Here is a 57,671-nt window from a genome sequence, read left to right on the forward strand (position 1 = left end):
TTGGTAGACACAAGGGATTTAAAATCCCTCGGCGTTCGCGCTGTGCCGGTTCAAGTCCGGCCCGGGGCACCATCTAAAAAATGAGGCGCGTTGGCAGAGTGGCTATGCAGCGGATTGCAAATCCGTGGACCTCGGTTCGACTCCGGGACGCGCCTCCATTCTCTACGAGAATACAGTAACCAGCTTTGGCTGGTTTTTTTGTATCTGCGTATCGAAAAAATCATTTTAGATAGTGGTTTATTATTGTTTGATTGTACTCTCCTCAGTTTGAACAACCTCTTCCGTTCGGTATTCCATTACCAGAAAACTCAACTCTTAAACGCTCGACCGAGTTCAGATACTGATTATTATCTGCATTGTTATGATCAAAATTGTTAAGTGCGACGTTCCAGTTAGTGAACGGTGTTGGTTCGAAGTAGGCGTATGCGAATTTATCTGATAATGCCCCATCGGTTATGATGCTGACCTGATTGCTTAAAGCGTCGTCAAGACGGTAGTAGAAGGCACGTGTCAGCGGGTTCGCGCTGAACTTAAAGTCTTCACGTTCAAATCGGTCGTAATAGATACCACCATTTGAGATGCTCAGGTTGAACTGCTTGCCATAAGGAAGATTTTCACCCTCGAAGAAGACACGGATCTTATCGAGTCTAACTCGGTCAAACGCACAGAACTGAGATTGTTCTAGTGGCACATTGAAATTAAATTCTCCCGTTTTCACCAAAGCTGCGATTTGTTCAGGGTCATCAACGATGAAGTTGTCGATGTTGAAATCCTGTGGTGCTGGCTGGAATCGATTCAGAGCATTGACGTACTCGTTTTCAATGGCCGCTAAGTCAAACTGATAGTCAAGATAGGTTTTGTTCAGGCTTGGTTTAATGTCGCTGTCTTTAAGTGCCCAATATTCATAGGCTGCGACGTAGTTTGAAAGTGCTACAAACATAGGTCGTTTGAAGTGGAGCGAAACACGTGCCAATTCCTGCTCAACTTTCTCTAGTGCATTGCTGTCATCAGAGGCATTCGCAATTAGCTGATTCAGACGCTCTTTCTGATTAATGGTCACTTTACGCGTTAAAAGGAGATCAACCAGCTTGGCTTGTTCCTGAACAAGGTTGAGTTGTGAAGCGTTAATTGCTTTACCAAGCAAAACCTGTTTTTCCAACTCAAGCAGGTAGACTCGCGCCCCTTTAATGCCAAGAGAATCCGCGTAGCGTAGGTTACTTCTAACCTCTGCTATCATAAGATCCCAGGCCAAGTTACTTTCATTCAAAGAAGGCACCGCGAAATCGAAAGAATCCATCGTCTCTGAGATACGCTGCATCTTAATAGTGGATTTCACTTCTGTTGTCAGAGACGCGATACCCGCGACTGTTTTTGTAATGCTATCTATAATACCTGTCACATTCTTTACGTTAGTCACAAGGTTTTTAGCTTTATCAAGAGCTTCTGGTGTTTTAGCCAATTGTTCAGTGACATCGTTAATGCCTGACAAGTTACCCGTAAACACGCCGCTGACCGCGCTACCAATTTCTGCGATGGCTTTGAATATTGCTAACGCCGCGTTAAGCTGCTGCTGAGTTTTCCATACTTCAACGCCATAGAGGTAATCGCTGCGAGCACTTAAAGCAGTAAGTTCTTGAGTTTTGTACTGGCTTTCCACCTCAGTGACACTATCAAGCAGCTTGGCAATGTTTTGTTCTGACTGCTCAACAACAGCGTTCTGAGATTGTAAAACATCTTCGATATTGCCTAGTGCGAGTTGAGCGTTTTCAATCTTATCTTCAACTCGAGTATTTCGGTCCGCAACGACATCGCGTTTTTGCTCAAAGGCGATCATGGCATCAAGATATGCCTTGTACTTGTCCTGATAGAGTGAACGATCAAGGTAAGGAACGAAGTTGTCAGAACGACTACTCAAATCAGTAAACTGTTTGAACGCAACGGTTTGTAAGTACAGATCAGTCAGTATTGGATCATCAGATACTGTCGTGCCTGCATTACGCATACTGCGCTCTACCCAGTTAAGCAAGGCTAGGCTAGTCTGAGGCTGTTCATCATACAGGCTGATGGCCATATCGAATGAACGGTTCACAATGTCTGAAAATTGCGACTTTGCAAGCTGGAAGTTGGCGGCAAGGTCATCGACAAGCTGTTGTTTGATGTAATGCTCGCCAGAGAGAATAATGGAAGTACCCGTACTTTCGCTGGTTCCTATTGTGTCGGCAGTTACGCCTCCATCTGGGGTGAAAGCGAGTACATTAAATGGTGTTTCCATTTCTTCTGCGATAACGGTAATGGAAGCCGCCGCGCCTTGCTGACCCAGGACGAACGTAGGGACGCCAGAACCAACAATTTTACGAGCAAAGATAACAATGTTCTGGTTATTCATCACCAGATTGAAGTTATCGGTAACTTCAAGAGTATCGGCAAAGATATACACTTTAGTGGGTTTAGTTTGATACAGATTTTGCTGTGTTACCCATTCTTTAAGATTGACGTACAGATCAGAAGTTGAACGAGTGATTGGGTCTGTTTTTGAGTATGGGCTATCAAGCCACTCCGGGTATTGTGTGTTCGCAGGCAGGTTATTGATGTCCAGCCAGTCAGAGGCCATAACCCCATTCGATACTGCTGCGGTAACAGCAAGTGCAAGGATTGTTTTCATTTTTATTTCCTTATGAGGTGCTACCCAAGCAAAATTTTGAGTAGCCTTTCCCGCACCCAGCGCGTAAGCGCGGGTGGGGAAGGTATTTAGGGACTGAATCCCGTTATTGGTTTATGCCGGAATTGGGTTATTCGGCTTTTTGTATGTATGCGTTGTTAGCGAATGTTTTGGCTTTTTCGCTGATACTGTTCCAGTTTTGCTCTGCAACTGCGGTGTTTGCCATCGCTCCCGCTGCGGCCAGAACAGCATTAGATTGTAGAATTTCAGTATTTGACTCAGCAGCTTCAAGTGCAACGATCAGTGAGTCGAAATCGGTATTCATCTTCTGCCAGTGCAGCTTTAGCTTGTTGACATAAGGGATCGCATTCTCGATTTTGCTTGAAATGATGTTGATGCTTTCTGTTGAACGAGAGTACGAGTTGTAGATCTTCTGAGTAGTAGACAGTTGAGCCTCAAGCACCTTTGCTTCGTCCTGAAGTTGATTACGAAGCTTTCTTGCTTTCTCTGCTTTGTCACCGTAGACACCCATGATAGGAACCGCCACCGCCGGGAACCAAGCATAAGTGACAGCTGTCGCAGCAACAGTCACATAGTGATCGTAATCTTTATTAAGTTGGTTGATGCGGTTGTTCAGGTCATTCACTCGCTGCTGAAGTGCACTGCCATCATCTTCCAGATAGCCGCTATGAGTGCTCTTCAACACATCCAGTTGTAACTTCTGCTCTTCAATCTTGGTAGCGAAAGTCAGCAAGTCTTCACTGGCTTTTTCTACCTTCTGTTGATTATTCACTGAGAAGTTCTTCAGCGCGCTCAAGTACGCGATAGAAAGCTGACGTGCTTGCTCTACAGCCTGAACATCTGCTGGCAGTGGCGAAATAGACTTGGTGAGGATGACAGTCAGTTGATCGCTCAGTGGATCGATCATGTACTTTTGAATGTCATTGTAATTGGATAGCGACAATGCCAAATCGACGATGTCAGGATAAAGGTCCTCTTTCCAGTAAAAGGCCTCTGCGTGGACTTTGCCGTATTGCTCCATCAACGCTTTAAAGTTTGAGAACGGGACATCATCAGCGATATCAAACGCGGATTTCATGCTCGCTTCTGTGATCGGTAAAGAGAGAGCCCCTTCGACGTATGTTTGAATCTGGAACCATTCTTTCTGATTTAGAACAAACTCGTCTGTATCCAAGTCAATAAACGCACCGTTTTCACCCATAATGGTGTCGTAACTGATCTGGCCGATTTGTTGCTCAGCAGAGTTTGGAGTCAGTGCCTGATTTGACGTAGAAGCCTGTACACCAGCGGCGATTAAGCTTAAACAAAGTGTTGATAGCAGAAGTGGCTTTTTTATGTGTTTCATTCTAATACCTTATTTTTATTTGTACTCGACCCTGCCATTTAAAGCATCTTATATAGTAAAAAGAGTTGAGTTTTATATTTCTAGCAAGCTGTGTTGTTTTAATATGGTTCTTTGTAAATTTGTTTTTTATTACCTCCGTCAAGCATTTTGGCTAAATCTATAGCAATGATATCGATTAGAATGCGTTATTGATCACATAAAATATAATTTTCTGATCAATGTTTGTTCGCACCATTTTTAGTAATATTTAAATTAGTAAAAGTTAAATAAATGGCAGGCCAGATAAATAAAGGTCTCAATAGTTATTAACTCATAAAAACAAAAGCTTAAGTGATAGATTTGTTATTCTAAATTATTTAATAATTTATTTTCCAAACGCATGTTTTAAATAACTGTATATCTGTAAAATATTTGTGGTTAATTGTGTGGTGATTTATTTAAATAAATCATTGTTGGAACAAATTGCCCAAATAAATCTCCAATAATTAGATAAAAGAGTTAATAGTTAATTTTCGGAAGAGAGGAGAATAATTTAACAATGTTAGCCTGTGTACGTTCGTACTCAAATTCCGAAAGTAGTGCGCATGTTTAGTTGATGAAGATACCGATGAAGCGAACCACTATGGTATTACGATGCACAGAGTTGGTGCGACTGAGAAGTGGTTGAAATGGTAACTTATTGAATTATTTAAAATCCTAGTATGGCACTGGTTTTGCTCGCGTTCAAAGTCGCGAGTTAGAAAAGAGTGTACAACAACGTCACGGCAATGGAGCCTCCTTCACTAAAGCAGTGGAGGAGGCTTTTTTATTTCAAGGAGTGAGTGATGACAACGGAATGTATAAATACAGCCTGTCCTTATTGTGGAGTCGGTTGTGGGGTGAAAGTCGATAAAGGGAAGATTGTAGGTGACGATGCGCATCCTGCGAACAAAGGGGCGCTGTGTGTTAAAGGTTCAGCGCTAGCTGGGAGCCTCAATATGCCGTCTCGTTTGCTTTACCCTAAGTTCAATGGCAAAGAAATCAGTTGGGATGAAGCGACAGATGTGATTGCAGAAGCCATGAACAACTCAATAAAAACGGAAGGTCCTGATTCTGTAGCGATGTATGTATCAGGCCAGCTTCTTACTGAAGATTATTACGTCGCAAACAAGTTGATGAAAGGCTTTGTCGGCAGTGCGAACATTGATACCAACTCACGGCTTTGCATGTCTTCTGCTGTAGTGGCACATAATCGTGCGTTTGGGGAAGATGTGGTACCAGTCAACTATAGCGACCTAGATAAAGCTGAACTCATTGTTATATGCGGCGCGAATACTGCATGGACACACCCAGTGATCTTCAGGCGTATCCAGCAAGCAAGAGAAAAAAATCCAAAGCTGAAACTCGTTGTGATTGATCCTCGAAAAACGGTAACGGCTCAACAAGCGGATCTGCATCTTTCTATCCCCAACGATGCTGATATCGCGCTTTTCGATGGGCTTATAAGGCACTGTATTGACACTGGCTGCTTGGATACTGAATTTATTGAGCGGAACACTTCAGGCTTCGACCAATTAGCGGAAAAGCTCAAAAGTTCCAAATTCACTCTCGCTCAACTGAGCGATACACTTGGCATTGATAAACAATCACTGCTGACATTTTATCGCTGGTTCAGTGAAACGCGAAAAGTGGTTTCGGTATTTTGTCAGGGTGTAAACCAGTCACAAACTGGTTCAGACAAAGGTAATGCGATCATTAATGCGCATTTAGCCACTGGCTCTATTGGTATGGAAGGCGCAGGACCGTTTTCGATTACTGGCCAGCCCAATGCCATGGGTGGGCGTGAAGTCGGCGGGCTGGCCAATCAGCTAGCGATTCATCGCGGCTTCGACCAAGAATCGATTGACGTTATTAAAGCGTTTTGGCGCTCACCTGATATTGCGACAAAACCGGGATTGAAAGCGGTAGAGATGTTTGAAGCGGTTGAACGTGGTGATATCAAGGTTATCTGGATCATGGCGACGAATCCCGTGGTATCCATGCCGGATCATGACTACGTCCGTCGAGCATTGGAACGCTGTCCAATGGTCGTTGTTTCTGACATCACGCCTGATTCTGATGTTGCGAAATACGCCAATCTCCTTTTACCGGCCGCTGGCTGGGGAGAAAAGCAGGGCATGGTCACCAATTCAGAAAGACGCATAACTCGGCAACGTCGATTTATTCAACCACCTGGGTGTGCTAAGCCAGACTGGCAAGCGATTTGTGAAGTGGGCAAGAAGCTTTGTGAGCGAATGGAAATAGCAAACGGATTTGGTTTCTCCAATGAGGTGCAAGTATTTAGAGAGTTCTCCGCCATGACAGGATTAAATCAAGACTCATCGCTGATGCTTGATCTCTCTGAACATGCAGATATCTCCGAACAAGAATATGACGACTGGCGGCCGCAACAGTGGGGTAAAGACCAGCCATTTTCAGATGGAAAATTTAGCTTTCCTGATGGCAAGGCAAAATTTGTTGTCAGTGACCAGCTGCCAGAAGCTCAAGATCCGCACTGGTGGCTCAATACAGGTAGGCAGCGAGACCAGTGGCATACAATGACACGAACAGGGCACATTGCTCATCTGGCTGCCAGCGAATTGGAGCCTACAGTTTATATGAGCCAATTATCCGCCGATCTATTAGGTGCTAAAAAGGGTGAGTTGATTAGAGTTGTGAACGGTGCCAACAGCATACTGGCTAAAACCACGATTGAAGACAGCCTGCCGATAAAACAGCTGTATATGTCGATGCATTGGGCTGGAGATTATGCTGGAAATAGTCAAGTTAATGCAGTGGTAAGCCGCTTAGTCGACCCTTATTCTGGGCAGCCAGCTTTTAAGTCCAGTCGTGTTGAAGTATTGCCAGAGAAGATTGCTAGCTACGGTTTGTACATTGGTGCTCAGTTCTCTAAAGAGTCTTTTGATTACTGTGCATTTCAGGCGGAAAAGCAGTCTGGCATTTGGCGATTTGCTAATACAAAACGCGTATCCAAGTCTTATGGTCAGAAATCTAACCAACAGAGGATCATGCTTGATCTGCCAGTAGGCTGGCTGGCTTTTGATTATGAAGAGACCTCAAGTTGCCGAATTGTCACTTCTATCCTTGTTGTTTCCCCCAAGCCTGTTGAAATTGACTACACCAAACTGATTGATTTGATTGGTAAACCACTGTCATTTGCTGAGCTAATTACGGTTGCTTCTAGTGAGAAGTCCAGCCAACTGGTATGTAGCTGTTTTCGAGTTAGCGACAAACAGATTACTTCTGCTTTGGAGAGCGGTCGTTGTCACAATGTTTCCCAATTACAAAATCAGCTCAAATGCGGAACTAATTGCGGCTCGTGTATTCCTCAGGTTGAAGCGTTAGTGAATGAGCATAGTGCTAAGACAGCAGTGATGAAATAAAGGGGCATAAGATGAAATACGATATCAATCTAAGGGAAGGTTCATATTCAGACTTGAATGGTGCAAGCTTCAGCGAACACCGTCGACTGTATAACGATTCTTGTAAGCTACACAAACTTGACCGCTATCGAACAAAAGGAAAAGTCTATCTAGTTGGCGCTGGTCCAAATGACCCTGACTTACTGACCGTCAAAGCGTTAAAACTAATTAAGCAGGCTGATGTGGTGGTTTACGACCGCTTAGTCAATCGAGAGATCTTAGATCTAGCAGAAAAGGCCGAGAAACTGATCTATGTAGGTAAACGCTGTGGTCAGCCTAGTTTAAAACAGGAAGAAATCAGTCAGATTTTGGTGGATTTAGCAGAGTCTGGTTATATGATCGTGAGGCTTAAAGGAGGCGATCCTTTTATTTTTGGTCGTGGTGGTGAAGAAGGGCTACTGCTGGCGCAAAACAACATTGATTATGAAGTAGTACCTGGCATCACCGCCGCAATTGGTTGTGCAGCGGCGTCCTACATTCCATTGACGTACAGAGCGTTGGCCCGAAGCGTGACGTTTGTGACGGGGCAAGTCGTATCAGGCGCGCTACCTGCTTGGGCTCAACTCGTATCGTCTGGGCAAACGTTGGTGTTTTATATGGGATTGGAAAAGGCCAGTGAGATACAAGATGGATTGCTCTGTCACGGTATGAGAGATGACTTTCCTTTAGCGGTAGTAACACACGGGTGTAGCTCTCAGCAGAAAGTCTATGTATCAAGCTTAAGCCGCCTAACAAGTCTGTCAGAAGCGCTGAAAGGTGTGAGTCCGGCATTGATTATCTTAGGGGAAGTCGTCACACTTCGTGAACAACTTAACGCGACCGTAGAGTCGGTGATTTCTCAAGAGGTAACATGAGCATAATTCAGGAATGTATTCGAACAGTGGGTCGAGGTGAACGAGGCCGTAAGCCACTGACGTTTGATCAAGCTTTTCACGTCATGGATGATTACCTTGATGGACGATGCGACGATGATCAGATGGCTATGCTGCTGATGCTGATTCGTGTGCAAAATGAAACTCGTCAAGAAATCGCTGGCTTCGTGAAAGCATTTCAATCTCGAGTACCTAACATTGGCGCTGATATTGACTGGCCATGTTATGCAGGTAAAAGAAAAGCCGCAGGTAAACCATGGCATCTGTTGGCAGCGAAAATACTGGCTGATAGTGGCAGAAAAGTGCTCTTGCACGGATATCATGATAGGCCCGCTGGGCGAGAGCATGCAGAAGATTACCTGAGTGTGCTGGATGTCAAAAAGGTTGAGTCCGCTGAGCACGCCATGAATGTGCTCCAAGAATGCAACATTGCATACTTACCACTCAAGTATTTCGCGCCTCAAGCCGAAACCATGATTGGTTGGAAAAATCGCTATGGTTTACGTACCCCAATTAACACCGTTGTGAGAGCGCTAAACCCAGGTGGTGCCAAGATTGGCATTCGTGGCAGCTTTCACCCCGGATTTCAGCAGTTGCATGCCGAAGTAGAGAGTGAAATCGGGCTGACTCGCCATGCGGTTGTGTCCTTCAAAGGCCAATCTGGGGAGTCCGAATATAACCCTAAGGTCAGTCAAACGGTTTGGATGAGTACGCCTTCCGGCGTGGAATCGCACTATTGGACGGAACAAATGCTCACAGACATTCCATTGCCTGATGAGTGCCCGCTAGGTACGCCAGAGGTAGAGCTGAATATGATGGCGAACACAGTTGTTACCACAATGGCTAGCATTCTGTTTGCTGAAACGGGCGATAAAGACAAATCCTTTGAGCAAGCTTATCAGCTATGGTCAAAACATTGTGAGTCTCGCTCATAAGCATTTTTGAGCCCCTTCCTAAGTTGACTTAATCACTCTGGCACATTCCTTGTTATGTCTCTTACAAGCAAAGAGATAAAACAAGGAATGTTATGCAAAAGAAAATCTCTAAAACTCCCACCATTGTTTGCTGCGATTCGCTGGAAGAACAAGCAAGGCTGACCACCTTATTGGCTCAGGATTATGACGATGTCATTGGATGTCAGCTAAGCCAATTTGAAGCCTTGTTGCAACGTGAGCCGGGTGCCAATGTTGTAGCGGGTTGGAAACAGCCCAGTGCAGAACTCCGTTTAATCATTGATGTTTGTCGCGAGAAACAGCGGCCATTACTCGTCGTGATTAAGCAGTTTTTATCCAATGATATTAATCGTTTACCAGAGCGTATGGATTACGTTTTGTTACCTGCCGATTCTGATCTTAGCCTTAAACCTTGGCTCGAACATGCCGCTATTGCGAGGGCATCATTGCTGGCGATGGAGTCTGAAATTGAATCCTTAGCAGGGAAACTGGAAGAGCGAAAAATGATAGAAAAAGCCAAAGGGTTGCTGATGAAAATGCATAATGTGGATGAAGAGTCTGCCTATAAAGCGATGCGAAAATCTGCAATGCAGTCGAGCCAGACCTTGGCTAAAGTGGCGAAAAACATATTGATCACTTTAGAAACCTTGAAATAGCGAGCTACCTCTTTGGGGTTAGGCATAAATTTCCGTAATGGTGCAGTATGCACAACTTAATAGCATCAATCATTTCGACTAAATGATTCAGGTTTATAAGGTTATGAAACACAAAGAAAAATAGTATTGGCACGTAACTTGGAATAGATAATTTAGAAATTTGGTTCACACGCGATTCAACGTTACCAACGGCGGTAATGAAGGAATGCAACGGCGCTACTGCTCGAAAGAGCAGTAGCGCTTTTTATTTGGAGAAAGCGAATGAAATGGACGTCAACTTTTAAACAATCACTATTGGCTCTTCCCCTAGCATTATCGGTCTCTATACCGTCTGCTTGGGCTGAACTCGGCGAACCTGAACTGGAAGATCTCAAGTTTGGCTTTATCAAGCTCACTGATATGGCACCGCTTGCGGTTGCTTACGAGAAAGGCTTTTTTGAAGATGAAGGTCTGTATGTCACGTTGGAAGCGCAAGCTAACTGGAAGGTTCTGCTTGACCGTGTCATTGACGGTGAGCTTGACGGTGCGCACATGTTATCTGGTCAACCTTTGGGGGCAACCATCGGTATTGGGACGCAGGCTGAAGTTATCACTGCGTTTAGCATGGACCTAAATGGTAATGCGATCACTGTCTCTAATGATACTTGGGAAGAGATGAAGCCACACATCCCCAAACAGGCTGATGGAAAACCTGTTCATCCAATCAAAGCGGATGCACTCAAACCAGTTGTCGAAAGCTACCTTGATGAAGGTAAGCCCTTCAACATGGGGATGGTGTTTCCAGTATCGACACATAACTACGAACTACGTTACTGGTTAGCTGCAGGCGGGATACACCCCGGCTACTACGCACCTGAAACGGGTGATAACAGCGGACAAGTCAATGCGGATGTATTGCTGAGCGTGACACCACCACCACAGATGCCAGCAACCATGGAGGCGGGTACCATCAAAGGTTACTGTGTAGGTGAACCCTGGAATCAACAGGCGGTGTTTAAAGGGATTGGCGCGCCGGTCGTCACTGATTATGAAATCTGGAAAAACAACCCAGAAAAAGTATTCGGCGTGTCGAAGTCATGGGCAGAGAAATACCCAAATACCCACATACGGGTTGTGAAAGCCTTAATTCGAGCGGCACATTGGTTGGATGAAAATAACAACGCGAACCGAGACGAAGCAGTCAAACTGCTGGCGAAAAGCGAGTACGTTGGTGCAGATGCAGAAGTGATCGCGAATTCAATGACAGGAACGTTTGAATACGAAAAAGGCGACAAGCGAGCTGTGCCGGATTTCAACGTCTTTTTCCGTTACAACGCAACGTATCCTTACTACAGCGACGCCATTTGGTATCTGACGCAAATGCGCCGCTGGGGCCAAATTTCTCAGGAAAAATCGGATGACTGGTACATGGACATCGCGAAAAAAGTCTACCGACCAGATATCTACCAGCAAGCAGCCGATGCATTAATAGAGGACGGTGTTCTGACTGCGAAAGATTTCCCAGATTTCGCTAAGGAAGATGGCTTTCGAGCTCCTCAAACCCATTTCATCGACAACATTGTTTACGACGGTCGAGAGCCTAATGCCTACCTCAAGAAGTTCAGTATTGGTTTGAAAGGTAAAGACAAGGTTTAGAGGCAATGAAGGGGAGCAATCTGTTCTCCTTTAAAAAGGAATTAAGAAGTAAAGGAGTAAGTATGCCTAGCAATGTCATATCGCTGGTTTCCAGCCCCAAGCTGGTGGCTAATAAAAGTAAACTGGTTTTGTTCCCTCTGATCGGCATTCTGATGTTTCTTATGTTTTGGCATTTAAGCGCCCGTCAGGTCGAAACATCACTCGGCACATTGCCGGGGCCAGTTCAGACATATCATCAGTTTAGTAATCTGGTTAACGAACATTGGCAAGAAAGAGACAAAGAACAAGCTTTCATTGAACGTCAGGAAAAGCGCAACGCAGCAAAGTTGGCAAAGAATCCTGAAGCAAAAGTGAAGATAAGGCCTTATACAGGAAAGCCGACATTCTTTGACCAGATCATCACCAGCCTAATTACGGTGGCAGCCGGATTTTTGTTGGCGACACTGATTGCGATTCCACTTGGAATAATGCTAGGGCTCAACCAAGGGCTTTATCAAGCATTTAACCCAATCATTCAATTACTAAAACCAGTATCGCCATTGGCTTGGTTACCTATTGTCACCATGGTAGTGAGCGCGACCTATGTGAGTGACGATCCTTTGTTTGCGAAGTCTTTTATTAACTCACTACTGACGGTTGCTTTGTGTAGCTTATGGCCGACTTTAATTAATACTGCTGTAGGTGTTACGAGTGTCGACAAAGATCTGATTAACGTCAGCAAGGTACTGCAGCTCTCTTGGTGGCAGCATATCCGAACCATTGTTCTGCCTTCAGCTATTCCTATGATCTTCACCGGCCTCAGGTTATCGCTTGGTATTGCATGGATGGTACTCATTGCGGCCGAGATGTTGGCGCAAAACCCTGGGCTAGGGAAATTTGTCTGGGATGAATTTCAAAACGGCAGTTCAGCATCACTAGGGCGGATTATGGTCGCTGTTATTACGATTGGCTTTATTGGACTAATGCTCGACAGAGGAATGTTGCAGCTTCAGAAATGGCTTTCATGGAACAAACAGCAAGCGTTGCGATAAAAGGAATTAATGATGTCAAAACCACTATTAGATTTGACGCAACTTGGAATGCGATTCCCGACACCCAATGGTGAGTTTATCGCGCTGAAAAACGTCAACCTCCAAATTAATAAAGGCGAATTTGTGTCGCTGATTGGCCACTCCGGATGTGGTAAATCAACGGTCCTCAACCTTGTCGCTGGGCTACACCTACCCACTGATGGTGGCGTGATTGTCGATAGCCGTGAAGTGAGCGGGCCAGGGCCTGATAGGGCTGTTGTGTTCCAGAATCATTCCTTACTCCCTTGGTTAACGGTATATCAAAACGTTGAGCTGGCGGTAAAGCAGGTGGCGGGTGGTAAAGGTAAGCACTGGATTCGCGAGCAAGTTGAGCACTACCTTGACCTGATTCAGATGACTCAAGCCGCAGATAAAAAACCGGATGAAATCTCTGGAGGGATGAAACAACGTGTTGGGATCGCTAGAGCACTGGCACTCAAGCCAAAAGTCTTGCTTATGGATGAGCCGTTTGGCGCGTTGGATGCACTAACACGCGCACGCCTTCAGGACTCATTAATGAACATTCAGGCGGAGCTAAACAATACCGTGATTATGATTACTCACGATGTTGATGAAACTGTGCTGCTTTCAGACAAGATAGTCATGATGACTAACGGACCAGCGGCAACCATTGGTGAAGTTCTGGAAATTGAACTTCCTCGTCCACGAAATCGCGTGGAACTGGCGGATAACCCTGTTTATCAGCGCTATCGCCAATCTGTTTTGAAATTCTTGTACGAAAAACAATCGAAACAAGAGTTGCCAGCAGATAAGAAAAAAGTAAACAGCAAACCTGCACCTGCGAAGACAGCATAAGGACGTGAGTATGGAACATGTAGTGATTGTCGGTAATGGCATGGTCGGCCACCACTTTGTCGCACAGCTCGTCGAGCGTGGGGCGGATTTGGAAAAGAAGATCACCGTGATTGGTGAAGAGAGGTTTATTGCCTACGACCGAGTTCAATTGTCGTCTTTGTTTTCGGGAAAATCTCATCAGGATCTAATGCTGAGTAGTGAGGAATGGTATCAGAGGCACGGGATTGAGTTGGTTCTGGGTAGTCAGGTCACTTCTATCGATAAGCAGGCTAAACGTATTGTACTGGATGGCGAAGATATTCTTGGCTACGACCAGTTGGTGCTTGCGACAGGTTCGTATCCTTTTGTTCCGCCGATTGAAGGCAAAGACAGGGAAGACATCTTTGTTTATCGTACTTTGGAAGATCTTTCTCGGATCAAACAAGCGTGCCAAGGGGCGAAAACAGGTGCGGTTATTGGCGGTGGATTGCTAGGTCTTGAAGCTGCAAATGCGTTGAAACTGCTTGGGGTTAAGACCCACGTTGTGGAATTTGCGCCACGCTTGATGCCCGTCCAGCTCGATGACGGAGCGGGCACTGTGCTAAAAGAAAAAATCGAAGCCATGGGGCTGAGCGTTCACAACTCAATGATCACAGAAAAGATCTGCGATGGCGAAACCGCTCGACATCGTTTGGTGTTCAAAGACGCTGAACCATTGGAAGTGGATGTCATAGTGTTTTCCGCAGGTATACGACCACAAGACGCACTTGGTCGGGAAGCCGGGCTCACATTGGGGGAGCGAGGTGGCATTGTGATTGATGATGAATGTCAGACAAGCGACGCAAGCATCTACGCCATTGGCGAGTGCGCATTGTGGCAACAAAAGATATTTGGGCTGGTAGCCCCCGGATACGCCATGGCGCGGGTAGTGGCAGACAAGCTCACAGCACGAGAAACGACAGGATTTACGGGCGCTGACATGAGCACCAAGCTCAAACTGCTTGGTGTCGATGTGGCGTCGATCGGTGATGCTCATAAAGCGACGGAAGGCGCACAGGAGATGACCCTGCAAGACACGGTGTCCGGTGTTTACAAAAAGCTAGTTGTCGATGAAACGGGTAAATTTTTGCTCGGGGCGATCTTGGTGGGTGACAACTCAGACTACGATGCACTACTGCAATGTTATCTGAATCAAACTGAACTTCCCGATCACGCTGCCAACCTCCTGTTTGATACCAGTATGCTGCAAGGAGAAATGAACGATACAGCGATCATATGTTCCTGCCACAACGTTTCCAAAGGCGATTTAGTGTCGGCCATTCAGGCTGGCGCATATGATTTAGATACTCTGAAAACTCAAACCAAGGCTGGGACAGGCTGTGGTGGCTGTAGCAATATGGTTAAGACAGTACTGGATGCTGAGCTAATGGCGATGGGTGTTGAAGTCAATAACCATGTCTGCGAACACTTTGAAATGTCTCGACAAGAGATGTTTCATATTTGTCAGGTCGAGCAAATCAAAGACTTTGACACTCTATTGAGCAAGCATGGCAAAGGGTTAGGGTGTGATCTGTGCAAACCAACCGCAGCATCAGTCTTTGCTTCTCTTTGGAACGAACACATCATGGAGCCTCAACACAGTGCGCTCCAAGACTCGAATGATGCATTCATGGCAAACCTACAGAAAGACGGCTCATATTCGGTCGTTCCTAGGGTTGCCGGTGGCGAGATTACACCGGAGAAACTCATTGTGCTCGGTGAAGTTGCGCAGAAGTTTGATTTGTATACCAAGATCACCGGCGGTCAACGAGTCGACCTTTTTGGTGCACAAGTGGAGCAGCTACCGGAGATCTGGCAAACACTGATCGATGCAGGCTTTGAAACGGGTCACGCCTATGGGAAATCACTTCGCACAGTAAAATCTTGCGTGGGTTCCACATGGTGTCGCTATGGAGTTGATGACTCTGTAGGGTTAGCGATTGAATTGGAGAATCGCTACAAAGGCTTGCGTGCGCCTCATAAGATCAAGTTCGCGGTTTCAGGCTGTACGCGAGAATGTGCAGAGGCGCAAAGCAAAGACATTGGCGTTATCGCTACAGAAAAAGGTTGGAACCTTTATGTGTGTGGTAATGGGGGGATGCGCCCAAGACATGCTGATATATTGGCTTCAGACCTGACTAAAGAGCAGTTAGTACAACTCATTGATCGGGTGCTGATGTTTTATGTCAGTACTGCTGACCGATTACAACGAACCTCAGTGTGGATGGAAAACCTTGAAGGCGGCCTTGAGTATCTGAAACAAGTGGTGATCGAGGATTCATTGGGCTTGTGTGACTCACTCGAAAGCCAAATGCAGCACATTGTCGAAACCTACCAATGTGAGTGGAAGAGTACACTGGAAAATCCGGATAAGCTCAGCAAGTTCCGTCCGTTCATCAATGATGATTCTACGAGCCAAGCGCTCCCTTACCAGCGAATCAGAGGACAGCGAATTCCAGTTAAGGAGGAGCTATGATTACCGAACAGAAACTAAAAATATGCCGATTGGATGACTTAGTACCCTACGAAGGTAGGGCTGCATTAATTGATGGCGAACAAGTGGCGCTTTTCCGAATTCCTGATAAAGGTGTTTTTGCGATACAAAACTGGGACCCGATAGGTAAGGCTTACGTCATGAATCGAGGCATAGTCGGTGATGTTAAAGGAGAGCTGTGTGTCGCTTCTCCCCTTTATAAGCAGCATTTCAGCCTAACAACAGGTGAATGTATTGAACAACCAGACGTAAAGATTAAATGTTGGCCGGTGGAAGTTGACGAAGGAGCTGTGGTTTTATTTTAGCTAAGCAGAGCAGGGGCTCGGCCTCTGCTCCATTTCATATTGGCGCATCGGCATTAAGTCAATGGTCTGCTTGATGTTTTCCCAATCCGTTTCTTTGCCCCAACGCAACTTTTCTGAACCGTCTTTGCCAATCAATACTGCAGTATGTGTACCCGGCTCAACATCATAGACTCTAAACATGCTTAGCAAGTTAAACTCGTTCTTAACCCAAGATGGAATGGTAAACCCATCTTGAGTGACGACTAAAGTAATAACGTCGCGGTCGGATAGTTCGCATTCATTGATTAGGGTCTCAAGCAAAAACTGCTTCACATGTTCGTCGTTGGTTGGCGCAAAGTAAATTACGCTTCTGTGGGCCCATTTCGGTGAGTAGGCGGGGTAACTCCACGCAAGTCCAATACTCTGAATAAGCAATAGAGTGATAATCAAACAGCGCATAGTTGGCCTCCGTGAAACAAGAATTGAGCTTCTAAACCTCAATCACTTTCTACGTTAAGTGTAGGTGGTAAGCTCACCATTTACCTGAGTAATATATAAGTACCTGATATGGAAAACCTAGAAACTGACCGTTTGAAACTGCGCTTACCAACCGAGGGGGATGCAGTCTTTATTCAGTCACTCTACAACACGGAAGGCTTCCTTCGCTTTGTGGGTGACAAACACATTAGAAGCCGCGGCGATGCTGTCGAATATATTCGTAGCAATATGCTTGCGATGAGAGAGGCGAAAAGTGTTTGCTTGCTTGTCGTTGAAAGTAAATCAGACAGTAAACAGCTCGGTGTTTGTGGTTTGATTAAGCGCGACGAGCTGGATGCCTATGACATTGGTTATGGTTTTATGCCAGATTCATTTGGTCAGGGCTATGGCTTAGAAGCTGGACAAGCGGTTGTAGAGTACGCAAGACAACGCAGCGATATTGAAGAATTAGTAGCGATAACATCTTCGGACAATGAAGCCAGCAAAAGTCTGCTAAATCGACTCGGCTTTACCTATGTCAAAGTCCAAGGCCAAATAAGCGATAAAATTGACTTACTTTTATATCAATTGTCGTTCGCAGATTAATGAAGTTTACCCATTCGGATGTATTACAAGGCAAGTTACTGACAGAGTTTAAGACGGTCAGTGCGATGATTGCGATTTATTGTCGCGATCACCATGGATTGCCAGACGGTTGTTTGTGTCACTCGTGCCTAGAGCTGAAAGAGTACGCTGAGGCGAGGCTTGATCGCTGCCCGTATGGTCAAGACAAGCCCACCTGCAATAAGTGTCCGATTCATTGCTATAAGCCTGAACCTAAAGAACAAATGCGCCAAGTTATGCGCTATGCCGGGCCGCGCATGTTGTTACCTCATCCTATTCTTGCGATTCGGCATTTGGTTCACGAGCGCAGAGCAGTGCCCGAAAAGCCGGCTAGAGGGGCGTCTAACCGGCATAAGAGGAAAATAGGTGAGTGATTTATTCACCAGCGACAGCTTGGTGTTTTGTCTTGATGCTAGCAACAAGCATATATAGGCAAGTTGCCAGCAGTATCGCGAACAGGTAGCCCATCAATCCATGGTCACCAGACATGTACCAGTCCGCAATGATTGGTCCGAAAACGGATCCTACACTATAGCTGAACAGCATGACTTGTGTTGCTGAAACAATATACTGTGAGTCCAATTTATCGCAGCCTAGGTTGATTGCGATGGGGTACAACGCAAAAGCAGCAACACCTAGCAAGAATATTCCTACCGCTAAAACTCGGATGTTATCGTCCAGCATAATCATGCTAATAGCCGCAGCGCCAAGTAAGCAGAAGAACGCCATCAACAAGGTTCGACCAAAGTATTTCGACATCCATGGCACAACCGGCTGGACTGTCATACCACCAAGAATGACAAGAGCCATCAATCCACCTAAATCGTCATGATCAATACCTTGCTGCGAGAGTTCCAATGGCATTAAGCCGTAAATAGCACCAAGGATCAGGCCAGAAACAATGCAACCAATAATCGCGGCATGGCTTAATCTAGTAATCTGCTTGAACGATAGATTGGCAGTATGTGCAGATTCTGGCTGATCAGTTTCTCCAAATAGCAATACCACGATAGCGAGAAGCAGTAGAGTCAGGATAGCGATAAAAGGCACGCCACCGCTGACACCCAATATACCAATGCCCAGTTGGCCAATCGCACTGCCACCGTAAAGTGCCGCCATATAGAGACCAAGACGTTTTGCTCTGGCTGCTTCATCACCATGTAGCAACCATGACTCGACAATAACGAATACGCCTGCGACAGAGATGCCAGCCAAAAAGCGTGCACACATCCATGCCGCTGAGTTGGTAAATACTGGCAACGCGAAAATTGTCGCGATGAAAAGACTTAAACAAAGAGCAAATGCGTTCTTGTGACCTAATCGAGTGACTAACGGTTCAATCGCAATTGCACCAACTAAAAGACCTGCATAGAAAACACTGGCTAACCAACTGGCCAACGAGCTGTCCAGCCCGTAATCCGGTAGCATAAGTGGGATCAAGCTCATTAAGTAGCCTGATGCTACCGCATAAAGAGCCAGCGCGATAACAGGTACTGAGATGCGAGCTTTTGGTGCAGGAGCAAGAATGTTTTCCAACGTCGTAGCCTCTTGAGTTAGTTAATAAAATGGAACGTCTTTTGGCGCGACTATGGAGCGATTTTGATATTGGGTAAAACGAATAATTTTAGTCGTGTCGATAAAAATCATTTTTCGACACGAGTTTTCGCTATAGATAAAAGAAAAGGCCGCTAGCGATGAATGCTAGCGGCCTTTTAGAGCGGAAATTTTTGTTTCTGCTACTTAGTTAAAGCTTCATTAAGCCACTGATCAAATTGGCCTTTAGGTAGAGCTCCGTTGATAACATCAACTCTTTTGCCATCTTTGAATACCATGACAGTAGGAATGCTTCTAATTTGGTACTTAGCTGCAAGGTTTTGCTGGCTTTCCGTGTCTATTTTTACAAATCGAACATTATTTGCTCGCTCTTTCGCGACATCAGAAAATACAGGTGCGAAACCGACACATGGGTTACACCATGGCGCCCAAAAGTCGACGACGACGGGTTGTCTGCTGTTCAAAATAGCATCAAAGTTGAGTTCGGTTCCTTCAACTGGCGCACCGTCCAGTAAATCCGATTGGCATTTACCGCATTTCGGGCTTTCAGATACTCGTTCATTAGGAACACGATTTACGCCAGAGCAAGAAGGGCAACGCGTGTTGAATGTAGACATGACTTTTCTCTTGTTTGTGTTTTTCTACGCAAGTGTGACGTCTATTTTACCAATTAGGTGACACCACAGATAATCGCTAGTTATACTCTGAAAATAGTATTTACCCAAGAGTTCTATCAGTCTTACTGAACAGATCGAATGGGCCGCTAACTCAAATAAGAATAAAAGGCTTCGAATGACAACATTCTACGCAGAAATAACAGGTTGGGGTAAATGCGTGCCGCCAACCACGCTCTCCAACGATGATTTAAGTACATTCCTTGACACTTCAGATGAATGGATTCGCACGCGTACAGGCATTGAGAATCGCCGTATCAGCCATGTTAATACGTCTGATATGTCGACGGTGGCTGCCAAACATGCGCTAGCATGCGCTGGTCTTGAAGCGAGTGATATTGATTTACTTATCGTCGCAACCTGTTCTCCAGACTCTCTTATTCCGAACATCGCGTCAAAGGTATCTCAGAACCTTGGCATGATTGGTACCACGGCGTTTGATCTAAATGCTGCGTGTACAGGTTTTCTCTATAGCCTAGAGACAGCGACACGTATGATTCAGGCGGGTAACTATAACAACGCTTTGGTCATAGGTGCAGAGCGTCTATCTTTCTTTATCGACTGGACCATGCGTGATACTGCGGTATTGTTCGGCGATGGCGCCGGTGCTGTCGTGCTGAGCAAAACAGATAAGCCTGTTGGATTACAGCAAGCTCAGTTAGGTTGTGATTCAAAAGGGCGTGATATTCTCTCTGTACCCAAATTTGGTACTTCGATGGATCGCTTTGCAGCAGATAACGGCTATTGGGAATTCAACTTCGTAGGAAAAGAAATCTTTAAGCGTGCCGTTAAAGGCATGGGTTCAGCGGCTCAAAACGTGCTTGCGCGTAGCCAGCTCTCTACCAAAGATGTCGACGTAGTGATCCCGCATCAGGCAAACATTCGCATCATTCAAACATTGTGTGATTTGTCAGGTATTAGTCAGGAAAAAGCGTTTGTGAACATCCACAAATATGGCAACACGTCAGCGGCTACTGTACCACTGGCGTTGTGTGAAGCCATGGAGGAAGGATTCGTTAAACCTGGCGATAACTTGCTGCTGGCCGCATTTGGCGCTGGACTGACGTGGGGAGCTGGTCATATAAAATGGGGTGACCGTGTAACGCCTTTGGGTAGTAGTGACGCAGCGCTACCCGAATGTGATAAATCTGCACTTGAATTGCTTGATGAAGCGATTAAGTTCTGTAAAGAGCATGCGCCAAGCTAGTTAAAATCAATACCATTCTGGATAGTAGACGGTTCAGAATGGTATTATCCTGCCCTAGACGATAAGAATAATGCAGGGCTTAAATGAAGTTTCTTCACACCTCTGACTGGCACCTCGGACGCCAATTCCACAATGTTTCTCTTCTGGATGATCAAAAAGCCGTTTTGGCTCAATTGATAGAATATCTGCAATCTAATACCGTTGACGCTCTTGTAATTGCTGGAGATATCTACGACCGTTCGGTCCCACCAACGGCTGCGATTGAGCTGATGAATGAATTCGTCCGTCAGGTATGCAACGAACTGAAGCTACCCATTATTCTGATACCCGGTAATCATGATGGTGCTCAGCGATTAGGCTTTGGCTCCTCACAGATGAAAGGGGCAGGTTTGCACATTATCTCAAACTTTGAAGAGATGCTGGAACCTGTTGTCTTGAATACGGACGTTGGAGAAGTGGCTTTTTATGGCATGCCCTACAACGACCCTGAATTAGTTCGCCATCATTTTGGCCAGTCTGTATCAACGCACGATGACGCTCATCGACTGCTGAGTGAAGAGATTAAATCCCAGTTCAAACCCGATCAAAAGAATGTCTTGATAAGCCACTGCTTTGTTGATGGTGCGATTGAGTCCGAGTCCGAACGTCCTTTATCGATTGGCGGCTCAGACCGAGTCAGCCATGAGCATTTTGTCGATTTTGACTATGTGGCTTTGGGCCATCTGCACCAGCCGCAAAAAAAGGGTGAAGATTACATCCGTTACTCGGGCTCACTAATGAAATACAGCTTCTCCGAACAACACCAGAAGAAAGGAATGACGTTGGTTGAGTTAAATGAACAAGGTTTTGTTTCTGCAACTCACATTGATCTCATTGCTCCTCACCAAATGCGGATCATCGAAGGGGAGTTAGACGAAGTTATCGCCGCTGGTAAAACAGATCCGAATAATCACGATTACTTGTTGGTTCGTTTGCTGGATAAACACGCCATTCTTAACCCCATGGAAAAGCTTCGCGCGGTTTACCCAAATGTTCTGCATATCGAAAAGCCAGGTATGTTAGTGGGCATTGAACAGGAAATGGCTCAGGCTAAGCTTGCTCGTAGTGAAGTGGATATGTTCAAAGATTTTTTCCTTGAAGCACAAAATAGTGAGCTAAATGAAGATCAAAACCACGCAATAACCGACATCATTAAACAACTGGTAAAGCAATAAGGGCAAGCGATGAAACCATTATCACTGACAATGCAGGCATTTGGTCCTTTTGCTAACACTGAAAACATCGACTTTACACTGCTTGGTTCCAATCCGCTGTTTTTGATTAACGGCCCAACAGGTTCAGGTAAGACTTCTATTCTAGATGCCATTTGTTTTGCTTTGTACGGCCAAACAACAGGTAATGAAAGAGAAGGGACGCAGATGCGCTGTGATATGGCAGCAGTTTCGTTACCGACCGAAGTGGTGTTCGAGTTCGCACTTAAGGATAAGCGCTACAGAGTCACGAGATCACCCGATCAACTCGCGCCTAAAGCCCGAGGTGAAGGCACAACAACACGGAAGCACACTGCCTCTTTGTATGAGATTACGAATGAAGAGCAGCTGATAACCAGCAAGACAGCGCAGGTTAAAGTTGAGGTCGCAGAACTGATTGGTCTGAATGAAACTCAGTTTCGTCAGGTGATGGTGTTACCACAGGGCAAGTTTCGTGAACTCTTGCTTGCAAGCTCCAAAGAGAGGGAAGAGATCTTCGGTCAATTGTTCCAGACTGATATTTACAAGAAAATCGAGTTTGCGCTGAAAGACCAAGCGAGCGCGATCAGCAAATCAAAGGATGAGTTTGATAACCAGATTCGGGGTGCCCTGCAAGTGGCAGAAGCAAGCACTGAACAAGAGTTAACGGAGCAACTTGATGTTGTCGCCAAGCTGCTTGAAGAGGTGAGCTTGAGTGAAAAGGTAGCCCTTGAAAAGTTGAATAAAAACAAAGAAGCACAACAGAAAGCTAATCAATTACAAGGTGAATTTGAAAAGCTGCAAAGCGCAGAGAAAGCGCTGTCAGAGCATAGTGAGAAAAGCGATAGCAACGCTCAAATTCAACAAAAATTGGCCATCGCTCAGCAAGCTTCCAAGCTAGACGTGCCTTATACCAACTGGACTTCATTCTCAAAACAGGTCCATGAACTGAATGAAAAAGACAGTTCTCTTGAGAAAGCGTTGCAACTTTCGAGTGCTGCGATAGAAGAGCACAAACAGCAGTTGAATACGTTTGCGCTGCAAGCCCAATCAATTCCGACATTGACAGATAAGCTTTACCAACTAGAAGGCATCAAAGTTAAGTTAAACGAAAAGTTGGAGTTGGATAAAAGCCTGAAAGATTCTGTCGCCAAGAAACAAGAGTTCAATGCGACCTTAATCAAATATCAGGCGCATAAAGAAAAGCTATTACAAGAAGCATCTAAAGCTCAACAAGAACTTGAGAATGCGAAGCTAGCCATTGCAGGTAAAGCAACGGTAGAGTCTGAACTTGCACGCTTACAGCGTCTTACTGCCGACCTCAATAAACTGCAGTTGTTGTCTAAGGAATTGGCTACTTTAGAGCAAGGTCTTCAGCCCATTCAAGCTCGTGTACAACAGTTGACGGTCGATTGGCAAGAGCATAGCAAGCAAGCGGATGAATATGAAATGCGCTGGCATAATGCTCAGGCAGCGGTTCTTGCTAGTAAGCTTCAACAAGGTATGCCTTGTCCGGTGTGCGGCAGTGATGAGCACCCGAACCCTGCTTCGTTTGATGGTCAAGAAGTGACTAAAGAGCAAGTGGAGTTTTATCGTAACCAAGAGCGTCAGTCCCTGAACTCTTTAAACGAACAAACTCGCATTGAGGAACAACAGAATGCCCTTATCTCTCGTCAAAAAACTCAAATTGAAGCGTTTCAGGAAGAGTTGGGGGAGCATAGAGAACTCTCTTTAGATCTCGTACAGAACCAGCACTCTGAATGTCAGGCTAAGTTAGCTGGATTGGTTTCAATTAACCTTGAGCAGATGGAGTCGGAGGTTGCAACGCTCAATCAACGCTGTGAAAAAGGTGACAATGAAATTAATCGCCTGAGAGAGGAGATGTCTGCTCATGATGCAACATTTCAGGCGCTTCAACAGCGGTTAGACATGCTCGTTCAGTCCATTGCTGAACAGCATCAATCTGTGGAATCTGTCGACAATGAATATAAGCAAACCAAAGCATCAATCGATACTTTGCAAAAGCAATTAGAGCACGCCAATGAGCAACAACAGATACTTGCTAAGCATCATGCAGAGCTTGAAGGGCAAAGACAGAGCAACACACAGCTTTTAGCGGAAGCAAAACGCAGCTTAGATAAAGCAGAAACGAAATGGCATGTCTCAATTGAAGAAGCACAGTTTGCGGATGAGCAGGCTTACCTCAACAGTAAGGCGACGGATGAACAAATAGAGCGTTGGAAAGCAGTGGTCGAAGCCCACGCGAAAACAGAAGTTAAACTGAAACAGACGTTGGAGGATTTGAGATATACGCTCAAAGACCAGCAAGTGCCAGATTTGATTGAGCTAGGAAAACTTGTTGAATTGAGCAGCCAAGAGTACGTTGAAGCGAGAAATGCACTAGATACTACTCGTTCGAAGTTTGAACGATTTGAGAAAGTTCGTCGTGATATTGTCTTACTGCACGAAAAGAATGCGGAATTGGAAGCTGAGTACAGGGTATATGGAACCCTGTATGACGTCGCTAGTGGTAAGACTGGAAGTCGGGTTAGCTTGCATCGATTTGTTCTTGGCGTATTGCTGGATGATGTTCTAATTCAAGCATCTCAGAGACTCAGCCTGATGAGTAAGGGGCGCTATATTCTTGCGCGTAAAACCGAAGGCTTCAAAGGTGCGGCAGGGCGAGGCTTGGATCTGATGGTAGAAGATAGTTACACAGGAAAAAATAGGGACGTTGCAACCTTATCAGGGGGGGAATCTTTCATGGCAGCGCTGTCTTTGGCTCTTGGTTTATCCGATGTTGTTCAATCGTACAGCGGCGGTATCAGGTTGGATACGCTGTTTATCGATGAAGGTTTTGGCAGCTTAGATCCAGAGTCGTTAGATCTCGCCATCCAGACGCTAATTGACCTGCAGCAAAGTGGTAGAACCATCGGTTTAATTTCCCATGTTAGTGAGCTTAAAGAACAGATGTCATTGCGTATCGATGTGAAGTCCAGCCGAGTGGGAAGCGAATTGAAAGTAAATGTCGCATAAAGTAGTTAATAGGGCCGATATTCTGGTCGGAAGTGGCTAAATGTGCTAGTTATTAGTTAAAAGCTATAAAAGTCGAGCGGCCTTTAAAACAGCTCTTTTAGTTGGCATCAGGATCATTCATGACAGCAGTTCTGGAATCAGTTCGCAAAGTATACCAGTATGCAGAACCAAACCTCACGCTCGTAGGTTGGATGGGGTTGCTTGGCTTTCCAACTTACTACTACGTCTGGTCCTACTTATTCCCTCAGCCATACGAAAGCCTGACGCTCAGGCTCTTCTGTTCATTCCTATTCGCAATAATTGCTTTTCGGCATGCGCTCCCTAAACACATACAGCGTTATATGCCGCAATATTATCTCATCTCGATAGCGATCTGCTTGCCGTACTTCTTTAGCTATATGATGTTTATGAACGAATGGTCGACGATATGGGCGATGTCGTTTATGGCTTCAGTTTTTCTCCATGTTCTGCTTGTTCATCAAACACGAATTATGCTTCTGCAAGCCGCGATTTCGTTGTTGTTTGCTTTTATTACCGTCTACGGATTTAACTTTAGTTTGGCCATGGAGAAGATTGTGTGGCCATATTTGCCGATTTTTCTCTTCACATATGTGTTTGGGAACCTGTTTTACTTCCGTAATCAGGTTGAACATGAGAGTAAAGTATCTATAGCTAAGTCCTTTGGCGCAGGAATCGCTCATGAAATGCGTAACCCGCTAAGTGCACTGAAAGCATCGTTTGACGTGCTAAGTTCCTTGTTACCTGATGAAAAGTCCAAAACTGCTGAATTTTACTCAATGTCTCATCAGGAATTAACCATTGCGAGAGAAGTACTCAGTGATGCGGATGAAGTGATTCAGAATGGTAATGAGACCATTGATCTTCTGTTAACTTCTATTGATGAAAACCGTGTATCAACGTCAACATTCAGAAAGCATTCTTTGAAACGTGTGACGGAAGATTCTCTATCCAGCTTCGCTTACAAAAGCACAAAGGACAAACAGGCTGTTCAGTTCAAATGTGAACAGGATGCAGAAGTTTTTGGTAGTGATACGCTCATCAAGTATGCCTTGTATAACCTTCTCAAAAATGCCTTTTATTATCAGAATGGCGATCACTTCCAAATCACTGTTGAAATAAAGTGCTCCGACAAAAACAGTACCATCGTATTTCGGGATAATGGAGTTGGTATCGCCCCTGAAGTGCTTGAAAACATTTTTAAAGATTTCTATACCTTCGGTAAGTCAGGCAGTTATGGCCTCGGTTTACCATTTTGTCGAAAAGTGATGCAAGCTTTAGGTGGCAGAATCAGCTGTCGGTCTGAGTTGAATGAATGGACTGAATTCACGCTGACGTTCCCTCATTATCATTCTGCGAGAGTCGATTATATAAAACTGGATCTAATGAAATCTAAATCAGCCCTCTATGTTGGGGAAACAAGTGTTATTGCACGGCTCCTCAATGAACAGTCTTTCTACAAAGGCTTTACCCTTAACACCGTTGACCTTGAGCTGGCAAACAATAGGGAAGAATACGAATTTGAATACGACTTGATATTCATCGATTTAGATGCAGTGATAACCTCACCTGATCAACTAGCAGCATTAGAGAATAAGCTTCACTTTACTGAAGCGAGAATCGTGTTTCTCTACGATGAGAACAACCGCTATCACAACGATATAGAAAGGCACCTCACCATTTATCCTGTTGAGAAGCATCGAATGTCGCTAGAGCCAGGGCGTGTTTTGGACGAATTGTTCTTTGAGTCTCCTGAGCCTGACCGAAACTTACTCCCAAGAAAAGAAATCCGCGTGGGCAAAACGATTGTCATTGCAGACGACAATCATTCACTCCGTACTTACACGTCGATACTTTTAGAACAGCAGGGGTTTGAGGTGATTCAAGCTCAGAACGGGCAAGAAGTGTTAGATAAACTGCAGAACAACCTTGTCGATTTAGTGCTAATGGATATTGAGATGCCACAACTGAATGGCCTTGATGCAGCGAATGCTATTCGTTCATCAGATAGTGAGTACGCCAATATCCCGATTTTAGGCCATACTGGTGACTCTACATCTGTAGCTATCGATAAGATTCATCAGTCAGGGATGAATGATTATATTATTAAGCCTGCCGGTACAGAAGTACTGCTGGATAAAATATCGAACTGGATTTAAAAAGGCCCATGATGTTTGGGCCTTTGAAATTTATTTAAATAAAATACATATCTGGAAGTTCGTAAGCCGTCTGACAAGCGCGAATGATTTTATTTACTTCTTCTTTAGTGGTAGAGCTATTAAGTGAAAAACGTATTATGTTTTTATTAGGTGTCGTTGCAGGTCGACAAAATACCGCACCAAATATTCCTTGTGATTCAAAAAAGTCTCTCACTTTTTCGGTGTTACGTTCATCTCCCGTTTCAACCGCTATTATTTGCGATTGACTTCGAATAGTTAGCCCGATATTTGCTAGGTTAGTTTTTAAATACTCGCTTAACTCCTGTAAGTAAGCTCTTTCTTTATCTTGTTCTTTTATTATATCCAGTGTCTTATCGAGCCTATCCAACTCATGTGGTAACATTGTAGAGCTAAATATCGCGGGGTAAGCCACAAATGGTACACAATCATTAGCGCGATTGTTGCACCAAATAGCACCAGCTCGATAGGCAAACGTTTTTGCTAAACTGGCGGTCATAAAGTCGACTTGATGACTTAGTTTTAAGCTTTGTAACAAACCAGCACCATGTTTACCGTGTGTACCTAGGGAGTGTGATTCATCGACTAATATCGCACAGCCATATTCCTTCGCGATTAACACGAGCTCGACTAAGGGGGCAATGGTGCCTATGGTACTGTAAACCGAATCGACAAGAACGATTCCAGGGCCATGTCTGTTTATCAATTTATTCAAATGCTTGACGTTATTATGCATAAAGGGATGGATGTTAGCTCCGGCGATACGCGCACCTTCCCATAAAGACATATGAGCAAAAAAGTCGATGTAGACATTTGTTTCACTGTCACAAATGGTTTGTAGCAAGGCAGTATTGGCCGCCCAACCAGATTGAGAAAGTAAACAAGATTGAAACCCGACATACTTGGCGAGTTTTTCTTCTACTTCAGGCTTGGAGCTTTCATCCTGCAAAAATATACCTGACATAAATGGGCTATTTTTACGTGCCATAATAGAACTAATATGGTGATCAATGATATCGGGGTTATTGGATAAATCGAGGTAATCATTACTTTGCAAAACGAGGTCGCCACTTTGCGGCCTTTTTCCAAGAACTAAATGCTTACCGTTCTTATTGGTATTAATTAAGTCATCCAGATAGAAATTTATTTTATTATTAATAAAATCTGGCAAAGGAGGGTAATGGTTAAGCGTATTCATGATAAATATATCCTTTTTGTTAAAACCATGTGCCAGCTGACAAAATGATATATGAACCAAAATGGATATAAGTTCGAGTGCTAATATTTATTATTTTGTGGTCTGTTACAAATAAAAATATCAACTATAATAGTATATGAATTCTTTCCCTACGCTGACCCGAGCCTAACTAAAGCTAATTATTATATTTCCCCATTATTTATTCGGTACGTAGTGTTATTTATAAGAGTTCCCTTTCTTGCAAGAGATAAAGATTTCTGGCCAGTACATTTTGATATAGCCAACGAATACCCAAGCTACCAGTCCGGTAGCAACACTCAGCTCAAAAAATCCAAATTTGTGAAGCCAGTGCCAATGTGGATGATATTGCTCGAAAAAACTCGTAAGGCGGTGCATCGCGATCGCACTAATGACGGAAGGGAAGGTGACGGCCGCAATCGAAGGTTGGAATTTAAGCCGCATTAGACGGAAATAACAGAGGTAGATCGTTAACGTCATGGTGATAGCAATTCCAGCCAAAGCGCCGGTAAGAATAGGGTCTGGCTTTTGGAAATTAACCAGATAGGTCGCCAACGATAGGTTGATCGGTGCCGCCATGATGGCCAGAGTCGGTCTTGCCCTACGAGGAAGTCGGCCCTCAAACATCAGCCTGTAGAGCACGAGTGGCAGCATAAAGAAATAAATAGTAATACAGATGCTAACTAAGGTTTCAGAGAATACCGTATGACCGAACTTCGTCCCTGCTAGCGAGCTACTGATTAATCCCACCGGATACAAGAACCAACTAGGGACAATATTCGACACTTTGAAACGTGTGATCTGAAAGAAGAAAAACAGCACCATCATAGTGATGTGGAGCAAAAGCGCTGCAAACCATAATGGGTAGGCGATCAAGGGCGAGATCACGGCGAGGTAATCACACAAAATCAACAATGCCATGCTCATGGGAGCCATTAAGCTGCCGCTCAGTGGGTGTCGAATATCGTTGATGAACGTGGAGTAACTGCTGAAGTATTTTATTAGCACTGGTAGCAGCAGAATAGCACCGCCTGCCGCAAGATAAGGGCGGATAAAAACGCCAATGTCAGGAATATATAACGCCCATGCGTGCCCAAGTCCTATCATGCCTAGCGCTAATGCTGCTTGTGATGGTGGTACACTCTGAAATTGTGTAAAGCGTCTCCAGTTCAACGGCTTAATCCTGACTAGCTTGAAACAAATGATTGGGGACTAAATGAGTAAGCAAATCCGTGCTACCGATCATTTAGGGCAAGGGATCATATCAAGCTCATCGGTTGCTGTGCAATTGTCATTTTGACTCGCAAGGAAGGTCTTCTTGTCTCAACTTCTCATTTTTTAATGTTCGATGTAACAGTTGGCTATAGATTGGTTGTCCCCCAAGTAATTGAGCGAAAATAACCGCGCCGAGACAGGTAATGATCAGTGGCAATATCAGGTAGTAATTGTTGGTCATTTCGATCACCAATAATATGCCCGTAATTGGAGCGCGAACGGTAGCCGCGAACAATGCCCCCATTCCTGCAATGGCGAACATGCCCGGAGAAATCATCAGTTCAGGCATCAACCCATGGGCGATTAATCCAAACGCATATCCAAACAGTGTACCTAAAGCCAACATCGGTGCGAAGATGCCACCAGGTGCTCCAGAGCCAAAACAAATTAGTGTGGTGAGAATTCTTGCAACAAACAAAAGCAGCAACACTGTGGCTCCGTAGCCACCGTTAGTGATGGTAGGGATTAAGCCAATGCCGCCGCCGGTTATTTCCGGTAGATAAAGCAACATCAAACCAAAAAAACCGCCAATACAGCTTCCGGTGATCAGGTAGCGTCTGCGATCATTCTTATGTAGTTTGACAAATAAGTCCTGAGACAGAGTAACTAGGCGATTAAATATGACTCCAAACACGCCAAACATCGCACCTAACAGTAAGAAAAGCCATAAGGCGGCAAGCTCTGGCGGGTGATATTGTGGCATAGTGATAACGGCGTCTTGACCATTAATGTAACGAAAGACAATGTTGGCGGAGATGGCTGAAATGATAACCGCACGAATAGAAATGAGTGAGTATCGAAATTGGGGGCGCATTTCTTCAACTACAAACATGATGCCGGCTAACGGAGCGTTAAACGCTGCGGCTAAACCTCCTGCCGCACCCGATGCAAGCAGTGAGTGTTTGGTATCATCATTTTTTACCTGAAAGAGATCCGTCACCATGCGGCCAATGGCTCCCCCCATTTGAACCGTTGGCCCTTCACGTCCAAGAACCATACCAGAGCCTAGTGCACCCATACCACCGAAGAACTTTACAGGTAGAACACGCCACCAACGAACAGGGCGTATGCCATCCATCGCGCCTTCTATTTCTGGAATGCCAGATCCCGCAGCTTCAGGAGCAAAACGGTGAACGAGGTAATAGCCAACAAATGCCAATGCGGCACTGATTAAAAATGCAGCGAGCCACAGCGGTAATGCGCTACCAATCGCTTGTTTGAGCCAGTCAGTCCGAGTCTCAGAGACAAAATGAACCGCAATTTCGAAGAAGGTTCCAACGATGCCCGCAAGAATACCGACAAGTAAAGAAAGGATGAGAACAGAGACGGACGTTTTATCTTTAGAGAGAAACTGGTTAATAGCATCCTTTGGCATACTGGCTAAAAGGGACTGCTTAATTTTCTCTCTTTTGGTCATAAAAAGATCAACCTCGTTTTATCTATTTTCTTATTAGAAATGGTGATGTCTCTAGCAAGAATTATACGCTGGTATAGGCTTAACTATAGCGTCAAGATTGAAATATTGATTTTCAAATATGGAGATTCAGAGATATCGACAAATAGCCTGAGAATTGGCAAGAGATCACGTTTATTCGCTTGCACTTTGGGAGTTTTGAACCATATTTAAATGGTAAGGCAATCTGAACCGACCCGCATGGAGGATTTTCTGCCTTACCTACAATTTGGATGGATTCAACAAGTCATTTCGAGATCCTCGTATTAAGATCAGGACGCATCAACAGACGGTTCTGATTCGCAGACTCACGATTGAGTAACGAGGGATAGGGCGCACTGTATGGTGCGCCTTTTGTCTTTTATAGGGTGCTAGTCAATTGAAGCAATTTGCTTAAGTACCTTTTCCAATTGATCCCATGGTAGAAGTTGGCTATCGATGACTTCCATACGGCTTTCAAAGCCTTCTAATGACATCTCATTAACAGAGACAACACCGTGGCTTACATTGAACGCATAGCAGCCTCTGTCGGTGTTCATCACACCTTTGACGCGTTCGGCAGTTAAGTCAGATAACATAGAAAATAGGTCATCAAAATTGAACGTGACTTCTGCACCAAATAACCAACCGCAACTAAAGTAACCTTGGCCTTTGTTTTCTTTGCGAACCATTATTTGATCTGGCGCTAGAGCAAATTGAGGTTCTGCCTCAGCATGTTCATGATGGTGTTGTGCAATGTCCGTTGAAACCGATGGATCCCTCCTCTGGTTGTCCAGAAGTTCGATAGGGAAACGCCCTTGCTTGACGAGTTGACTGTAAATCTTGGGTGGATTTTGGTCAGAAACCCAGTCGTTAAACGCATCGACGTCACTGACATGACATTCGTCTACTTTATTACCAATCACAATATCTGCGATGTTGAGTTGGTCGTTAAAGTTCTGATTCTCCAGATACTTAGGGCTAGATAAGTTACGTGGGTCGACTAAGCCTATGGTGGCTCTCAGGTCGATGTAATCTCGAAACTGAGCAGAGGTTAAGGTTGCGAGAATCTTGTGGGCGTGACCCAAGCCGGTAGGTTCAACAATCAGGCGATCAGGTTGCGTGCGAAGCAAAGCAGTCAGAGCAACGGAAGTTGGGACTCCAGCAGCACAACACATGCAGCCACCGGGCACTTCTTTGATCATCGCACCTTGCTCGGTCAGCATTGCGCCATCAATACCAATTTCGCCAAATTCGTTGACCAGAACTGCCCAATTTTCGTCAGCAGGTTTTTCTTTCAGTAGGTTTAGGATTGTCGTGGTTTTTCCGGTACCCAGAAAACCAGTAATGATATTGGTTGGGATTTTCATTGTGCAAAACTCGTCGATAACAATGCTTTGACTATATCAAAGGTTAGCGTGGAAGCTAGAATAAAAAACGGCGGTAGATACCGCCGTTGTTGTGATTAGCGTTTATTCTTTAAGTAGCGTTTACGACGCTCTTCTTTTTTCTTGGCCTTCTCTTCAGCTTTGCGTGTCGCTTCGATCTCTACTTCGACCAACTCTTTGGTGATCATTTCTGGCAACTCAAGTGTTATTTGACCTAAGGTACCATTACGTAGTTCGTGAAGTAAGATTTCCGAACATTTATGCAGATCGACTCGTCCGCCAGAACGTAGCGCGCCTCTTCGACGACCAATCTCTTCCATTAGTTCTATGTCGCTTTCTGGCATTTCTTCGATCTGATAGCGCTCTTTCAAACGCTCAGGGTACGCTTTTGCAAGGTACTCAACTGTATAGAAAGCCACTTCTTCGTATTCCATGGCAGTGTCTTTAACGGCACCGGTTGCAGCGAGGCGGAATCCGCTGTGTGGGTTTTCTACTTTAGGCCATAAAATGCCGGGAGTATCCGACAAAACAATACCATTTTGTAGGTTGATACGTTGTTGACGACGCGTAACGGCTGGCTGGTTACCAGTAACTGCGATAGTACGGCCTGCAAGAGTATTGATAATGGTTGATTTGCCCACATTGGGAATACCCATGATCATTGTACGAATGTTCTTACCAATCTCTTCACGATGCGGCGCAAGTTTACGGCACAGCTCTAGGATCTTGTTAACTTCCTGAGTGTTGGAAGTCGTAATCGCCATCGCTTTTACATTGTGTTCTTGCTCGAAGTGTTCAATCCATAGTTGAGTTAACTCTGGATCGGCAAGGTCACGTTTATTCAGTACCTTAACGACTGGCTTCTCACCACGGATTTCAGAGATCATTGGGTTTTCACTACTGAATGGAATGCGAGCATCCAATACTTCAATAATGACATCTACTTGAGGGATCGCTTCTTCAATCTCTTTACGGGCTTTGTGCATGTGGCCCGGAAACCATTGAATTGTATTGTTAACCATTTGAAAATATTGCCTTCTAATTTAATGGTTTAATCTGCCGTGCAACTTTAAACATAACAAAGCGTTCGCTTATCACAAGTTTTTGAAGCCCAATAAGGCAGGGCAGATTGACTTGGGCGCAATATTAACACCGACTTTAGTAATCTCATAACGAAGGGCAGGAGAAAAGCGACTAATCACATCAATCGTTTACGTTGTAGCCAGTTAGTGATGTCCGGTAAGAGTCGAACTTCTATCTTTGCGTGAGCTCTATTGGTTTGGCTGACGTTATCGCTGCGTGTATCGGCTTCAAAAGCTCAAAGGGGTGATCATTTGACGCTAAGCAAAAAAATAGCCAACGCGTTGTAAAGACGCGATGGCTATTTCATAGAAATCCATCAACTCATTTAGATGATGGGATGAACACTACGAGAATTAGTTGGCTGGTCGCCAAACACCCCATTTGTCCTTACTGTATGTCGTTTCAGGATCATCACCGCCTTGTGTCCACCACTGTGCTTTCCACTCCTTACCGGCATATGACACAACTTCACCGCCGACGTAAGTCGTTGATGAGCTCCAAGCATTCCCTGTATCTGGGTCCGGTTCTGGAGTTGGTGGAGGAGTGACACCGCCATCATCAACAACCACCTCAAACGTAAAGGTCTCAGTTCGATCGCTGTTGGTCGCGCTCGCTGAGAAGATTAACGTTTCATTCTGAGTAATAGACTGGGTGTCGATAATGATCGAAGAAGAACCGTTATTCTGAATCTGTACAGGTGTGCCCTGAGTTTGAGTCAACGTTGCATTTTCTTCTGTTACGATGACGACTTTATCACCCGCGTTTACGACATTATCACTTAGGGATAGCTCATAGAGTTGTCCTGCTAACGGATCAACATTGCCATTGTCGTCCCGGGAAACGGTCATTAGCCCTGAAGCACGGCTGTCCTTAGAGTTAAAGAAATTGCGTGACGGATCATTCTGGAAATACATGTAGTGCTGCATTTCTTCGTGCCAATCACCGATAAAGACAGCACCATCTTTGAATTCTGCGTGCCAACCATTAATCTCAGAAGCAAGGAGACGATCCCAGTCACCAACGTTGTTTGAATCTACTCTGATATCAAAGCTACGTGCAACCGCGCCATCCTTGTTGATGATGTCATATTTTACTACATCGCCAATTTCAGGTGCTTCCAATCCACTAGGGATAAAGGACGCTCCACGATGTAAATCTGGTTCTGGTGCTGGCTCAGGAGGTGGAGTGTTACCATTCTTAATCGTAATATCAGAACAGTTGTAGAAGCCTTCACCCGCGGCATCATCTCGTTGCCAACGCACAAAGAGAATGGCGTCTCCAGATCTATCAGATGGGATAGTTACGTTGATTCGGTATTTTCCGTTCTCTACAGGTACATTGCCCGTTTCTTGAATCAAATCTAGATCGCCCCAAGCTAGGCCTTTAGACAGGTCAGCATTTGGTTTGGTTAAGTAAAATTCCCAGAAAGAAGGATTGTGCGGTGCCGTGGCATTAAACACATATTCGAATGTACCCGTGTTCATTTCTGTACGAGTCCAGGCCGTATGCGGGGCTCCCATCCCACGTTTCTGAGGATCGTTTGCGTAGCATAATGTGCCATCTGGAATAGCGGCTCTTACTGCACTCTGGTTGTTAAAGTCGGTAATGTTCTTTGCGTATTCGTTTCGCTGTACGAACGGGTAAGATCCCGAAATGTCTTTGGCATTTGAACAAGCGGCGTTGGGTGGACTGCCAGACCAGATACCGCCTTGTTCGTAACAAATGTTTTGTCGAGCATTTGGATATTCAGACCAACCATGTGCGTAGACATCGGCTGGTAGGGCAGATAGCAAAGCGCTACCTACCGCCAGTTTTAAAATGTGTTTATTCGCTGTCATTTTCTTACTCTATTCCGTTTTATAATTAATATACCCAATCAATAGTTTTGGTTTATTGACTGGAGTTTTTCTATTATTTTTATTTCTATTAGAAACGGTTGAAAGATAAGCCAAGATTATTTTTATGAAAGTTTTAATATTCGTTATATGAATTAAGATCGCAATTGTCGAACTTCTTACAAATCTGTCTTAATTTTTGCTATTTAACCTAAACTTCTGATAATTAACAGTTATTTATTGACTTGTTTTAGATTTCAAACAACGTAATGCAAAAGTTTTTTAATATGTGAATCCGATTCAATAAATAAAGTTACTGTATATATCATGTCTTTATAACTGAGATGATGACGTTAGCATGACATTTAGTTTCATTTTTTATGGCTATTGGTTTTTGATTTATTATGCTTACTGGTAATTGTATAATTGATTAAGATTCGTTTTGTGAATGGATATATGTTAAGTAATTACTTTGCTTGATGGCTTTTAAGTGTACTAACGTAGCTTACAAATTGGCTCATTTATTTGTAGGCAATAGAGGTTCACTGTGGGTAAAGAATCAATGATGTTTGAATAAATGAGCAAAGAAGATACCTTTATTGTTTAGTCTCGGCTCACTGATTTGCTTGAGGATAGTATGAAGTTTTATTTACCAGAAGAGTATCAGGATTTGTGTTATACACAATTTCAAACTTATAAGAGAAGAATAAGTTTGTTGCTCCCTGATGCGGTTGTCGAGCATGTTGGCTCTTCGGCAATCCCTGGTGCCATATCAAAAGGTGATCTGGACATCTATGTCGGAGTTGAGCCACGAGAATTGGAAGGGGCGGTTCAACAGTTGTACAAGTTAGAGTTTTCGGTAAAGCAAAATACCTTGCGGACCCCTGAATTATGTATGCTCGAATCAAAGACAGAAGATGTCGCATTTCAAGTCGTTGCAAATGGTTCGCAATATGAGTGTTTTCTTAAATTTAGGGAGCAACTACGTTCAAGCCCTGACTTAGTTAATCGTTACAATAAACTTAAACAGTCTTGCGAAGGTTATTCACCTGAAGACTACCGCAGGATTAAGTCTGAATTCATCGAACAAGTCTTAAGTAAGTAACCAATTTGAGAACATAATGTAAATGGGACGGTGTACTTAAGATGTTGATTCAGCATACAACATTTTTAATTTGTTGTATTTTGTCTGCCTACGGCAGAATGAACGTTTGATGTGAGCTAATTTCTGACTTCAAGGGATGGCTCTATTAACATTTCAGGAGATTCTACATGTTAAAGTTTGCCTCTTTAGGTGCCATTCTGCTGTCTGCATCTATGTCAGTTATTGCTGCACAGGGTGTTGTCATGCATGAGAGCCCGTATTCTGTAAAAGAAACAGCAGATCGATTTGAAGCGATTGCTAAGAAGAAAGGACTTAATATTTTTGCCCGAGTTGATCATCAAGCTAATGCTGAAGGTGTGGGCCTAGAGCTCAGACCAACTGAACTGATCATTTTTGGTAATCCGAAAGTAGGCACGCCACTTATGCAGTGCGCACAGAGTGTTGCGATTGACCTACCGCAGAAGGTTTTGGTGACTCAAGATGAAGAGCAGAAAGTCTGGCTGTCTTACAATGATCCCAATTACATTAAGCAGCGACACGATGTTAAAGGCTGCGACGAAGTAATCACCAAGGTAACTAATGTATTGAGTGGCTTATCAAAGGCTACAACCAGCCAATAGCCTATATGTAGTAGGCGTTATAATTGACAAACAAGCAGCAAACTAAGCTGCTTGTTTTCGTTTGCAATGTAGTTCTAACTGCTGATTCATCTTCTCAGGCCTGAATATCAGAGAAGTATTACATCTCAGGATCAGACTCAATTACTTTCGAAACAACACTAATTAGTTGCACAATTTAAGCAGTGGCTTTGTAAGTTGTTAATGAAAGCTCCAGAGGCATAAGTTTTTTGGGGTTTTATGCATTAGGAGCAAAGATTAACGCTTCGTTTTATTGAGTGACTTGTTGTCATACATAGCGGCATCTGCTTTACAGAGAAAGTCTGTCAACTTGCTTGGATCTGTATCACTAGCCAATTCTACGCTACCGATAGAGTACTGAGGGATATGCTCCTGACATGAAGTTTTAAGGCTTTCATCCAGCCTTTCAACAAAGCGGGATTTATCCACCTCTTGTTCACTATCGAGTAAGACGACAAATTCATCACCACCCCAGCGGGCGACTAAATCGCTCTTTCTGACACTCTTGAGAAGGGCGGTAGCAAAATCTTTAAGTATTTGGTCTCCAACAGAGTGGCCCCATTGGTCGTTAATGGCTTTGAACCCGTCAATATCGAGATACATTAACATGCTCGAACGGTTGAATGAGTTTGAAAGGGTGATATGACGCTCGAAAGACTCCGTAAAGCCTCGGCGGTTTAGCGCTTTTGTCAGTTCATCAAAACGACTTTCTACTTTGAGTTGATTAGCTTTATACAGGTAGGCCAAATCACTGTTGATGGTGTCTCTAAGAAAACTAAGTACGGTCATGAGTTTGTCGGAATAATCCGTTGGCCGTTGGTCCATCACGCACAATGTGCCAAAGCTATTCCCATCCGGCCACTGAATGGGGTATCCAAGATAGCTTGAAAATTGGTCTTCTGTATACTCAGGGTTATCAGACCATTTTTCATCTTCACTGGCATCCGCTACATACATCATCTGGTTGCTCTGAACGACTTGATGACAGTAAACATTGGTATTTTTATCAGAATAAGCACCTGGACAATATTGCGAAGGGGCCTGCTCTGAAGCAACTAATACCTCAATGCCATTGGTTGTCGCCTGGGTAACAAATGCGGCGGGGGCGTCAAATAATAGGGCAATCATATCCACTAATTTCTGCCATCGCTCCCAGTCAACATCCTCAATTTTTCCGTAATAGCATGAGCCGTATTTATAACCAGACATTGAGTTTCAGACTCCTTACTTCAATTTTCTTCTTATCAACAAGAGATAGACTCCAAGCTTAGCTTTAATTATAGAAGTATTGATAGCTGCATGGGGTTAGGTGTTGATAAATTTGCAATTGCCACGCTTACATCGTGAAACCACATCTTACCGATGGTCAATTTAGTTAGATGGTCGAGCAGTAGGTTAGCTTACCTGAGAGATATTTCTTGATTAGGGCGGCTGGCGACGAGCTCTCTAACGGCTTGTTCCAATTGTGGCAGTAAATGTTTATTGGAAACGTGAATATAATGATAAAGAGGCTCATGCAATATCGCCTTGCTAACGGGTTTGATATTAGGGAACTGACCCTTCAAAATTTCATAAACCACCTTAGGAGCGAGCCATAGATCAGCGCGCCCTTTACTGACCATTAATGCCGCCTGTTCTGATTTCTCAACCAGGTAGAGCTGTTTGTAGTGTGAGATTTTATCTGTAAACTTCATCCCCAATTGTGAAACGAGTACTTTTTCTGACACTTCACTGAGCTCTTCGTAAAATTGCCCTTCAAAGCCATACATAAAAATACTGACGTAATAGAGAGGAACATCGACTTTGATCATGTTCTCATCATTCGCAAGCCTAGATATTCTTAAATCTAATCCTTGGTAACGGCCTTGGCTAACTGCACGAATTGCCCTCGCATTAGGCAAATAAACAAAATCGACCTCAATACCCGATTTTTGGTATATGAATTCAAGATCTTCTCTCAAAGTAAAGCCAGCGAGCTTGTTTAATTCAGGGTTTTGATAAATTTCGCCTATAGCAATAACAGCAGGTTCGGCAACGGCCGACCGAATAGAATAGATGAACAAAACTAGCCAGAAGATTCTGGCAGTTTGGATGTGCATTATTGAGGCCACTCTCCACAAGACATATCACTGGTATAGTCTATCTAAGGGAGATGGTAAACCTCGAGCGCATTGGTGTGGCTGTTTGGTGGAATATGGAAAACCACTTTTCCTATTGAGGAAACTTAATTGGCAAGAATGATTTGGTAGCCGTTTCTGCCATCTTGTTTGACCATATAAAGTGCTTGGTCCGCGAACTGGAACAAGCTTGTTAGATGTTCATATGAAGTAATGCGTTTTGATGTTGCTCCAGCACTCACTGTTATGAACGGATGAGTTGGTGAATATGCGTGTTCAAGTGCCATTTCGCTGATTGCTCCAACCAGCATTTGTAGGTAAGCATCTAAATTGAGCTCTATGTCGCTGGCGAGGATGACGCAAAACTCTTCCCCCCCATAACGGCATACTAAGTGTTCATATGGCGATTCGACCTCACGCAATGCCTCAGCGACACGCCTCAAGGCTTGATCTCCAGCCACATGACCATAGTTATCGTTGTATTGCTTAAAGTGATCGACATCGACCAGAATGACACCTATATGGTTGTAACCCAGCTCCTCAATGAAATGACGGGCTGTTTCATATAGATGCCTACGATTAGCAATACCGGTAAGTGGGTCAACAATAGATTGTTTTTTGAGAATTTCGCGCTTTTCATCCAGTTCGGTGATTAAATTGTTGATGTCGCGGGCAAAGCTTTTCATTTCTTTTGAGATAAATGTGGCTTCATTTGGCAGTTTGTCACCGGACTTCTGAAACTGGCGCAAGGCTTTTTGAGCCTGCCCCAATGGCTTTATCAGCTTAGACACAACAGACAAGTTAAGAACAAACATTACCAGAGAAAAACAAGCCAGTACGCTTGCTTCTGAAAAAGTTAGGAAATCTGGTAGCTTTTCGTTATGAGTAATTTCAATTGCAATGTTATCGCCATCAAGGAAATCATCACGGTAAATGACGGAGACATCAATCGGCAAAGCTCCATGTAGGGAGTCATGTTCACTGTATGGGTGGACGTTGATCTCTACACCTGTTGCAGCTTCAATTTCAGAGATAAAGTCTTTGCGAATTTTACGAATAAATACGATGTAACCGAAATCGCAGGATTTGCCATCACTCAAGCAAATTCTGGCGGATGCAACCATATAAGGCTCACTTTGATAAACCGCATATTTGATGTGTGAAGATACCTTAGCGCTCGAAGCATTGATCGATTGTTCAAGAAGTTTGTTCACGACAGCTGGGTCATTCAGAGCAATGAACTGTGCAGAGTGGACTTGGCCATCCTTATATAAAGCGCTCCATTTTACTTGTAGCTGTTTATCAAAAATGATCATGCCGTCGACAAGCTTGGACTCGAATGCGTGTGGTCCAATACTGTCCCTGATGAACGCTTCCGTGGGGTGCTGAACGAATTTCGTCAGCGTTGTCCAAGCAGCGTAATCTTCTAAAGATGCTCTCAGTTCAAGCTCTTCCATTTTCAGGACAGTTTGTACGCGCTCTATTTCAAACTGTTGTCTCTTCTTAGACGCCTCAATCGCCAGCTCATGGCTCCATAACGCTTTAAACGAAAAGTAAAACATTAGAAACAGGAGAACGACAGAGAAAGAAACCAGAATGGTGAGCTGTTTGAGACTGAAGTGTTTTAACTTATACACTAATAACGGACTACCTGAACAATGAGTAACTGAGCAAAATTGCATCGCTATTGTAGAGATCATTTTCAGCCGGAGCCAGCAATTAACGTGCTAGATCGTCGCCATATGGAGGAAGATCTTGTGTTTAAAGCAAAAAAAACCTCAAATAATCCAAAAGTGTTACATGGGACGGCTTTAATATTTTGTCATAATTTAAATTATTGTTTATATTTCCGTGCCACATAATTACTACAAAAGTTTATCCACATGACTGCTAGCCAAATTTCGTCGGAACGTGAAACCCTACTTGATACCAACGAACAGTTAGTATCAACTACAGACTTAAAAGGTGTCATTACCTACAGTAACGATGCCTTTTGCCGTATTGCTGAATTCACTCAGGAAGAACTTCTGGGACAGAACCACAATATTGTTCGCCATAACGGAATGCCAAAGGCGGCATTTGCAGACATGTGGGCGAACCTGAAGCAAGGTAAAGCTTGGCGTGGAATTGTGAAAAACCGAACGAAGTCGGGCGGTTATTATTGGGTAGATGCGTATGTAACGCCGATTTATGAACGTGGAGAAATGACGGGCTATCAATCTGTTCGTGTTAAGCCAAAACGTGAATGGGTTACCGTTGCTGATGCAGCTTACAAATCGTTGCTTAAAGCTGAAAAATCTGGCCGGACCTGGTCACTACAGATCAGTGATTCACTTCGTTATGCGATTTTGCTAGGTTCCTTGTCAGCGCCAGTGCTGGCTAACATGATGGATTTGGAAGGAGCAGCAAGTTGGATCTCAAGTTTGTTACCACTGTCTGTTGTCGCTCTTCTGTTCAGACAAGAATTGATTGATACACCAAAGCAACTTAAGAAGCTGCAATCTAAGTACGACAGTGTCAGTCGCCTAATCTATTCTGGCAATAGTAAATTCTCCGTGGCGGATTTTCATATCAAGCTTCTTTCAGCGCGTATTCGCACAGTCTTGGGCCGTATGACGGATTCAGCTAAGCCGCTTCAAGATCTGTCTGATGGTCTAAGTGCAACGACCTTGCAGGTAACTCAAGCCCTTGAGCAGCAAACCAAAGATATTCGCCAAGTTCGTGAAGCTACCGAAGAAGTGGAAGCATCCGCTAACGAAGTGTCCACCAGTACGCATGAAGCGCATGAATTGATTGATGTGACGCTCAAAACCTGTCTGCTTGCGAAAGATACCATCGATCAAACTCATGTGAATTTGGAGCAACTCAGCGTTCAGGCTGAGAAAGCGACTAATACCACTTACCAACTGAGTGAACAGGCGCAAAACGTCAGTCAGATGATGGAAGAAATCGGTGGGATCGCAGAACAAACCAACTTGCTTGCTTTAAACGCCGCGATTGAGGCTGCTCGTGCTGGCGAACAGGGCCGTGGTTTTGCTGTTGTTGCGGACGAGGTTCGTGCATTGTCGGGCAGAACGTCGAATGCAACAGTACAAATTAAAGACAGTATTGAAACCATGTTAACGACGATTGAAGGCTGGCAACGCGACATCATTGCCAACCGTGAGCAAACCGACGCATGTGGTGAAGTGGCTGAAGAAAGCGCGAAACGTTTATCGGAAGTCGAAACCATGATGCAATCGATGAACGATTTGATGACTACGGTTGAAGATGCGGCAACTAAACAGCGCCAGCTTTCCGGCGATGTGAACCTGCACATTCAGTCAATTGCGTCAGCCGCTGAGCAAAACCTTGCGGCGACCCATTCCGTTAATCAGCACTCGCAAGAGTTACGCAATCAGGTCAACGAGTTTTATCAGTTAGCTCAGCGATTTGAAGAAAAATAAACGAAGCCCTGCAAACGCAGGGCTTTGTTATTGTTGAACGCTTTTATACAAATATCTCTGACAGGTGGGCTCGCTTATGCGTTTAAGGATCTGTGACATAACAGCGATGATGATAAAAGCAAATACCAGCCTTCCCCAAAATATCGTCACGAAGTCGGCACCAATCAACAATACGAGAATGGTGTCTTCAATCATGCTGTGAGCTAAGTTAAGCAGCATGACGGCGGTAAACACATCTCGTGCTGGTATGTGGCCTCGCTTGGCTTCGTTGATCAGCAGGCCGCCACCGAAAGAAATGCCTAACGTAATACCGACGATGGTTAGGTTAGTCGCCTCTCTGCTGATACCCAGCACAGAAAGAACAGGCTTGAGTGTCATCGCCATTAACTTCTCCACACCTAGCAGTTTTAGCATCTTTAACGTAAATAGTAAGACTGCAATGATGACAAGTATCGCTATCAAGTTTTCGACTTGCGACCACGCCCATTGAAGATAAGTTTGCTCTGGAGGTATTTCCGGATTCCAAACGATCTGGGCAGGTGTATTCAGCAAATCGCCGAACTGATAAATCTGGTGGAGAACCCACGCAAACAATAGTCCACCCCCAACTCTGACTAACGTTGTCATAGCAATACTCACGCCAGCACGCTTCGCAATAGCTGCTTCAATCGGGATAGAGTGTGCGATGAGCATTAATGAACCCAAAATTGATACCTGAGCAACGGTGAGTTCGCTGTTGGTGCTCATAAAGATCAATAGACCTGCGTACATATTAGTAAGCAGAGTTGTCGCCCAAACTAAGCCCATTTCATCGGGTAAACCGACAAAATTCATCAAAGGACTCAGCCATTCGCTAAGCAATGCAACGCCTCCTAGCTCTTCAACAACTTTAATGACGATGATGATAGGAATCATCACTTTATACAGAGTCCAGGTGACATCGATTATTTCTTTAAAAAGGTCATGAAAGAAACTTTGTAACTTTTCCATGTTGAAATCCACACTGAATGATTCGATAGCAAGAATATTAATAAAAGCATGAGAAATATGGATGTGTGATTTTCATGCTTTCTGTGCCTCATATTTCTTTATTGATTTAATGTTGTGTTAAAGTTTCTTAAAAGTGCACTCTGGAGAAATTATGGAAATTGACCGCTTAGACAGGAAGATTTTGTCGATACTGCAAAAGAATAATCGTATTCCGAATGTAGAGTTGGCGGAAGAAGTGGGGTTATCGCCACCAGCTTGTTTGAAGAGGGTAAAACGGCTTAGGGAAGACAACGTGATAACAGGTGACGTCTCTATCATCAATCCCGAGCTGGCCGGTAATAAGATGAACTTGATTGTTTCAGTCGAAATGGAGCGGGATAGACCTGATATATACAGCGTGTTTCGCCAATCAATAACAAAAGCGCCTGAAGTCACTCAATGTTATCAGATCACGGGAGGCTACGATTTCATGCTGGTGGTAAGCGTTCCAGATATCAAAGCGTATGAAAAGTTTATTGAACGCGTATTGCATCAAGATAAGAACATTCGTAAATTTCAGACTTCGGTTTCTACTCGCACAGTAAAGTTCAGTACTGAAGTGAATGTAGAAGAGATTCAATAAAAAACGCCCCGCTAGTGTAGCGGGGCGTTTTCATGTCAAGGTTCAGTGATTAAGCTAAAAGCTCTTTCGCTGTGTTCACAACGTTTTCAGTTGTGAAACCAAACATCTTGAATAGCTCACCTGCTGGTGCAGATTCACCGAAGGTGGTCATACCGATGATACGGCCGTCGAAACCAACGTACTTGTACCAGAAGTCAGCAATACCCGCTTCAACTGCGATACGTGCCGTCACGTCAGATGGTAGAACCGCTTCGCGGTAAGCTGCGTCTTGCTTGTCGAATGCATCCGTTGATGGCATTGAAACAACACGTACTTGCTTGCCTTCAGCAGCTAGTTCAGCCGCAGCGTTTACTGCTAGCTCAACTTCAGAGCCGGTTGCGATTAGGATAAGCTCTGGCTTGCCTGCGCAATCTTTCAGGATGTAACCACCCTTAGCAATGTTCGCTACTTGCTCTGCGTCACGCTCTTGCTGTGCAAGGTTCTGACGAGAGAAGATAAGTGAAGTCGGTGCATCTTTACGTTCGATAGCCAGTTTCCAAGCCACTGCAGACTCAACTTGGTCACATGGGCGCCATGTGCTCATGTTTGGCGTCAGACGTAGAGAAGCCATTTGCTCAACCGGTTGGTGAGTTGGGCCATCTTCGCCAAGGCCGATAGAGTCGTGCGTGTAAACTTGGATGTTCTGCACTTTCATCAGAGCCGCCATACGCATAGCGTTACGCGCGTATTCCATGAACATTAGGAAAGTTGCACCGTATGGTACGAAACCACCGTGTAGTGCGATACCGTTCATGATAGCCGTCATACCGAACTCACGAACACCGTAGTGGATGTAGTTACCAGACGCATCTTCAGCCGATACCGACTTAGAACCAGACCACATAGTTAGGTTAGAAGGGGCAAGGTCAGCAGAGCCGCCTAGGAATTCAGGTAGCATTTGACCAAACGCTTCTAGTGCGTTTTGAGACGCTTTACGTGATGCGATGTTTGCAGGGTTTGCTTGAAGGTCGGCAATGATTTGTGTTGCTTTCTCTTCCCACTCAGCTGGCAATTCACCGTTCAGACGACGCTTAAGCTCTGCTGCTTCTGCAGGATACGCTGCTGCGTACGCGTCAAACTTCGCATTCCACGCTGCTTCTTTCGCTGCGCCTGCTTCTTTTGCATCCCACTCTGCGTAAACGTCTGCTGGGATTTCAAAAGGACCGTGTTCCCAACCTAGCGCTTTACGAGTTGCTGCAATTTCGTCAGCGCCTAGTGGTGCACCGTGACAGTCGTGTGAACCAGATTTGTTTGGAGAACCAAAACCGATGATAGTCTTAGTACAGATTAGCGTAGGACGTGGGTCCGCTTTCGCAGCGATAATCGCTGCATTGATCGCTTCTGGATCGTGACCGTCTACTGCTGGGATGACGTGCCAGCCGTACGCTTCGAAACGCTTAGGCGTATCGTCAGAGAACCAACCTTCCACTTCACCATCAATAGAGATACCGTTGTCATCCCAGAATGCGATTAGCTTACCAAGACCTAGCGTACCTGCTAGAGAACACGCTTCATGAGAGATACCTTCCATCAGACAGCCGTCACCCATGAATGCATAAGTGAAGTGGTCAACGATGTCGTGGCCTTCTTTGTTGAATTGTGCTGCTAGAGTTTTCTCAGCCAGCGCCATACCTACCGCGTTAGTGATACCTTGGCCTAATGGGCCAGTCGTCGTTTCGATACCCGGTGCGTAACCGTACTCTGGGTGACCTGGCGTCTTAGAGTGCAGTTGACGGAAGTTTTTCAGGTCATCGATAGACAGCTCGTAACCCGCAAGGTGAAGCAGAGAGTAAATCAGCATAGAGCCGTGGCCGTTTGATAGTACGAAACGGTCGCGGTCAGCCCATTCTGGGTTTGCTGGGTTGTGGTTTAGGTGAGAGCGCCAGAGAACTTCAGCGATGTCAGCCATACCCATAGGTGCGCCTGGGTGACCAGAGTTGGCTTGTTGTACGCCGTCCATGCTAAGAGCACGGATAGCATTAGCTAAATGTTTACGATCCATAATAAATACCGAATATTATTAAATTCTAGAAAGGAAAATTAAGAGGGGAACGCAAACGTTCCCCTTATTAAAATAATTTGAGATTAAAGCTTAGCTTCAATCATCGCTTCAAGTTTGCCTTGGTCAACAGCGAAGTTGCGGATACCTTCAGCCAGTTTCTCAACTGCCATTGCATCTTGGTTGTGATCCCATAGGAACTCAGCGTGAGTCATCGCTGCTGGACGCTCGGCTGCACCTTTAGAGTCAACTAGCTTCTCTACTACTTCACCTTCCGCTGCTTCTAGTTCAGCAAGAAGAGCAGGAGCGATAGTTAGACGGTCACAGCCAGCAAGTTCTAGGATCTCGCCGATGTTACGGAAGCTTGCACCCATAACCACTGTGTTGTAGCCGTATTCTTTGTAGTAGTTGTAGATCTTAGATACTGATAGTACGCCTGGATCTTCTGAAGCTTCGAAGTCACGGCCTTCTTTCGCTTTGTACCAGTCCATGATACGACCAACGAATGGAGAAATTAGGAACACGCCAGCTTCAGCACAAGCACGAGCCTGAGCAAATGAGAATAGAAGGGTTAGGTTACAGTTGATGCCTTCTTTTTCTAGGATCTCAGCTGCGCGGATACCTTCCCAAGTAGAAGCAAGCTTGATTAGGATGCGGTCGTTAGTGATGCCTGCATCGTTGTACATTTTCACAAGTTGGCGAGCTTTCGCTACGCTGCCTTCCATATCGTAAGAAAGACGAGCGTCAACTTCTGTAGAAATACGACCTGGGATAGTCTTAAGGATTTCTTTACCGATGTTTACAGCAAGCATGTCGCAAGTGTCTTGTACTTGCTGAGCTTTGTCGCTGCTTTGAGATTTTGCGTATTCGATAGAAGCGTCGATAAGTGGCGCATATTCTTCGATTTGAGCGGCTTTAAGAATCAGAGAAGGGTTAGTAGTTGCGTCTTCTGGCTGGTATTTTTTAATCGCATCGATTTCACCAGTGTCTGCTACGACTGTCGTTAGTTTACGAAGTTGCTCTAATTTGTTGCTCATTTCGATCATCCTATTTAATGGGCGTTCACATCAAAACAGTTAATGTGAGTGGTGCAATTGCAAGCGAGTTAGCTAATCGTTTTTAACCCTTTCCGAGTTCATTAAATCAACTAACCGGAATAAATTTCAGCGAGAGATCATTTGTTGTGAACATTTGCTCTCTCGATGAGTAAATGATGGGTTCATATTTATCTCATCCACACAGAATGTCAATCGCTAATTAAAGCTTATGGTGATGTTCATCAAGTATTTCTCCAATTGCCTCCGCAGGCAATTCGAATTAAACGTTTGCCAAGGCATGACAAGGGTTGAGGAGAATAAGTAGCGCATAATAAATAGCCTGAGAATTTGTCATGGCGATGAGCAAATGTTGCAATTATCTATAGCGATGACATATGCTACAGCTCTGAGCACATGTCATAGGTATTTTCCCCTATAGGAGCCAAGCCAAATGAGCAAGTCACAACAAGATATGTCTGATGACAGCGCTGATCTACTTACCGAAATCTCCGTTGCCTACTATCAGGACGGGGCAACCCAGGAAGAAATATCCAAGAAGTTTTCCGTGTCGCGAGCGAAAGTAGGGCGAATGCTAAAGCAGGCCCGTGATGAAGGGATCGTAGAGATTACCGTTAAATATCACCCCGTATTCAGTGCCAAGATTGAGCAAAGGCTAATTGAAAGGTTTGGTGTTAAGCGTGCTTTGGTTGCGCTTGATCAGCCGAGCGAAGAACAGCAACGTTTGCAAGTGGCAGGGTTAGTATCCAAATACATGGCCAGCTCTATTCAAAATGGATCAGTTGTGACAGTCGGTCAGGGAAGGAATGTCTCAGCGGTTGCCCATCATATTGGCGTTATCCCTCAACGAGATGTGAAGTTTGTGTGTGGCATTGGCGGTATTCACCCAAGAGGAGGTATGTTTAACGCTGATCATATCTGCCGACAATTTGCGAAAAGCTATGGTGGTACATCAGAAACGCTGTACGCCCCTGCATACGCAGAAAACCCAGAACAGAAACACGCATTTATGCAGAATGCGACAGTAAAGCAAACTCTGGATCTCGCTCGTAAGGCAGATGTCGCCTTGGTCGGTATTGGCGATATGAGTGAGAACAGTTATATGGTCGACTTAGGTTGGTTTACAGCAGATGAAGTGGTTCAATCACGAATGCTTCAAGGGGTGGTCGGTGATTTTGCAGGCTATGATTTCTTCGATATTCAGGGGCAGTCTGCCAAAACAGTCATGAGTGATCGCGTTATAGGTTTAAGCATTGAAGAGTTTCGACCCATTTCAGAGGTCATTGCGATTGCGGCGGAAAACAGTAAGCCATTGGCGATGCTCGGGGCGCTTAGAACAGGAGTGATTGATGTTATTGCTACCAGCGTAAGTAACGCACTCACTGTACTTAACTTGGATGAACAAATGAAATAACCCCGAGAGATTGCTCGCTAAAAAGCACGAGTCATGTCCTCGTGCTTCTCTTATAGTTTGTCCTTTGCTTTCTCTTTTACGAAATCGATAAATGCCCGAATTCTTGCGGGCATCTGCAAGCCGTAGTTGTGTACAGCCCAGACTGACGCCTTAAGGCTCATCCCATCCGCTGTTAATCGGATCAACCTGCCTTCCTTCAAGTCATCTTCAACGGCGAGAATAGGTAAGCACGCAATTCCTAAGCCTGAGAGTGTCATCATACGGATTGTGGGTACGCTATCTCCAAGACGAGTGGAGTGGAATCGATAAGTGATGCTTTGCTTCCCCACGGAGAATTTGCGTTCAACGTTTATACCCTCCCACTGATTAGCAATATAGTCGTAGTCGATGAGCTCGGTCGAAGTCACTGGAAGGGTAATATTGTTCTTCGTGAGATATTCAGGAGAGCTGCACAGCACTTGCTCTAGTTCGCCTATCTTGGTGGCTCGTGAACTGGAGTCGGGTAACTCACCCACTGTTATTGAAAGGTCGATGTATTTATCAATCAAGTTGAGCCGCATATCATTGGCTAATAATCGTGGCTCAATACCAGAATGGTTCTTTACAAACTCACACATCGAAGGCCCAATCAAATGAGTCATCAGCGTATGAGGTGAGGTGACAGTCACTGTGCCTGCAAGTCCGGTATTGGAATCACGTACTTCTTCTTCCGCCAAGGACATCAGTTTTTTCATTTCAAGGCATCGTTGGTAGTAACGTTGTCCCGCTTCAGTAAGAGATTGACGACGCGTTGTTCTGGTTAACAGTTTTACGCCTAGATGTTGCTCTAAACCTTGAAGGTGATGGCTTAGAACAGACTTAGACACGTCCAGCTTATCGGCGGCTTTGGTTATCGAACCAGATTCAACAATTTGGGCGAATACCTGCATGCGGTGTAGGTCTGATTTCATAAAATTTTATTGTTCTATTAAATCTAACTATTTGTGAAACTGTACCTTATTTATCATAAATTATAAACAATTAAACTCTCTCACGAACTCAAAAAACGAGACCAAAGGAGAGGAACAATGAGCATTCTGGTTCAATTTAAACTAAGCAACTCATCGGAAAATACTCAGGTAATCAAAGACTTTTTTACTGAGATTTTGCCAGACACAAGGACTTTTGAAGGGAATATATCTGCCCACCTGTTTGAGAAAGTGCAAGGACAGCACGAGTTAGTGTTGCTTGAAGAGTGGCAAACTCCTCAGCATTTCGATAAGTACATCGCGTGGCGCAAAGAAATAGGGGACTTTGATCAGCTTGGTACGATGTTATCGGAAGCGCCTAACATTGTGATGTTATCTAAGGAAGTCTAATGAATATTATTTGGAGCCCTGCAACGGTTCCACCGCCAGCGGCTAACTATCACCAATGTGCGATGATTCCATCAGGATCGACACGACTTCATATCGCGGGGCAATTGGGTATCAATGAGCTTAGCGAAGTGCCGGAGAGTGCTGAGGATCAGATTGTACTGGCTTGGCAAAATGTGCGTGGAGTGTTGCAAGCCAATAGAATGGACATACAGGACCTGATTAGCGTTCGGATTTACATGGTAAATCGTGAAGATCTTGAAGGTTATCAGAGAGCTAAGGAGCGCATTCCATTTGATGTCGGCTCTTTACCTACGACGTTTTTATTCGTAAATGGCCTGTTTGACAAAAATTGGAAAGTAGAGATAGAAGCTGAAGCGGCCAAACGTTTTCAAGGCAGCGACATACTTAGGCATTTTTGATTATATATTCAGTAGAAAAAAGAAAAGGCAGCCGTTATTGGCTGCCTTTGTGTGAAACAACCTTTAGCTGATCGGTAAACTGTCGTCTGCGCCCCATTCGGTCCAAGAACCGTCATACACTGACAAGTTTTGATATCCGGAAAGTTGTGCAGCGAGAAGAACAATAGCCGCCGTCACCCCTGAACCACAGCTGAAAATGTGTTGAGATTTATTGCTATCCATTGAGCTTTCCAAAATAGACTTTAGATCGCTAATAGGTTTGAGTTTGTGGCCTTCCATCAACTCAGCGAATGGCTGACATACTGAATTTGGAATGTGGCCAGCTCGCACACCTGCTCTTGGCTCGGCGACTTCTGCATTGAAACGAGCATGAGAGCGTGCATCAACGGTTTGATTAGACGCATTCTCGATTTGGTTAAGTACGTATTGCGCATCAACAAAGAAAGAAGGGTCGAGTTTGCCGTTAAAGTTACCTTCAGTATCGGCCTTTTTGTAAGAAGTGACAGTGTCATATCCAGCTAGCTTCCACTCGGTCAGGCCACCATTCAAGATATAGACCTCTTTATGTCCCATTGCTCTTAGCATCCACCATGCACGCGGAGAGGCAAAAGTTCCGCTGTTGTCGTAGACCACAATGATAGAATCTTGATTGAGTCCAATGCTTTTTGCTAGCTGGTTGAAGCGTTCTTCTGAAGGCATCATATGCGGAAGCGAAGCGTCAGGATCGCAAAATACAGAGTCGTAATCAAAGCGAATAGTATTTGGAATTAAGTTCTCATTGTCTTTTTCCGGCTCTGATGGGATCTGAAATTCAATGCTTGTATCTAGTACAACCAACTTTCCCGTTTGTTGTAGTTCAGTGAGCTCTTTTGGAGTGATCAACGGTGACATAATACTTCCTTATATAAGTTTATGAATTTTATGCAACTAATTTACAACAGGGCTGTAGAGGTCACAACAGAGACAGTTAATGTTTATTTGTATAGGTGTTGCACTGTATATAGCGATAGCTGATAGCGTCAGAAAAGAGTGAGGATTTCTTGTCAAGTTCCACGATGGAATTGGCAGGGCATTCAGTTTGAGGCGGGATGCTAATCATAGTTTGGTCACCATCGCTAAATTCAATATTCAGAAAGCGTCTGTTTCCATCAAGTGACTGAGTGAGAGTTTGAGTTAAGACAAGCGCTTGAACCCTAGTGGTTTGCTTTGGCTTATTGAGCGCTATCAGTCCAAGCAAGACTAGTGATAAGAGGAGCAGGGCGGCCAGAAATATTTTGGGGTTGTTCATAGGGTCTGTTGACCTTTTGCGGTTAAATTTTGTTCGAGATAAAAGCGTTTTAGTCGCGGCGAGAGGTTTGTCGCCTAGTGACCTAAGCAAAACACCTCTCAACAAAGAGTAAAACGCTTTTAGCCGAACCCTCTGGGCAGCGTTTGTGGTTCCTTTCTACTGCGTTATCGGCTTATCAGGTAGGGCAACTACATTTCAAACCCTCTGCCTTGTATAAAGAACCCACAAACTGCTGCAAAAATCAGCTCAAAAGGTCAACAGATCCTAATAACCTTTGTACTCCTGACCGTTTATGGTGAGTTTAGCTACAAACGGGGCAATTCGGCATTTTCATCAAGTTCATTTCTCGCCATGACATGGTCATCGCATCGAGAATCAGAATCTTACCTTGTTTCGCCTGTCCATAATTGGCGATAACTTTGATGGCTTCCATGGCTTGTACCGCACCGATGATGCCGACAACTGGCGCCATGACTCCAGCTTCAACACAGCTTAATGCTGCGGAGCCAAACAGTGCGCTTAAACACTGGTAGCAAGGTTGTGCTTGATCCTGATAAGTGAAGACACTGACTTGGCCTTCCATTCTAATCGCTGCACCAGAAACAAGCGGTGTTTTTAACTCATAGCAGAGGCGGTTAAGCTGATTTCGAGTCTCTACGTTATCCGATGCGTCGAGTACTAGCGTATGCTGCTCGATTTCTGTCTTTAAATCCTCATCACTCAAACGTTGATCTATCGTTCGCACTTCTAGGTGAGGGTTCAGTTGTTGCAGAGATTCAGACGCAGAGAGGACTTTCTTCTTACCAACGTCAGCATCATAATGAAGTACTTGGCGTTGCAGATTAGACAGTTCGACAACGTCATCATCAATTAAGGTCAGAGAGCCGACCCCCGCTGTTGCAAGGTATTGGCTTGACGCACAGCCAAGGCCACCAGCACCAAGAATCAAAATAGAGCTTTGCTTGAGTGCTTCTTGGCCATCAAAATCAAATTGCTTCAGTATGATTTGACGGTTGTAGCGAAGCATCTCTTGATCGGAAAGGATCTCCAATGTGCTCACTCCTAATAAAGGGTTGAATTGAACAACTGGATATTCACGGTTTCACCGACTTCAACACGGCCTCGCTCACGTTCCAAAACGACAAAACAATTTGCCAAACTCATAGAGCGGAAAGCCCCAGAACTTTGGTTTCCTGTCGTTTCTACAACAAACTTGCCATCTTCAATGGTGTAAACGCCGCGTTGGTAATCTGTACGTCCTGGCGCTTTCTTAAATGCAGTTCGAGTTGTGGCTGGAATAGATTCAGGCGCTTTCCAATCAGTATGTCCGGCGAGTTTCGCTAACATTGGCTGAACCAAAACGTACATTGTAAGTACTGCTGAAACAGGGTTACCTGGAAGTCCACAGAACCAAGCGGTCGATAACTTACCAAATGCAAATGGTTTACCCGGCTTGATGGCAAGCTTCCAGAAGCCGATTTGGCCGAGTTCTTCCAATATATCTTTGGTGTAGTCAGCTTCACCGACACTCACACCACCCGATGTCACAACGACGTCAGCTAAAGTCTGCGCTTTTTCAAACGTTGCTTTTAGTTCTTCCGGGCAATCAGGAATAATACCGAGATCGACAGGTTCGCAGCCGAAGTTTTCAATCAGAGGTTTTATGCCGTAACGATTACTGTCGTATATCTGGCCAGCTTCGAGAGGCTCACCAAGAGGCTTCAGCTCATCACCTGTTGAGAAGAAGGCAACGCGAGGCTTACGAACGACAGTGACATGACTGATGCCCAAAGTGGCAATCATCGGGATATCTCGAGCGGTAAGGCGTGCACCTTTGGGCAGCACGACATCATCTTTGCGAATGTCATCACCTGTAGGGCGAATGTTATTCTGCGGCTTCACATCGGTCTGATTGAACTTTACGCCTTGCTCTGTCTGCTCAGTGTTTTCCTGCATGATGACGGCATCGCAGCCTTCAGGAATTTGAGCGCCAGTCATAATTCGAACGCAAGTGCCTTTGGGCCATTCGCCCTCAAAAGGTTGGCCTGCAAAAGATTTACCCGCCGAAGGCAGAACATTACTTTTGTTTAAGTCGGCAATACGAATAGCGTATCCGTCCATTGCTGAGTTATCAAAAGGCGGAACGAAAATAGGGGAAAGTATATCTTCAGCAAGAACATAGCCAATGGCTTCGGCAAGAGGCAGTTGTAAGGTGGTTTGGATTGGTTTAATTGGCGACAGCATTTGTTCCATCGCTTCTTCGATTGGCATCAAGCCAGGAGCATCACAGCAACCCATAATAGTGTCCTAAATCGTTATTATATTAGCTTTTAATAAAAATCACTTTATCACAGAAATCGTAGCCAGAATAATGACCACGGATAAAATATGGGTGTAATTATTCAAAAATCCGAGTATCCTTGTCAGCCATCCGAAAGGGGTAAATCCCTTTATTTACGGGTATGTTAAGTTGCTCAGTGGTGAGCCAAGAGTTTGTCTGTCGCCTCAATCAAATCAAGTGGTTGAAGTTTAAATGGCAAGGTTATGTAAGAGGAAGTGGAATGTCAGGTCTTAGCGAATCCGCGAAGTTGGTAAAAGATGCGCTAGAAAGCCGCGGTTTGGAGACGCCAATGTCACCGAACCAAATCAGTCGAGAAGAGAAAAAAGAAAAGATTCAGCATCACATGCGTGAAATTCTTTCTCTGCTTGAGCTGGACCTTACCGATGACAGTCTTGAAGAAACGCCGCATCGCATTGCGAAGATGTACGTTGACGAGATTTTCTCTGGCCTTGATTACGCTAACTTCCCAAAAATCACGGTGATTGAAAACAAGATGGATGTGAGTGAAATGGTGCGCGTAAAAGGCATCACACTGACAAGCACTTGTGAGCATCACCTAGTAACGATTGATGGCTGTGCGACTGTGGCGTATATTCCTCGCGGAAAAATCATTGGTTTGTCTAAGATTAACCGCATCGTCCGTTTCTTCGCGCAGCGCCCTCAAGTGCAAGAGCGCATGACTCAACAAATTCTAGTCGCGCTACAAACTCTCTTAGAGTCTGATGATGTTGCAGTAACCATTGATGCCACACACTACTGCGTGAAATCACGTGGTGTGATGGATGCAACAAGCGAAACTACCACCACCGCGTTAGGTGGTATTTTTAAGAGCAATCCGGCTACACGCCACGAGTTCTTACACGGAATTCGTTAGGGCGACCGATACGCTTTACGGATTATTCAAAACCGCTTCCTTGTTGAAGCGGTTTTTACATTTTAACTGCTTACGGATCCACATTCGTTAGCCATCCTTGAAGGATACACTTGTGACAACCTCATTTAAGAGCCTGAATCTTAGAAGTGAACTGATAGAGACACTGAACAGCCTTAACTACACGGAAATGACGCCGATACAACAACAGGCGTTGCCGATTGTTCTTGAAGGTAAAGACGTGATTGGGCAGGGTAAGACGGGCTCGGGTAAAACAGCGACGTTTACACTTGGATTACTGAGTAATTTGAACGTTAAACGCTTCCGTGTTCAGACTTTGGTGCTTTGCCCAACTCGCGAGCTCGCCGATCAGGTAGCGAAAGAAGTTCGTACACTGGCACGTGGTATTCACAACATCAAAGTTCTCACGCTGTGTGGTGGCATGCCGATGGGGCCTCAAATTGGCTCACTAGAGCATGGCGCGCATATCTTGGTGGGTACGCCTGGGCGTATTCTAGATCACCTTTCTAAAGGTCGTATCAATCTAGCTGAGATGAACACTTTGGTTCTGGATGAAGCTGATCGAATGTTGGAAATGGGCTTTGAAGAGGCTATTGACGCCATCATTGACGAAGCACCTCAAGACAGACAAACCTTATTGTTTAGTGCGACGTTCCCGAAAAACATTGAGTCATTAGCATCTAAAGTGATGCGTGATCCTCAAATGATCAAAGTGGAATCAACGCATCAGACAACCACCATCGAGCAGCGATTCTACAAGTTAAACACAACAGAAGAGCGTGATGATGCTCTGGAAGCGCTATTATTGACACACAAACCTGAGTCGTCAGTTGTGTTCTGTAATACCAAGAAAGAAGTCCAGAAGGTGACCGATGAGCTAAGCCACCGTGGGTTCAGCGTTGTTGAGCTTCATGGTGATATGGAGCAGCGTGAACGCGAACAGGCATTGACCATGTTTGCTAACAAAAGTGTCTCAATTCTTGTAGCGACCGACGTTGCTGCACGTGGCCTTGATGTAGATAACCTAGATGCGGTGTTCAATTTTGAATTGTCACGCGACCCTGAAGTGCACGTCCATCGAATTGGCCGTACTGGTCGTGCAGGTTCTAAAGGTGTTGCGTTCAGCTTCTACAGTGAGAAAGAAGAATATCGTGTCGCACGTATTGATGAATACATGGATATCGCTATCTCTCCAGCTGTACTACCAGAAAAACCAGTTGAGAGACCTTTCTACCCTAAGATGCAGACGATTCAAATCCTTGGCGGTAAGAAGCAGAAAGTTCGTGCTGGAGACATATTAGGTGCTCTAACGAAACAGGCTGGGCTGGATGGTAAGAAAATCGGCAAGATCAACATTCTTCCAATGGTTTCGTATGTGGCTGTTGAACACGAGATTGTAAAGCCAGCATTGAAGCAGCTTCAAAACGGTAAAATGAAAGGGCGTAACTTTAAAGCTCGTGTGATGAAGTAACGTTTTCACTAAATCTTTTTAAAGCCTCCGCACCGGAGGCTTTTTTCATTTGCTACTCTGTAAATTTGTAAGTAACCCCAAGGCTTACAGACCAGCCGAGATCTCTTTGAATTAATGGGCTGTCCGAGTCATGATGTTCCAATTCAAACTTTGCGAGCGTTAACCAGTCCGAGGTAATGGTGTAGATGCCAATCAGACCTGTTTGATAAACCCAACTACTACCAGAACTGTATGTGTTTAGACCTGATGCAGCGGATTCTTGAGCTGAGATATCATAGAGATGCTGCGAGAGCTTTTTATCGCGAAAATCGACTTCAACGTAAGGCGTTAGCGTAAATTGCTCAAAAGGGAGATCAAGGGTTCGCCCTAAATGCAGTTGAATTTCGTATCCATCATGTTCGTTAGTTACATCATGTAAGTAAGTGAGCCGCGCGCCGACGGTACCTATGGTTATACCTAGGTCACCGTTACCATCGCGTTCGTTTATCCCGTTGGGAATATCATCAAAATCATCCGAAACTTCAGCGAATCTCCACTGACCTGAAAGCCCTACATACGGGAGAACAGAGATGTTCACTAGGCTACCATCAACGAATCCGTACTCGCCGTTGTAAAAAAGGTTGGGTTCAAGGGAAAGTGAGCCACCACTATTGTCAGAGTACACCGACTGGCCATAGGCGCCACTCGCGCCGATAAAGCCGAAATCATAATATTGTTCTTGGGCTGTCGCGCTAAAAGCGGTTAATGCTGCACATGCGGCAAGTAGGGTGGTCGTTTGCTGTAAGTTCATAAAGGTTCTCCTTATCCACTCAAAAGAAGAACGAACTTTTGATGATTGCGTTGCAGCAACGATTAGAGAAAAAGCGCATAAGATATGCATTTAGTGACGATATAAGAAAGAAAAGCCAACCCTTTGTTTAGGTTGGCTTTGGTCTCGACTGTTTGGATGGATTAACTGTCGAATAGAT

47 protein-coding genes and 1 tRNA gene (1 of these 48 running past the window's edge) are annotated in these 57,671 nt (G+C 44.6%); 25 read left to right on the forward strand and 23 right to left on the reverse strand.

All coding sequences use genetic code 11. The features are described from left to right. Positions 1-84 precede the first annotated feature (84 nt). Positions 85-158, forward strand: a tRNA-Cys gene (locus tag QMA41_RS20310). A 104-nt stretch (positions 159-262) separates the two neighbouring features. Here the strand turns inward: QMA41_RS20310 and QMA41_RS20315 are convergent. Both QMA41_RS20315 and QMA41_RS20320 read right to left on the reverse strand, forming a co-directional pair. Then, positions 263-2,662, reverse strand: coding sequence for a hypothetical protein (locus tag QMA41_RS20315; RefSeq protein ID WP_281630463.1), 2,400 nt, complete (start codon positions 2,660-2,662; stop codon positions 263-265). Between the two features lie 127 nt (positions 2,663-2,789). Continuing rightward, a complete protein-coding gene (locus QMA41_RS20320; RefSeq protein WP_064486239.1) occupies positions 2,790-4,025 on the reverse strand; it encodes an alpha-xenorhabdolysin family binary toxin subunit A in 1,236 nt (411 codons plus the stop codon). Between the two features lie 824 nt (positions 4,026-4,849). On the opposite strand from QMA41_RS20320, the gene QMA41_RS20325 reads away from it, so the two are divergent. The 9 genes from QMA41_RS20325 to nirD all read left to right on the forward strand — a co-directional run bounded on the left by QMA41_RS20325 (position 4,850) and on the right by nirD (position 16,305). Further along, complete coding sequence (locus tag QMA41_RS20325; RefSeq protein WP_281630464.1) at positions 4,850-7,447, forward strand: nitrate reductase; 2,598 nt, start codon at positions 4,850-4,852, stop codon at positions 7,445-7,447. Positions 7,448-7,458: 11 nt separating this feature from the next. Then, positions 7,459-8,340 carry a uroporphyrinogen-III C-methyltransferase gene (gene cobA, locus QMA41_RS20330; protein WP_281630465.1) on the forward strand — a complete coding sequence of 294 codons (882 nt, stop codon included), beginning with the start codon at positions 7,459-7,461 and terminating at the stop codon, positions 8,338-8,340. Further along, a complete protein-coding gene (locus QMA41_RS20335) occupies positions 8,337-9,293 on the forward strand; it encodes a glycosyl transferase family protein (protein ID WP_281630466.1) in 957 nt (318 codons plus the stop codon). Before cobA ends, QMA41_RS20335 begins: the two co-directional genes overlap by 4 nt. Positions 9,294-9,385: 92 nt before the next feature. Further along, the gene (locus QMA41_RS20340) at positions 9,386-9,967 is read left to right on the forward strand and encodes an ANTAR domain-containing protein (protein ID WP_281630467.1); all 582 of its coding nucleotides are present in this window, start codon (positions 9,386-9,388) and stop codon (positions 9,965-9,967) included. Positions 9,968-10,228: 261 nt separating this feature from the next. Next, on the forward strand, positions 10,229-11,602 hold the full coding sequence (locus QMA41_RS20345) for a CmpA/NrtA family ABC transporter substrate-binding protein (protein ID WP_281630468.1): 1,374 nt from the start codon (positions 10,229-10,231) through the stop codon (positions 11,600-11,602). 62 nt (positions 11,603-11,664) lie between these two features. Further along, positions 11,665-12,633 carry an ABC transporter permease gene (locus tag QMA41_RS20350; protein WP_281630469.1) on the forward strand — a complete coding sequence of 323 codons (969 nt, stop codon included), beginning with the start codon at positions 11,665-11,667 and terminating at the stop codon, positions 12,631-12,633. A gap of 12 nt (positions 12,634-12,645) precedes the next feature. After that, on the forward strand, positions 12,646-13,488 hold the full coding sequence (locus tag QMA41_RS20355; protein ID WP_281630470.1) for an ABC transporter ATP-binding protein: 843 nt from the start codon (positions 12,646-12,648) through the stop codon (positions 13,486-13,488). A gap of 10 nt (positions 13,489-13,498) precedes the next feature. Then, positions 13,499-15,982 carry a nitrite reductase large subunit NirB gene (gene nirB, locus QMA41_RS20360; protein ID WP_281630471.1) on the forward strand — a complete coding sequence of 828 codons (2,484 nt, stop codon included), beginning with the start codon at positions 13,499-13,501 and terminating at the stop codon, positions 15,980-15,982. Further along, positions 15,979-16,305, forward strand: a complete 327-nt coding sequence (gene nirD / locus QMA41_RS20365; RefSeq protein WP_281630472.1) for a nitrite reductase small subunit NirD — start codon at positions 15,979-15,981, stop codon at positions 16,303-16,305. The genes nirB and nirD overlap by 4 nt, the downstream gene beginning before the upstream one ends. Here the strand turns inward: nirD and QMA41_RS20370 are convergent, their stop codons facing one another. Beyond that, positions 16,306-16,743, reverse strand: a complete 438-nt coding sequence (locus QMA41_RS20370) for a DUF4174 domain-containing protein (RefSeq protein WP_021455888.1) — start codon at positions 16,741-16,743, stop codon at positions 16,306-16,308. A gap of 108 nt (positions 16,744-16,851) precedes the next feature. Here QMA41_RS20370 and QMA41_RS20375 point away from each other — a divergent pair, with 108 nt between their 5' ends. Both QMA41_RS20375 and QMA41_RS20380 read left to right on the forward strand, forming a co-directional pair. Continuing rightward, a complete protein-coding gene (locus QMA41_RS20375; RefSeq protein ID WP_281630473.1) occupies positions 16,852-17,367 on the forward strand; it encodes a GNAT family N-acetyltransferase in 516 nt (171 codons plus the stop codon). Continuing rightward, a complete protein-coding gene (locus tag QMA41_RS20380; RefSeq protein WP_281630474.1) occupies positions 17,367-17,759 on the forward strand; it encodes a nitrous oxide-stimulated promoter family protein in 393 nt (130 codons plus the stop codon). The genes QMA41_RS20375 and QMA41_RS20380 overlap by 1 nt, the downstream gene beginning before the upstream one ends. Before the next feature lies 1 nt (position 17,760). Here QMA41_RS20380 and QMA41_RS20385 read toward each other — a convergent pair whose 3' ends face one another. Continuing rightward, entirely contained in the window at positions 17,761-18,921 is a 1,161-nt protein-coding gene (locus QMA41_RS20385) for an MFS transporter (RefSeq protein WP_281630475.1), read from the reverse strand. Positions 18,922-19,121: 200 nt separating this feature from the next. After that, positions 19,122-19,556: a thioredoxin TrxC gene (trxC, locus tag QMA41_RS20390; protein ID WP_281630476.1), complete on the reverse strand. Its 435-nt coding sequence runs from the start codon at positions 19,554-19,556 to the stop codon at positions 19,122-19,124. Positions 19,557-19,731: 175 nt separating this feature from the next. On the opposite strand from trxC, the gene QMA41_RS20395 reads away from it, so the two are divergent. From QMA41_RS20395 to QMA41_RS20410, 4 genes are all read left to right on the forward strand, one after another. After that, positions 19,732-20,820 (forward strand): ketoacyl-ACP synthase III, encoded by a 1,089-nt coding sequence (locus QMA41_RS20395; RefSeq protein WP_281630477.1) that lies wholly within the window; start codon positions 19,732-19,734, stop codon positions 20,818-20,820. Between the two features lie 83 nt (positions 20,821-20,903). Next, entirely contained in the window at positions 20,904-22,034 is a 1,131-nt protein-coding gene (locus QMA41_RS20400; protein WP_281630478.1) for an exonuclease SbcCD subunit D, read from the forward strand. Between the two features lie 9 nt (positions 22,035-22,043). Beyond that, complete coding sequence (locus QMA41_RS20405) at positions 22,044-25,085, forward strand: SMC family ATPase (RefSeq protein ID WP_281630479.1); 3,042 nt, start codon at positions 22,044-22,046, stop codon at positions 25,083-25,085. 119 nt (positions 25,086-25,204) lie between these two features. Beyond that, the gene (locus QMA41_RS20410; RefSeq protein ID WP_281630480.1) at positions 25,205-27,262 is read left to right on the forward strand and encodes a hybrid sensor histidine kinase/response regulator; all 2,058 of its coding nucleotides are present in this window, start codon (positions 25,205-25,207) and stop codon (positions 27,260-27,262) included. Positions 27,263-27,296: 34 nt separating this feature from the next. Here QMA41_RS20410 and cqsA read toward each other — a convergent pair whose 3' ends face one another. The 6 genes from cqsA to QMA41_RS20440 form a co-directional block, all read right to left on the reverse strand. Then, positions 27,297-28,478, reverse strand: a complete 1,182-nt coding sequence (cqsA, locus tag QMA41_RS20415) for an alpha-hydroxyketone-type quorum-sensing autoinducer synthase (RefSeq protein WP_281630481.1) — start codon at positions 28,476-28,478, stop codon at positions 27,297-27,299. A gap of 216 nt (positions 28,479-28,694) precedes the next feature. Further along, entirely contained in the window at positions 28,695-29,669 is a 975-nt protein-coding gene (locus tag QMA41_RS20420) for a TDT family transporter (protein ID WP_006960883.1), read from the reverse strand. 118 nt (positions 29,670-29,787) lie between these two features. Beyond that, positions 29,788-31,188: a H(+)/Cl(-) exchange transporter ClcA gene (gene clcA, locus QMA41_RS20425; RefSeq protein WP_281630482.1), complete on the reverse strand. Its 1,401-nt coding sequence runs from the start codon at positions 31,186-31,188 to the stop codon at positions 29,788-29,790. 407 nt (positions 31,189-31,595) lie between these two features. Further along, positions 31,596-32,573 carry a GTP-binding protein gene (locus QMA41_RS20430; protein WP_043010427.1) on the reverse strand — a complete coding sequence of 326 codons (978 nt, stop codon included), beginning with the start codon at positions 32,571-32,573 and terminating at the stop codon, positions 31,596-31,598. 95 nt (positions 32,574-32,668) lie between these two features. Beyond that, positions 32,669-33,613, reverse strand: coding sequence for a ribosome biogenesis GTPase YlqF (ylqF, locus tag QMA41_RS20435; RefSeq protein ID WP_281630483.1), 945 nt, complete (start codon positions 33,611-33,613; stop codon positions 32,669-32,671). A 414-nt stretch (positions 33,614-34,027) separates the two neighbouring features. After that, positions 34,028-35,512, reverse strand: coding sequence for a lytic polysaccharide monooxygenase (locus tag QMA41_RS20440; protein WP_281630484.1), 1,485 nt, complete (start codon positions 35,510-35,512; stop codon positions 34,028-34,030). Positions 35,513-36,146: 634 nt separating this feature from the next. Between QMA41_RS20440 and QMA41_RS20445 the strand changes: the two genes are divergently transcribed. Together QMA41_RS20445 and QMA41_RS20450 are read left to right on the forward strand one after the other, a co-directional pair. Next, positions 36,147-36,614, forward strand: a complete 468-nt coding sequence (locus QMA41_RS20445) for a GrpB family protein (RefSeq protein ID WP_021455905.1) — start codon at positions 36,147-36,149, stop codon at positions 36,612-36,614. Positions 36,615-36,781: 167 nt separating this feature from the next. Next, entirely contained in the window at positions 36,782-37,234 is a 453-nt protein-coding gene (locus tag QMA41_RS20450; protein ID WP_038157722.1) for a DUF302 domain-containing protein, read from the forward strand. A 255-nt stretch (positions 37,235-37,489) separates the two neighbouring features. On the opposite strand, the gene QMA41_RS20455 is transcribed toward QMA41_RS20450, so the two are convergent. The 3 genes from QMA41_RS20455 to QMA41_RS20465 all read right to left on the reverse strand — a co-directional run bounded on the left by QMA41_RS20455 (position 37,490) and on the right by QMA41_RS20465 (position 41,006). Further along, positions 37,490-38,461: a sensor domain-containing diguanylate cyclase gene (locus QMA41_RS20455; protein ID WP_281630485.1), complete on the reverse strand. Its 972-nt coding sequence runs from the start codon at positions 38,459-38,461 to the stop codon at positions 37,490-37,492. A gap of 191 nt (positions 38,462-38,652) precedes the next feature. Next, entirely contained in the window at positions 38,653-39,351 is a 699-nt protein-coding gene (locus QMA41_RS20460; RefSeq protein ID WP_281630486.1) for a hypothetical protein, read from the reverse strand. Between the two features lie 125 nt (positions 39,352-39,476). Next, positions 39,477-41,006, reverse strand: coding sequence for a diguanylate cyclase (locus tag QMA41_RS20465; protein ID WP_281630487.1), 1,530 nt, complete (start codon positions 41,004-41,006; stop codon positions 39,477-39,479). 246 nt (positions 41,007-41,252) lie between these two features. On the opposite strand from QMA41_RS20465, the gene QMA41_RS20470 reads away from it, so the two are divergent. After that, a complete protein-coding gene (locus QMA41_RS20470; protein ID WP_043010416.1) occupies positions 41,253-42,815 on the forward strand; it encodes a PAS domain-containing methyl-accepting chemotaxis protein in 1,563 nt (520 codons plus the stop codon). A gap of 27 nt (positions 42,816-42,842) precedes the next feature. On the opposite strand, the gene QMA41_RS20475 is transcribed toward QMA41_RS20470, so the two are convergent. Continuing rightward, a complete protein-coding gene (locus QMA41_RS20475; protein ID WP_281630488.1) occupies positions 42,843-43,805 on the reverse strand; it encodes a hypothetical protein in 963 nt (320 codons plus the stop codon). Between the two features lie 151 nt (positions 43,806-43,956). On the opposite strand from QMA41_RS20475, the gene QMA41_RS20480 reads away from it, so the two are divergent. After that, on the forward strand, positions 43,957-44,427 hold the full coding sequence (locus tag QMA41_RS20480) for an Lrp/AsnC family transcriptional regulator (RefSeq protein ID WP_021455917.1): 471 nt from the start codon (positions 43,957-43,959) through the stop codon (positions 44,425-44,427). Between the two features lie 49 nt (positions 44,428-44,476). Here QMA41_RS20480 and tkt read toward each other — a convergent pair whose 3' ends face one another. Continuing rightward, positions 44,477-46,468: a transketolase gene (tkt, locus tag QMA41_RS20485; protein WP_198562253.1), complete on the reverse strand. Its 1,992-nt coding sequence runs from the start codon at positions 46,466-46,468 to the stop codon at positions 44,477-44,479. 83 nt (positions 46,469-46,551) lie between these two features. Next, the gene (gene tal, locus QMA41_RS20490; RefSeq protein ID WP_021458155.1) at positions 46,552-47,502 is read right to left on the reverse strand and encodes a transaldolase; all 951 of its coding nucleotides are present in this window, start codon (positions 47,500-47,502) and stop codon (positions 46,552-46,554) included. A gap of 451 nt (positions 47,503-47,953) precedes the next feature. Here tal and QMA41_RS20495 point away from each other — a divergent pair, with 451 nt between their 5' ends. Then, positions 47,954-48,934: a sugar-binding transcriptional regulator gene (locus tag QMA41_RS20495; protein ID WP_006960909.1), complete on the forward strand. Its 981-nt coding sequence runs from the start codon at positions 47,954-47,956 to the stop codon at positions 48,932-48,934. 50 nt (positions 48,935-48,984) lie between these two features. Here the strand turns inward: QMA41_RS20495 and QMA41_RS20500 are convergent, their stop codons facing one another. Continuing rightward, positions 48,985-49,884, reverse strand: a complete 900-nt coding sequence (locus QMA41_RS20500) for a LysR family transcriptional regulator (protein ID WP_019277671.1) — start codon at positions 49,882-49,884, stop codon at positions 48,985-48,987. A 117-nt stretch (positions 49,885-50,001) separates the two neighbouring features. On the opposite strand from QMA41_RS20500, the gene QMA41_RS20505 reads away from it, so the two are divergent. Both QMA41_RS20505 and QMA41_RS20510 read left to right on the forward strand, forming a co-directional pair. Then, positions 50,002-50,292 carry an antibiotic biosynthesis monooxygenase family protein gene (locus QMA41_RS20505; RefSeq protein WP_095663857.1) on the forward strand — a complete coding sequence of 97 codons (291 nt, stop codon included), beginning with the start codon at positions 50,002-50,004 and terminating at the stop codon, positions 50,290-50,292. Further along, a complete protein-coding gene (locus QMA41_RS20510) occupies positions 50,292-50,711 on the forward strand; it encodes a RidA family protein (RefSeq protein WP_095561969.1) in 420 nt (139 codons plus the stop codon). The genes QMA41_RS20505 and QMA41_RS20510 overlap by 1 nt, the downstream gene beginning before the upstream one ends. 63 nt (positions 50,712-50,774) lie before the next feature. Here the strand turns inward: QMA41_RS20510 and QMA41_RS20515 are convergent, their stop codons facing one another. From QMA41_RS20515 to moeA, 3 genes are all read right to left on the reverse strand, one after another. Then, positions 50,775-51,602 carry a sulfurtransferase gene (locus QMA41_RS20515; protein ID WP_281630489.1) on the reverse strand — a complete coding sequence of 276 codons (828 nt, stop codon included), beginning with the start codon at positions 51,600-51,602 and terminating at the stop codon, positions 50,775-50,777. A 698-nt stretch (positions 51,603-52,300) separates the two neighbouring features. After that, the gene (moeB, locus tag QMA41_RS20520) at positions 52,301-53,050 is read right to left on the reverse strand and encodes a molybdopterin-synthase adenylyltransferase MoeB (protein WP_281630490.1); all 750 of its coding nucleotides are present in this window, start codon (positions 53,048-53,050) and stop codon (positions 52,301-52,303) included. Positions 53,051-53,061: 11 nt separating this feature from the next. Continuing rightward, positions 53,062-54,297 carry a molybdopterin molybdotransferase MoeA gene (moeA, locus tag QMA41_RS20525; RefSeq protein WP_281630491.1) on the reverse strand — a complete coding sequence of 412 codons (1,236 nt, stop codon included), beginning with the start codon at positions 54,295-54,297 and terminating at the stop codon, positions 53,062-53,064. Between the two features lie 263 nt (positions 54,298-54,560). Here moeA and folE point away from each other — a divergent pair, with 263 nt between their 5' ends. Beyond that, positions 54,561-55,214 carry a GTP cyclohydrolase I FolE gene (gene folE / locus QMA41_RS20530; protein WP_281630492.1) on the forward strand — a complete coding sequence of 218 codons (654 nt, stop codon included), beginning with the start codon at positions 54,561-54,563 and terminating at the stop codon, positions 55,212-55,214. Positions 55,215-55,326: 112 nt separating this feature from the next. Beyond that, on the forward strand, positions 55,327-56,703 hold the full coding sequence (gene dbpA, locus QMA41_RS20535) for an ATP-dependent RNA helicase DbpA (protein WP_281630493.1): 1,377 nt from the start codon (positions 55,327-55,329) through the stop codon (positions 56,701-56,703). 52 nt (positions 56,704-56,755) lie between these two features. Here dbpA and QMA41_RS20540 read toward each other — a convergent pair whose 3' ends face one another. Then, entirely contained in the window at positions 56,756-57,493 is a 738-nt protein-coding gene (locus QMA41_RS20540; protein ID WP_281630494.1) for a MipA/OmpV family protein, read from the reverse strand. A gap of 161 nt (positions 57,494-57,654) precedes the next feature. Then, positions 57,655-57,671, reverse strand: partial view of a peptide-methionine (R)-S-oxide reductase MsrB gene (msrB, locus tag QMA41_RS20545; RefSeq protein WP_281630495.1) — the 3' end only. 1,120 nt of this gene lie beyond the right edge of the window; 17 of the gene's 1,137 nt are visible here — the last part of the coding sequence; the start codon falls outside the window, past its right edge; the stop codon is at positions 57,655-57,657.

This window comes from Vibrio sp. St2, from assembly GCF_947311885.1.
Taxonomy (GTDB): Bacteria; Pseudomonadota; Gammaproteobacteria; order Enterobacterales; family Vibrionaceae; genus Vibrio; species Vibrio coralliilyticus.

Bases quoted from the DNA above. Each gene is read 5' to 3' on its own strand.
- QMA41_RS20315 (WP_281630463.1), bottom strand. From the start codon at position 2,662: ATGAAAACAATCCTTGCACTTGCTGTTACCGCAGCAGTATCGAATGGG.
- QMA41_RS20320 (WP_064486239.1), bottom strand. From the start codon at position 4,025: ATGAAACACATAAAAAAGCCACTTCTGCTATCAACACTTTGTTTAAGC.
- QMA41_RS20325 (WP_281630464.1), top strand. From the start codon at position 4,850: ATGACAACGGAATGTATAAATACAGCCTGTCCTTATTGTGGAGTCGGT.
- cobA (WP_281630465.1), top strand. From the start codon at position 7,459: ATGAAATACGATATCAATCTAAGGGAAGGTTCATATTCAGACTTGAAT.
- QMA41_RS20335 (WP_281630466.1), top strand. From the start codon at position 8,337: ATGAGCATAATTCAGGAATGTATTCGAACAGTGGGTCGAGGTGAACGA.
- QMA41_RS20340 (WP_281630467.1), top strand. From the start codon at position 9,386: ATGCAAAAGAAAATCTCTAAAACTCCCACCATTGTTTGCTGCGATTCG.
- QMA41_RS20345 (WP_281630468.1), top strand. From the start codon at position 10,229: ATGAAATGGACGTCAACTTTTAAACAATCACTATTGGCTCTTCCCCTA.
- QMA41_RS20350 (WP_281630469.1), top strand. From the start codon at position 11,665: ATGCCTAGCAATGTCATATCGCTGGTTTCCAGCCCCAAGCTGGTGGCT.
- QMA41_RS20355 (WP_281630470.1), top strand. From the start codon at position 12,646: ATGTCAAAACCACTATTAGATTTGACGCAACTTGGAATGCGATTCCCG.
- nirB (WP_281630471.1), top strand. From the start codon at position 13,499: ATGGAACATGTAGTGATTGTCGGTAATGGCATGGTCGGCCACCACTTT.
- nirD (WP_281630472.1), top strand. From the start codon at position 15,979: ATGATTACCGAACAGAAACTAAAAATATGCCGATTGGATGACTTAGTA.
- QMA41_RS20370 (WP_021455888.1), bottom strand. From the start codon at position 16,743: ATGCGCTGTTTGATTATCACTCTATTGCTTATTCAGAGTATTGGACTT.
- QMA41_RS20375 (WP_281630473.1), top strand. From the start codon at position 16,852: ATGGAAAACCTAGAAACTGACCGTTTGAAACTGCGCTTACCAACCGAG.
- QMA41_RS20380 (WP_281630474.1), top strand. From the start codon at position 17,367: ATGAAGTTTACCCATTCGGATGTATTACAAGGCAAGTTACTGACAGAG.
- trxC (WP_281630476.1), bottom strand. From the start codon at position 19,556: ATGTCTACATTCAACACGCGTTGCCCTTCTTGCTCTGGCGTAAATCGT.
- QMA41_RS20395 (WP_281630477.1), top strand. From the start codon at position 19,732: ATGACAACATTCTACGCAGAAATAACAGGTTGGGGTAAATGCGTGCCG.
- QMA41_RS20400 (WP_281630478.1), top strand. From the start codon at position 20,904: ATGAAGTTTCTTCACACCTCTGACTGGCACCTCGGACGCCAATTCCAC.
- QMA41_RS20405 (WP_281630479.1), top strand. From the start codon at position 22,044: ATGAAACCATTATCACTGACAATGCAGGCATTTGGTCCTTTTGCTAAC.
- QMA41_RS20410 (WP_281630480.1), top strand. From the start codon at position 25,205: ATGACAGCAGTTCTGGAATCAGTTCGCAAAGTATACCAGTATGCAGAA.
- cqsA (WP_281630481.1), bottom strand. From the start codon at position 28,478: ATGAATACGCTTAACCATTACCCTCCTTTGCCAGATTTTATTAATAAT.
- clcA (WP_281630482.1), bottom strand. From the start codon at position 31,188: ATGACCAAAAGAGAGAAAATTAAGCAGTCCCTTTTAGCCAGTATGCCA.
- QMA41_RS20430 (WP_043010427.1), bottom strand. From the start codon at position 32,573: ATGAAAATCCCAACCAATATCATTACTGGTTTTCTGGGTACCGGAAAA.
- ylqF (WP_281630483.1), bottom strand. From the start codon at position 33,613: ATGGTTAACAATACAATTCAATGGTTTCCGGGCCACATGCACAAAGCC.
- QMA41_RS20440 (WP_281630484.1), bottom strand. From the start codon at position 35,512: ATGACAGCGAATAAACACATTTTAAAACTGGCGGTAGGTAGCGCTTTG.
- QMA41_RS20445 (WP_021455905.1), top strand. From the start codon at position 36,147: ATGAAGTTTTATTTACCAGAAGAGTATCAGGATTTGTGTTATACACAA.
- QMA41_RS20450 (WP_038157722.1), top strand. From the start codon at position 36,782: ATGTTAAAGTTTGCCTCTTTAGGTGCCATTCTGCTGTCTGCATCTATG.
- QMA41_RS20455 (WP_281630485.1), bottom strand. From the start codon at position 38,461: ATGTCTGGTTATAAATACGGCTCATGCTATTACGGAAAAATTGAGGAT.
- QMA41_RS20460 (WP_281630486.1), bottom strand. From the start codon at position 39,351: ATGCACATCCAAACTGCCAGAATCTTCTGGCTAGTTTTGTTCATCTAT.
- QMA41_RS20470 (WP_043010416.1), top strand. From the start codon at position 41,253: ATGACTGCTAGCCAAATTTCGTCGGAACGTGAAACCCTACTTGATACC.
- QMA41_RS20475 (WP_281630488.1), bottom strand. From the start codon at position 43,805: ATGGAAAAGTTACAAAGTTTCTTTCATGACCTTTTTAAAGAAATAATC.
- QMA41_RS20480 (WP_021455917.1), top strand. From the start codon at position 43,957: ATGGAAATTGACCGCTTAGACAGGAAGATTTTGTCGATACTGCAAAAG.
- tkt (WP_198562253.1), bottom strand. From the start codon at position 46,468: ATGGATCGTAAACATTTAGCTAATGCTATCCGTGCTCTTAGCATGGAC.
- tal (WP_021458155.1), bottom strand. From the start codon at position 47,502: ATGAGCAACAAATTAGAGCAACTTCGTAAACTAACGACAGTCGTAGCA.
- QMA41_RS20495 (WP_006960909.1), top strand. From the start codon at position 47,954: ATGAGCAAGTCACAACAAGATATGTCTGATGACAGCGCTGATCTACTT.
- QMA41_RS20500 (WP_019277671.1), bottom strand. From the start codon at position 49,884: ATGAAATCAGACCTACACCGCATGCAGGTATTCGCCCAAATTGTTGAA.
- QMA41_RS20505 (WP_095663857.1), top strand. From the start codon at position 50,002: ATGAGCATTCTGGTTCAATTTAAACTAAGCAACTCATCGGAAAATACT.
- QMA41_RS20510 (WP_095561969.1), top strand. From the start codon at position 50,292: ATGAATATTATTTGGAGCCCTGCAACGGTTCCACCGCCAGCGGCTAAC.
- QMA41_RS20515 (WP_281630489.1), bottom strand. From the start codon at position 51,602: ATGTCACCGTTGATCACTCCAAAAGAGCTCACTGAACTACAACAAACG.
- moeA (WP_281630491.1), bottom strand. From the start codon at position 54,297: ATGGGTTGCTGTGATGCTCCTGGCTTGATGCCAATCGAAGAAGCGATG.
- folE (WP_281630492.1), top strand. From the start codon at position 54,561: ATGTCAGGTCTTAGCGAATCCGCGAAGTTGGTAAAAGATGCGCTAGAA.
- QMA41_RS20540 (WP_281630494.1), bottom strand. From the start codon at position 57,493: ATGAACTTACAGCAAACGACCACCCTACTTGCCGCATGTGCAGCATTA.